Source organism: Natrinema salsiterrestre, from assembly GCF_029502005.1.
In the GTDB taxonomy this organism is placed as follows: domain Archaea; phylum Halobacteriota; class Halobacteria; order Halobacteriales; family Natrialbaceae; genus Natrinema; species Natrinema salsiterrestre.
In genome coordinates this window covers 57,672-115,342 of sequence record NZ_JAMQOT010000009.1, presented here as the reverse complement: position 1 = coordinate 115,342, position 57,671 = coordinate 57,672, and the positions used below count along the sequence as shown (strand labels likewise).

Below are 57,671 nucleotides of genomic sequence, written 5' to 3'. Positions count from 1 at the left end.
TCCCGACAATGTTCGTACACGTCATCGCGGCCCTCGAGCAATCCGACGGCACTCTCATCCACTCTCCTTTCCGTTCTAAACCGCGAAAGCAACTCGTCGAGAATTTCGAGATCCATCCACTCTGCATCGACTGACGAGTAGTTTCCGTAGCTGACGACGTTATTATCGGTGTCGTACTCGATCAGCCCTGCCTCGTCGAGTCGGGGAAGATGGTCGTGGTGCAGCGAGATGACCGTCTGTTCGAGTTCGGACTCGTAGTTCGACGAACGGAGGATCGTATCCCCCGAAACGAGTCGTTCGGCGAGTTCGGTCACGGTCATTTCTCGAGCGGCGTCATTGAGAGCGGTCAATACCGCTCGGTTAGTGGTATCCGCGAGCAGCCGAATTATTTCATCTTCCTGCGAGTCCATTACCGGAGAATATCGCTGGGAAGTAATAAATAGGACCCATCAATCCGAATACATAATTATTAAATTGAACTCGTCCGGATAGTGGTGACAGCGACTTTTACTCGATGGTTAACTGACGTTGAGAAGTACGTATCGGCAAACGTGGTTTTCGAGGTGATTTCCGACGGACCCAGTTTCCGTAACCGGCTCGCCAGAAAGACGAAGGTATCTGCGGCTGAGTATCCGCTATCAGAACTGCCGAGAAGTAACGTCGCTCCCCCAGTATCTCGACCCGCTATCGACAACTACGATCCTTGGTATCGAGTCTCGCGGTATTTGTGAGCATAAATCAGCTCACTTTTATATATCGTGTCGTTGGCACCTATGATGGATATGACGTTTACAGGTAATCAAAAAATGACGACACCAGAACGGGAGATTGTCTTGCCTGACGATCTCGGATCACCGCAGGTCAAGCTCGTATATTTGGCCCTTCTCGCGAAAACAGAGGCAACAGCGACTGAACTTCAACAACTGTTGAAGCTGTCCAAACTTACGCTTCTGCCCATACTCACGTCGCTCGTTGCGAAGGATCTCGTCCGGCGTACGGAGGGTAGCTATGCTATCCAGTAACCCACTGATAGGACTGGAGGGTGATTGCGAATGACGGGACGCCAGCGCTCCACGGACGAGCAGAGGGATCGTGTCGCGATCGTTGGGGCCTCGATGACTGAGTTCGGACAACGCGACGGGGAATGGATCATGGATCTCCTCGCCGAGGCCGGAATCGAATGCCTTGAGGATGCGGGTGTTAACGCAACGGCTGTTGACCATCTGTACGTCTCGAACATGACGAGCGGCGAATTCGAAGGAATGACCGGCGTCATGAACGCGCTCGTTCACGACCTCGGGGCGATGCCGGCGTACACCCAGCGCGTCGACCAGACCAGTTCCAGTGGCGGAGCGGGGATCTACGCCGCGTGGCAATCGATTACAAGCGGGGCCAGCGACATGACGCTGCTAGTCGGCGGCGAAAAGATGACCCACAAGACGACCGGCGAATCGACCGATATTATCGCCTCGATCGGCCACCCTGTCGAGTACAAACACGGAGTCACCCTCCCGTCGTTTGCGGGTCTCACGGCGCGCCATTATCTCGAGCAATTCGATGTCCCCCGCGAGAGCCTCGCGAAGGTCGCGGTCAAGAATCATAAGAACGGCGTCGACAATCCCAACGCCCAATTTCAAAAAGAGGTCGATCTCGAGACGGTACTGGAGTCGCCGATCATCGCCGACCCGCTACGGCTGTACGACTTTTGTCCAGTCACCGACGGTTCGGCCGCACTGCTGTTCTGTCCCGAGTCGGTCGCCCGAGAGTATACCGATGAATACGCAGTGATTGCGGGCGTCGACGGGGCGACGGACACCCACGTCGTCCACGAGCGCGACGATCCGACGGTCATGCAGGGCGTCGTCGAGAGCGGAAAGGGGGCCTACGAGATGAGCGGCTACGGTCCCGACGATATCGACGTCGCCGAACTCCACGACATGTTCACGATTCTTGAGTTTCTCCAGATGGAAGGGCTGGGAATCGCAGAACAGGGGGAGGCCTGGAAGCTGGTTGAGGACGGCTATACGGAACGTGACGGCGAGCTACCGATCAACACCTCGGGCGGGCTCAAGTCGAAGGGGCACCCGTTGGGGGCCAGCGGGGTCGCCCAGGGAGTCGAGATTTACGAACAGCTCGTCGGCGAGGCCGGCCCGCGACAGGTCGACGCGGACGTGGGGTTGTGCTGTAACGTCGGCGGCTTTGGCAATTGCGTGATCACCACGATCATGGAGGCAGCACAATGACCATGGACGCGACCCGCTACGACGACGGCTCGATCAGCTACCCCGGTCATCCACGTGGGCCGGGCGGTGCAGAGCCGGTCGAGACGATCGATCTCAGCGAGTACACCGCCGAGATCGTCACCTGGACGACCAGTACCGCGACGCCGCCCGGCGTCCGCGAACCCAACCACCTCGCCGTCCTCGAGTTCGACGTGGAGGGCGAGCCAGTACGCGCGATCGGCCAACTGACGACCGGCAACGTCGAGACTGGTGACGAGGTTCGACCGGTCCACATCGATGAACTCCGCGAGCCCGGCGCCGGTATCCGCGAACCTGAGAGTCAAGCCTGGGACGGCTACCGGTTCAAACCGGCATAAATATTGAACTTTCATGAATTAGCTGATAGCCGGGTTTACGTACAGAAGAGACTATATGGCGCCGTCTAGCTAGTGCAGTTTGGGAATGAGCAGGTCGTAGAGTTAGTTTGGATCCATGCTGACAAACCTGCTCAGCAAGAGCTACGCGGTGGAATTTGATGAATGGTGGGAGCATGAGCGGACAGCAACGCCCGCTAGGGCGTTCGCCGTCCGTCTCCACGCGACCGATTATTCGCTTGGAGACACAAGCGATTCTTCGCTCACCCGTCGCTGAACGGTCTCATCAAGCAATATGGCACTGAGTATATCGGCTAGCTGACAGTGTGCCAGACCCGCCGATGGCGAAGCCATCGCGGGTCGCGGTTGACGAACCCGCTGTCAGGATTAACGGCAACCAGTCTTGGATGTGCAGTGCAATAGACCTCGACACGAAACTCATCCTCGACGTCGCACTCTTTGGATAGCGAGGCACCGATCCAGCTGCTGCGTTTCGGCATGGACTTGCCGAGAAACACGATCTCTCCGAGACCGAGTTTCTCGTCGATAGTGCTGTCTATCTGACTTCCCTCTCTCGATTAGGTTCAAGTGGTCACCTCGGCTATGTCGATCGAAACCACATCGAAAAGTGGTTTTTATACCCTCGAAATGAGGGTTGACCGCTTCCATAACTCGTGGGTGGGCAATTGGGCAAGCATCAGAGAATGTCTTGAACAGTTCATACACTACTACACACAACGACCACATCAATCACTCAACAAACAGACGCCAGCGAAGGTGTTAAACTAGACAGTGTCTCCGAAAATGGTATCTATAGAAGAAGATAGTTTCCGACAAAACTATCTCAAGGATACTAAACGGTGGTGTCACGGGTTTCGTCACGCATTCACTGTCTCCACGTTTGCATTATCTCTTATCTAGACAGTGCCACCTGCTCACTTCTCAAACTGCGCTAACTAGACGATGCCCCTATCGGAATTCTGGGAATTCGGCTAATTTCGGTGTCTATCTGGCATCCACTGCATACATACCGGTTCCGTGATTGATAGTGATTCATTTGCCGGAGAGAGCTTTCCAGTCGCAGTATCGACATCGAACGCAATAATGTCGTTTGTGTAACGGTTTTCAACGAACAGAAATTCCCCATCAGGAGCAATCGCAAAGTGGCGGGGCCACTCGCCGCAGGTCGGCGTTTGATCTACTCTAGTGATCGTCTCATCGTCAACGGCGAATGTGACAATCGTATCCTGCCCACGATTCGAACCGTATACGTAATCTCCAATCGGATGGGTGGCGATTTCCGCTGTCTTGTTGTCCCCGCCGAAATCCGATGGTAAGGTAGAAACGGTCGATCGTTCAGTCAACAGTCCGTCCGATTGCCGATCGAAGACGGTCACGGTCGAGTCAAGCTCGTTGATCACATATACCTGATCACTGTCAGTGGAGAATGAGAGATGTCGCGGTCCCGAACCGGGAGGACAGTTGACGACACCGGCACGAGAGAGTGAACCCCTGTCGTGATCTACCGCGTAGACGTGGATCTGATCGGTTCCGAGATCGGGAACGTACGCGAACCGATTCTCGGGACCCAGCGTGATCGAGTGAGGATGGGGTGCCGTCTGGCGATCCGAGTCGATACTCGAGCCATGATGTTCGATCACCTCGCAGGGCGAGCCGATCTCGCCGTCGGAATCGAGGGGAAGCATTGAGATCGCCCCGCCGGTGTAATGGGCAACCAGGAGGAACTGGCCTGTACCGTCGACGGAACAGTAGCAAGGTCCCGCAGCCCCACTCGAGGCGCTGTTTCGCTCCGTCAGTTCCCCTGTGTCACGGTCGACCTCGTAGGACCGGATGAGTCCCTCTTTCTCTTCGCGAACAGCCGCGTAGAGGTAGTCTCTCGATGGGTGAAACGCCACAAACGTCGGATCGGGGCCAGCAGCCACCGCGTCAAGTTGCTTCATCGATCCAGTGTCGGGATCGACCGCTACGGTGAATATACTCTCGTCGGTCGCCGCGCTGTACGTTCCAACGGCCGCTATGTAATTCTCGCGTGTCATGGTTGTGTGTCCACTGAACGTCTACTGTCGATTCTGGGGATCTGTTGGCTGCCTCATGTGAGGTCGTCAGGTTCGGACGGGGGTTCGTCCCACGTGTCTCCGTTATCGATTGGTTCGTAGCCGAGCCGTTCCCGCGCGTTCCGGATGGAGAACCAGCGGCGGTCGTTGTCGCTGACGCCATTGAAAATGTCAAACGTAACCGTCTGATCGTCGAGGCAGCACTCGACCAGTTGGGCGAAATCGCGACGGGAATGCCACGTTGCTTTCGTCCGCGCAACCGAACGCTCGTAGACGTCGCTGTCGCGCTTGATTTCCCCGTTCTCGGCACGACGCTCGGCCCGACCGTACGGGTGGTCGATTCCGTGGGGGAGGACCGAACAGATTCGTAGCGCGTAAAACTGCCGGGGATACTCGTACCGTTCCACGTAGTACCGGCCGAGATCTTCGCCGAACGATTTCGTCGCCCCGTAGCACGAGTCCGGTCGAACCGGATCGGTCGGTTCGAGACACAGATCGTAGTCGGGATCGTATAGTTCCGGCGCGTGCTCCTCCTCGTACAGCCCCATCACATGGTTCGTCGATGCGAACACGAACGTGTCTACCTCAGCGGAGCGGGCAGCTTCGAGCGCGTTGTACATCCCGACAATGTTTGGTTCGAGGACGTCCTGCCACTCGCCGTCTGTGTAAGGGTACGCTGCGAGGTGCACGACAGCATCCTGGTCGTCGAACGCCGGCCGAATCGCATCGTACTCCGAGATGTCGGCAACGTACGTGTCGAAGCGACCGTAACGATGCTCAGATGGGCGGTCAGACCGGTTCAGGTAGGTGAACTCGTATCTCGGCTCGTCATCAAGGTGATCGATGATTGCGGTCCCACACCTGCCGTAGGGCCCGGTCACGAGAACGTTCATGCTATCGTGATTAGGAGACATTGAGGATAAATCTGCGATGTGGTGACTCACTGCCCCTCGTCATCCGAACACGACAGGATGCCGTTCAGGTAGGCGATCGCGTGGGCGCGCGACCGATGGCCCCACTCCGTGTCTCCGACGACTTCGGGGACGTGATCTGGGACCATGACGCCGTCGAACCCGACCTCGCGGAGCAGTTCAATCGCCGCTCCCGGCTCGAAGTTGCTCCGGTCGTCGTCCAGGAACGTCTCGGTGAATCGCGGCCAGGTCCCCACAACGTCGCGGAAGTGGACGAACACGATGTCGTCGTTCTCGCCGAAGTGTGCGATCACTTCCCCAACATCAGCGTCCGGCATTTCCGAGAAGCAGCCCAGGCAAAGTTTGAGACCGTGGTTGTCGCTCGGAACGATCTCCATCGCCCGCTGGAACGCCTCGAAGTTACGGAACAGGCGGGGGATCCCACCGAGTTGCTCTACCGTCGGAGGATCCGCCGGATGGAGCGCCAACCGCACGCCGGCCTCCTCGGCTACGGGGAGCACCTCCTGGAGGAACTGCTCATAGTTGTCCCATAGTTCTTCCTCGGTGTACTCTCGCTCTAACTCGTCGACAGGCTCGTACGGCTCGTCGAGGTCGTCGACATCGAACTCGCGCCCTCGCGCCCCGCCGCGCAGACGCACGGTCTGGGACGTCCGCATCGGGACGACGCCGCGTGGGTTCCACTGGTAGCCGAGGATCGGGATGTCCGCTCGACCGAGGTTTCGGATCAGCTGCTTGATCGTATCTAGCTGGCTCTCTTTGCCCTCCTTGTCGAGCATGATCTTCCCGTAGACGTTGTAGCTCAGCGACTGGATCCCCATCAATCGGAGGTCGGCGTCTTCTACACGCCGGCGCGCCTGGACGAGATCTGACACGCTTGGAACGACGCCATCGTCGATCGTGATCGTCTCGTCGTCCTGGCTGCCCTCGTCTTCGAACACGTCGCCTCGGGGGGACCGGTGATCGAGGAATATGTCTCGTACGCCGATCTGGCGACAGAACGCGAGCCGGTCGTCCGATAGGGTCCGAGTTCGAAGGCCAGTTCGGAGCGGTAGTTCGTCTATTTCTCTGTCTGGTCGTTCTGTTTGCATGGTATCGATTTTACCTGGTTCTTGCTTAGGTGCTTTGAAATCGTTCGACGGTTCTGCCGCGGAAATCACTCGGGTTACTGGTGCAATGGCCGATCACATCGCCGGCACATTACCCGATGATTCGGTCGATGCTGTCGTCTAGCTCGTCGTATATCTCCTCGGCCCGGGCGGCTTCGTCCGGCGTAAGCGAGCAAATTGGTTCTCTCACGTCGCCGCCGTGGAGTCCGGCAAGTTCGAGACCCTTCTTGACAGCTGGGACGCTGACCGCTCCGGCGAGTGTGTTGTCCCGTCCGGTTTCATCCCTGAACCGCTGGTACGGGAGACAGATGTCCCTGAGGGCGCGTGCGCGTTCCCAGTCTTGCTCGGATAGCGCCCGGAACAGTTCCTGGCCGACTTCGGGTCGAAAGTTGCTGACGCCGGCTGTGAACCCTTCGACGCCTTCCGCCCAGTAGGCTACCGCGTACGGTTCCGCGAGCCCATTAACCCAGACGACGTCGTCGTCGCCGGCCCGGATAGCTTCACCGAGTTTCACCGAGTCTTTCAGAGCGTACTTGATTCCTTCGACGCCATCGACTCTGGTGAGGTCGGCGAGGTACTCTACCGAGGGATCAAACCCGCGTACGTATGGGACGAGTGGGATATCGGTCCCCGCCGACAGATTTCGATAGTACTCCAGCAATCCCCGCTCGTGGAGGTAGGTGTGATCCGGCGGCATGATCATCATCGCGTCGACGCCGATTCGATCGTACGCCTCGATCAGTTCCAGAGCGTCGGACGTGCTCCCGCCGACGCCGGCGAGGACGCACGCGTCCGACGGAAGCGCTTCGACAACCGATTCGACGCTCTCGATGCGCTCTTTCTGCGACAGGGAGTGATACTCGCTGATGTTCGCGGCCGCCAGAAAGGTACGCATTCCCGCGTCGTAGAGCGACTCTGCGTTTTCTTCGATCTTCCAGTGATCGATCTCTAAAGCTTCGTCAAAGGGCGTGAGCAGTCCGACAGCAACACCTCGCAACTGCTGTTTGACCTGCGCTGCTGGCAATGACATCACATCTCAGAATATAGCCGTGAGCAATAAACCTATCGATGGCGGATCACCGACGCCACTCTCGTTGGGATCGGACATCGATTGGGGGGACGACACTACTGCAGTTCCTCCGCGGCTGCGAACGAAGTCAGGTAGCGACGCAGTCAGTAGTTCCGGTACACCGTCTTCGTCGATGTGAAGAAGTCGAGCCCGGCATCGCCCTGTTCTCGATACGTGTTCGTCGACGAGTTCTTGTACCCGCCGAAGGGGACGTGGAGCTCTAGCCCGGTCGTCTTCTCGTTGACCTTCGCGACGCCGGCCTCGATGCGGTCGACGAACTCGTTGGCCTCAGTGAGATCCTGCGTGACGATGCTTGCCGAGAGTCCGTAGTCTACGTCGTTTGCCAGCCGCAGAGCCTCCTCGAAGTCACTCGCCTCGATGACCGAGAGGACCGGCCCGAAGATCTCCTCTTGAGCGATTTGCATTTCGTTGTCGACATCTGAGAACACCGCCGGCTCGACGTAGTACCCGTCGCTGTACTCCGCTCCAGAGGGGCGTTCTCCCCCAGTTTCGAGCGTCGCTCCCTCGTCCTGCCCGAGTTCAACGTATTCGAGCGTCGACTCGAGTTCGCTCTTCGAGACGTGCGGTCCCATATCCGGGTCGTCGAGCCCCGGCCCGATCTTGACGTCGTTCGCGTACTCGACCATCGCGTCGACGAATTCGTCGTAGATGTCCTCGTGGACGATCGCACGGGACGCCGCCGTACACGACTGGCCCGTCGTGCCGAATGCCCCGACGCCCAGAATCTCCACGGCCTCGTCGACGGCGGCGCTCGGCATTACGACGGTCGGGTTCTTGCCGCCCATCTCGCACTGGACACGCTTGAGATCCTCTGCAGCGGTCTCGGCGACGCTCGTCCCGACAGCGGTGCTTCCGGTAAACGATACGCCGTCGATATCTTCGTGCTCAGCGAGCGGCGTCCCGACATTACTGCCAGATCCGGTCACCATGTTCGCGACCCCATCCGGGAGCCCCGCCTCGTCGAGACACTCAAACAGGATTTGCGTCATTCCCGGTGCGGCGGACGCCGGCTTGACAACGACCGTGTTCCCCGCAGCCAGCGCCGGGGCGAGCTTCCACGCAGGAATCGCTACTGGGTAGTTCCAGGGCGTGATCAGGCCGACGGTCCCGAGCGGTTCGCGCTTGGTGTACAGATCCTTGTTCTGCCCGCTCGGCGACTTGCTGATCCCGCCGAGGTCGAGGGCTTTCTGCGCGTAGTAGGCGAAGATGTCGATCGCACGCTGGACTTCTCCGGCGGCCTCGGAGCGCGTCTTTCCCTCCTCGCGCACGAGCGCCTCAGTCGCCGATTTCTTGCGGGCTTCGAGCAGTTCGCCGGTGCGCTTGAGAACGTCTCCGCGCTCTGGCCCGGGCGTGTCGGCCCACGTTTTCTGGGCATCGGTTGCGGCGTCGATTGCGGCTTCGACGTCGCCAGCCGTCGAGGCCTGGAACCGACCGACGATCGACGACGGATCTGCCGGGTTCAGGACGTCAAACGTTTCGCCCGATTCGGAGGCGATCCACTCACCGTTCACATAGTTCTTGTAGACTGTTGCCATCCAAATTGGTTATCGCTGCTACCCCATACAAAGGTTTTGATGAAGCGGTCGTCGCAGTAGATCACATTCAAAAGTTCACACTTCGAACGCTTCGAAAGCAGTCGTATGACGAATACGCACGGATATCGAGTCTCGGACTAGATTCGAGATGCGGCCGATTAGCGACGTGAGATCTAAATCGAGGCGTATTGCGCTATGCACGTCACTGGTATCGCGAGTTCACTTCGATGACGTTCGCCGACTGCGCAATAGCCTCGTGCAGTTCGTTCTCGATGCGCTCGTCCGTCATCCGTTGTGACGGCCCTGAGATGCTCAGAGCTCCTAACACACCCACTTCAGGGGCGGAAACGGAAATACCGATACAGCGGACACCGGGGATGTTCTCTTCGTCGTCGATAGAGTACTCGCGTTTTCGGGTCGTGTCTAACTCCTCGTGGAGGCGCCTCTCGTCGGTTATAGTGCGTTCCGTCTGCTTCGGAAGCCCGTGTTGCTCGACGATCCGGTCGATCGAATCCTCCGGAAACTCGGCCAAGATGGCCTTTCCGAGTGAGGTCGAGTGCATCGGCATCCGCTTCCCGACCTTCGATGCGGTCTCTACCGCAGCTTCTCCCTTGGATTTGGCAACGTAGACGATGCGTCCGTTCTCTTCGGCGCCGAAGTGGACGACCTCACCGGTGTCTTCCGCCAGTGCGCGGACCTGATCCCGAACGATCTCGTGTTTTGCCACTCTGTTCTTGACAGTTTCTGCGATATCGAGAAACTTGAGACCCAGAGAGTACGTGTGGCCGTCCTTGACGACGAGGTTTTCGTCGTTGAGCGTGGCGAGGTGCGCGTGGACGACGCTTTTCGAAATGTCGAGTTCCTCGGCGATCTCGGTGACGCCGGCACCACCGCGGTCTCGAAGGAACTCGAGTATACGACAGGTCTTCTGGACCGCCTCGATTTGTCGTGGAGTGTTCGTAGCCATAGACGGGCTAACGCCACCAGCGCTTTTAACGCTTGTTCTCTACAGTCGAATCGTGCGCTGGAGTCCCTCTGGAGTTACTTGAAGGGCAGTACTGGTAGATCATCGGCAGTCAAGGAGCGACGTCACGGCGCTGGATTCCAACGAGTGTAGCCCCGCAAAATGAGCCGACTTCATCGGTCGTCGCCCTCGGTCGCCGCTCGTATTTTTCCCGGCGGTACCCTTCGCGGATTCCTCGTTATAATCGACTGTTCGAGGTGATCGAATCCGTATGCATGGACCGTAAGAGGAGGTTCTAGCGGAGTTCGGCCACCACTGGCGGTGCGATGTGACCGACTCGAGTAGGTGCCTCGATCGCAAAAGACGTGCTTCCGGATGACCGCAACAGTTTACAGTTGTACCACTGTAATCAGATGGCCGACTCACCTATCGAATCACTCCGGGATCACATATTACACGCAAAATATTGTAACGGACGTTCATTCTTTCGTTACTATTCGAGTGCCGATCGAACGGTCCTGCGGCAGTCTGGACTGCGCCATCTCGTTCGATTCTATCGAATCAGCGTCTACGGGCCGTGAGTTCTCATAAATAAGGGTTTTTGCCGGCCTAAAATTGACACAGCCGACGCCGGAGTGCGGTCCGTCCGTGAAAACGGCCTCAACGAACAGTTTTTCGAGAAGTTTCAGTCGGACGAATCTATTCGGTTCCCTGTACACCGCTATTTCTCCGGTTATTGGGGCGTGAAGCGAGTAATTCGCTAGCGAAGAACGCGCGACCAGCGATAGCGTTATACGCTCGTCTCAGAACGGCAGGTAGCTTGGTCAGCTAACCGCCCGTAGCGAACCAGCTATAGAGCCGGATATCCCGTACCGAGAAGAATCGTCGAACGCATCTCCACGTCGCGGACGCGGAACCGACCATCGGTCGTAACGCTGTAAGATACGGTTGCTCCGAAAGTACTCTGCGATATCGATCGACTCCGCACCGGCCCGCTCGCAATCAGTGGCGATCGAGTTTACGTACGCTGATCACTGAGCGCCGCAGACGAGGTCGGAGCAGTTACAGTCGACCCAGGTCACAGAAACGAGACCGCTGAAATCGCACCACTCGAGTGAGTACTGATCATTCGTTTTCGACGAAATCGTTCTCGGCGTGGGAACTGCTTGCAATCCATTGAGCACCGACGTGAGCAGCGACTCGACCACAGTCAGTATTTTTTTGTTCGGGGAGCGCGGCAGTCTCAGATATGGCATTCGAAGTCGAAGAGTATCTGCTCGAGTCTGAAGCAGCTAAAGATCTGTACACGGAGATAGAGTCCCTGCCGATCGTCGATCCGCACAGTCACGCCGACCTCTCCGAGATCGTGGCGAACGACGGATGGGACGATATCTGGGAGGTCGAAGGGGCGACAGACCACTACGTCTGGTCGATGATGCGAAAGCGAGGAGTACCGGAACGCAAGATAACGGGTGACGCCTCGAACAAAGAAAAGTGGATGGCGCTCGCCGAAGTGTTCCCGGAACTCGCAGGAAACCCCACCTATGAATGGATCCAGCTGGACCTCCGGCGTCGGTTCGGTATCGAGAAACCACTCTCCGCTGAGACGGGCGAGAAAATCTGGGAGGAGACCAAGGACCAGCTCTCGGATCAGTCCATGAAGCCGCAGGCGCTATTGGCCGACCTCGACGTCGAAGTTCTCTGTACGACCGACGATCCGACATCGAGTCTTGCCGATCACGAGACGGCTGAGGACGCTGTCGACGGCATCGAGACGCGACCGACGTGGCGGGTCGACCGGGCGCTGAAGATCGATCAATCGTCCTGGACCGAGTTCGTCGACGAACTCGAAGCGGCGACCGGCACCGACACGTCCAGTCTTTCGGGTTACCTTACCGCTCTTGCGGACACCCACGACTACTTTGCCGAGCACGGCTGCCGAGCGTGCGACCTGAGTCTCGAAGAGATCGTGACGCGCCCGGTCAGCGAAGAGCGGGCCGGAGAGATTTACGCCGAGGCACTCGCTGGGGAGAACCTCTCACGATCGGAGATCGTCGACTTCCAGGCGTTCCTGCTCGAAAAGATCGGACAGCTCAACCGCGAGAAGGACTGGGTCACACAGCTTCACATCGGCGCGGTCCGGGATTACCGTGAGGAACTATACGAGACGGTCGGCGCTGACGCTGGCGGTGACGTCTCCACGCAATCGATCGAACTCGCCGACAACTTGCGGTACTTCCTCAACGAGTTCGACGGCGACATGGAAATCGTCCTCTACACCGTCGATCCGACGCACTACCCAACGATAACAACGCTGTCGCGCGCGTTTCCTAACGTGAGCATCGGTCCGGCTTGGTGGTTCAACGACAGTCCTTACGGCATGGACGAGCAGCTGCGCCAGATGGGGTCGGTCGACCTGCTCGCGAACCACGCGGGGATGGTCAGCGACTCGCGGAAACTGATCTCGTACGGCTCCCGGTTCGAGATGTTTCGGCGCGTGCTCGCGAACGTACTCGGCGAGATGGTCGACCGACGCCAGATGCCGATGGACCATGCGAAGCAGCTTGCGACGCAGCTGGCGTACGATCGCCCGCGTTCCCTATACGGGTTCTAGTCGTCTCGAGTCCCGCTGCTCGGTTCTCTCTTTCTCTCTCGCGTTCGTTCTGATCGTTTGTCAGTCCTGTACGTAGCCGTGTTTTGTGGGATATCGCGTGGTCCGTCTGAGTAGATAGATGATGAAAATGGATAAATAGAGTGAACATCAACATCGAAATCAACACCGCGACGCCGGGCCAACTCGAGAGTCAATACCGGCAGTGGCTCAACGCGGGCCGCAGTGAACCAGACATCCTGCTGATGGACGTCGGGTGGTCGATTCCGTTCATCCGCCGTGGACAGCTGCTCAACCTTAACGAGCACCTCGACGAGAGCGAGATCGATACACCGCTGGACCGAGGAGTTCCAAGCCGAGATCTACCGCAACCAGACCGAAGCCATCAGCGAGATTGAACAGATCGCCGGCATGTCGCCGTGGACCCTCTTCGATTTCCGCGCGCCGCTACGCCAGAACGAGTATCAGCGCTGGTACAACCGGAAGGGCGTCGTCGACCAGCACGGCCGCAAGAAACAGGCGTTTCACGTCCTCCGGGAGTTCTACGAGTCCGAAGAACTCTGACGTCGCCGGGGTTAGTGCTGTCCTCGCCAGCTATCGTCGAGTAGTCCGGCTACATCACGGGGCCGTCGACCGCAGCCCGATGCAAATCACTGCGTGTCGATACTCGACGGAGTAATTCAGTATGTTTTTATGCCGTGTCACTGAATACCAGCAGTGATGCAACTGTTAGAATATCCGCGAGACAGCTACTCGCTCGACGGCACTTGGCAGGCGATTCCCGACCAGTACGAAATGTTTCGGGACTACTTCGACGACTTCGTCGAAGACGATGATGGCGAATCCGCGGCGCTCCCTGACGACGACGGGCAACCGGCGCTGAGCTTTGAGTCGATCTACGAGCCGAGCGCGTCGGGCAGCGACGACATCACCGACTTCAATATCTACGACGGGTACGCGGTCGACCTGCCCGCGAGCTGGGGCGAGGAGATCCCGGAGTTCCGCCACTTCGAGGGGTGGGTGTGGTTCGCACGGACGTTCGACAGAGACGAGTTCGACGAGGACGACCGCACGTTCCTGCGCTTCGGTGCGATCAACTACAAGGCCGAAGTCTGGCTCAACGGGGAGCGACTCGGCGACCACGAAGGCGGGTACACGCCGTTCAGCTTCGAGATCACCAACGAACTCCAGGACGGTGAGAACGTGATCGTCGTCCGGACGGACAACAGCCGCTACGAAGATGGGATTCCGAACGAGAGCACCGACTGGTACAATTTCGGCGGGATCAATCGATCGGTCGATCTCGTGTCGGTCCCCGAGTCACACCTCCGGAACTTCAAGGTCGAAACCTCACTGACTGACGACGCCGTCAATGTGCGGATCGACGCCTGGCTCGACGGGCCCGAGACGGGCGCCGACGGCTCGGTCGTGCTCCCGGAACTCGGCGTCAGCGAACCGCTCGCCTCCGATGGCGACGGCCGCCTCAGCGCCGAGTTCACGGTCGACCAGGACGACGTGACGCTGTGGAGCCCCGAGAGTCCGCAGCTGTACGATATCGCACTCACCTACGGCGAGGACGCCGTCGCTGACCGCGTCGGGCTTCGTGAGATCGAAGTGCAGGGGAGTGACGTGCTGGTCAACGGCGAGAAGGTGTGGCTCCGCGGGATCGCACTCCACGAGGAAGCCGTCGGCAAAGGGCGAGCGCTCGATACCGAAGACGTGCAGACGCGCTTCCAGTGGATCAACGAGCTAGGCTGTAACTTTGCGCGGCTCGCCCATTACCCCCACACCGAAGAGATGGCCCGAACGGCCGACGAAGAGGGAATCCTCCTCTGGGAGGAGGTACCGGCCTACTGGGACGTCAACTTCGGCGACGAAGACGTCCAGGAGTTGTACCGCCAGCAGCTCCGCGAGCTGATCCAGCGCGACTGGAACCGCGCGTCCGTCGCACTGTGGTCGATCGCAAACGAAACCGACCACAACGACGACACCCGGAACGAGGTGCTCCCCGAGATGGCCGACTACGTCCGCGAACTCGACGACACGCGACTCGTCACCGCCGCGTGTTTCGTCGACGAAACCGACGACGGAATCGTCCTGCAGGACCCCCTCGAGGAACATCTGGACGTGGTCGGCGTCAACGAGTACTATGGGTGGTACTACGGCAATGCGGACGATCTCGAGGACCTCCAGGAAGACACCGACGGGACGCCGATCGTCATCTCGGAGACGGGCGGCGGCGCGAAGTGGGGTAACCACGGGAACGAAGAGGACCGCTGGACCGAGGAGTTTCAGGCCGAGATCTACCGGGGTCAGATCGAAGGTGCCAGCACCAACGACCAGATCGCCGGCATGTCGCCGTGGATTCTCTTCGACTTCCGCGCACCGATGCGCCAGAACGAGTACCAGCGCGGGTACAACCGGAAGGGCGTCGTCGACCAGCACGGCCGCAAGAAACAGGCGTTCCACGTCCTCCGGAAGTTCTACGAGTCCGAGAAGTTCTAACGCGCTCGAACCTCCCTTACGAGTCTCGGGACATACCGTATTTAAGTATTGAACGCGCATTTCGGGGAACTTCGATTCTTTTTTGACGGCTCAGTCGTCGCCGGAGTCACGACTCCCGCGTTCGTAGCCGGTCACAAACGGTTCGCTGTGATAGCGAAAAGCGAAGTTGTCCCACCGCAGTCAGTGACACGCGGTCGTCGCTACGCAGCACAAGTCTAAATACGATACTCGACGTAACGGGCGATCAATGGGAAGCTATGTATGCTAGGTATATCGAACGCCGTAATCGTTGAGACGGCGACGACCGTGTTCGTGCTCTCGACGATGCTCTCTATGGGGTTGGAATTATCCATTACCCAGTTACTGGAACCGTTCAGGAAGCGCCGACTCGTGGCTAAATCACTGTTGGTGAACGTTCTCGCCATCCCACTCGCCGCTTATCTGTTCGTTCGCATGTTAACGATCAGCCGGGGATACGAGGTCGGGATTATACTGATAGCCGTCGCGCCCGGCGCACCGTTCGGTCCGAAACTCGCCGAAATATCCCGCAGCGATATCGCATTCGCAAGCGGTCTCGTGGTGGTTCTCGGGCTCGCATCCGCGGCGACGATCCCCGTTAGCTTACTGCTCTTGCTGCCCGGCTCCGTTTCCGTAGATCCATTCGCGATAGGTCAGATGGTGTTCGGTATACAGGTCCTCCCGCTACTCATCGGAATCTGTCTCACCTCTCGGTACGCCACGCTCGCCGATCGTTTGTACCCGCCAATACAGCGGCTCTCAAACCACTCCTTCGGTATTCTGCTCGTTCTGCTGTCCGTCGTCTATTTCGATCGAATCGTTTCGCTTCTCGGTACGGGCACGCTGTTCGTCTCAGTCTCGGTCGTCGGCGCTTCGCTACTGCTCGGATATGCTTTCGGAGGGCCGATGCAGAACAGACGAGAGGTTTTAGCGACTACGACCGCGGCGCGAAACGCCGCGATCGCGCTGTTCATCGCGACAACAAGTTTTCGCGATCCGGACGTTCTGACGGTAGTACTCGCGTTTTCGTTCATCAGTGTCCTCGGATCCGGGCTGCTTGCCGCTGCGTGGAGAGGGCGTACAGCCGATCCCTGATATTTGCGTTCGAGAAGCGGTGGGGACCAGCCGACGGTAGCTACCGAACAACCCTCGCGATACGTCCCCGTGACCGCGGTCTCTGTCGTTCGAGGGAACAGAGGCAGACGGTACGATCTGGCTTCACCGGCAAAGCGCCCGCGCTATCGTTCTCACGGGCGTCACGACACATGGAGGAATCTCGTAATCACTCGGAAGAAGTTCCGTCCCGATTATTCGACCGACTCGAGCAAGCCACGCATGTAGCCGATCGCGAACAATCGCCCCTTCGTGTGATAGCCGGGGTTGGAGTTGTCCTCGCCGGCCATCGTCGGAACGTGGTCAGGCCGCATCACAACATCGTCGTCGACCGCGTCCTGATAGGCTGCCATCGCCGCATGCATGTCAGTCGGACCGTTATCATGCCAGGTCTCGACGAATTTGTCGGCGTCTCCCTCGACGTCGCGGAAATGAACGAAGTTGATCTTCTCACCGAACCGGCGAATCGCAGCAGGGACATCGGTACCCATCGCTGCGAAGTTGCCCTGACAGAAGGTCACGCCGTTGTGTTCGCTGTCGACGACGTTCAGGATCCGCTCATAGTTCTCGACGCTGTTGGCGATTCTGGGGACGCCACGAACGGACTCCCTCGGCGGATCGTCCGGATGTAGTCCGAGTTTGACGCCCGCTCGCTCGGCGACAGGGACGACTTCCTCGAGGAAGTAGGCCAGCGCCGCGAAGATGTCTTCTCGAGATCGTTCGGAGGCAGGGACGGTCGGACCGCCCTGCATCTTCGCGTTGTCGTAGCCGGTCACCAACGAACCACCCCGTGCCTCGTTGTGCGCCTCAGTACGAGCCCACCGGACACCGCCCATCCAATCGTAGCAGATCGTCGAGATGCCGAGTTCGCCGCAATCTCGTACGAACTGTTTGAACTCCTGGATATCCTCGTCGCGGCCGTCTAATCCCAGACGGATCCGGTCGGTTAGTGGGACGCTCCCCTCGATAACGGAAAACTCGAGGCCGTCTGCTTCGAGCCAGTTCTGGAGACCTCGAAGCTCGTCGAACGTCCAATTGGTCTTGTCGTCGCCGATCTCTAGGGGATGAATGACTGCGTCTTTGACACCCATCTGCTTTGCCAGTTCCCACCGTTCGTCGGGCTCCGGCGGGATAACTAACGCTGGACGAACCATACCGGATGGTGGCCTCCGTTCAGTATATACCTTTCCTTCCCTCAGTTCTGTAGCGAGTGCCGGATCTAGCATCGTTCTCCAGCCACGGTCGGCCCTGCACTTCTGTAGGCAATGCAGAGCCGAAATCGACTAACACCGGTATCGTTTGCAGATACGTACACCCTTTTAGTTCCGGGAAGGGTAGGACCCTCTATGGCAATCGAGACAGTCTTGTTAGCCGTCAACGACGAGGACGACCGCCGCGCCGAACGAATAATTGACGTAGTCCTCGAGGTCGCAAAACCAGTGGACGCGACAGTCGTCGTCGCTCACGTCATCCCCGAAGACCACGAGGAGCTCTCGACGAGTTCGGTACCGCTCGCGGGGCCGTCGGCCTCATACGTCCTGTCGGACGACGAGTACGCCGATCTCCTCGGCGAGTATCCCCTCGATGAGTACGACGTCGACGATGTCGTGGCAAAGCAAGAGACGGTCCAAACGGTTGTCGACAGGCTAGCTGACGCCGACATTGATCACGAGGTCCGAGGTGCAGTAGGCGAACCTGGTGACGGAATCGTCGCACTAGCAGACGATGTTGACGCTGATCGCTTGGTCGTTAGCGGGCGGCACCGTTCTCCAGCTGACAAGGTAATCTTTGGTAGCGTTGCTCAGGCCGTGCTGATCGATTCGCCTGTCCCAGTCACGTTCGTCCGCAACAACTGACTCGCGTCACACGTAGTTGTCGACAAGTACTCCACAGCAGAGACGGCCGATCTGAGCCTTTTTCAGTTACGCAGAACCTGTCTGGCGTATTCGTAACGATGACGAAGGGTCCGGTACCCCAGTAATTGAGTAGGCAAAAGACGATCGGATCGCGCCAGTCAGTCGGCCTTGGAAGCAGTAGCCGGCGGGTCCGAGTCCCAGTCGGACAGCCAGAGCCCACCGAGTCCGACTGTGACGACGAGTAGGAACCCGGCCCAGATGAGCAGCGTCGTACTTCGGCCGAACGTGTCGATCAGAGGGGTGGGAACGAACGGTGAAATCGCGAAGCCGAGGTACATCATTGTCGTGACGCCACTGAGCGCACGTCCACGGTACTCCTCCTTAACGATCGCGGCCACCCAATCGTTGACCGTCGGCAGGAGAAACCCAATCCCGCCGGACGCGACAAGGATACCGATGAGAACGATCGCGAAGATGTTCGTCAAGCTGATGATCGCGTAGCCGACCGCCGCGATCCCGAACGCAACCATCAGGATCGTCGCGTGCTGTAGCTTCTTCCGGATTCGTCCGTACATGGATCCGGAGACGACCATGGCGACCATAGCAGCCGATAGCGCAACGCCGGTCATCCCACTGCTGACTCCGACCGACTCTCGCAGGTAGTACGGGACCTCGATTTGAATGAGATTCATCGTCAGCATGCCGAAGGTGACCAGGAAGTAAACGAAGAGTAGAATCAGCACGGGCGAATCGCGCGCGATATTGACCGCTGCCTCGAGCCGTCCGATCTCGTCGTCGTTGACGGTTTTCGTCACGTTCGGTTCGGGTAGATACCGGATGACCGGTGGGAGCAACAGAAGCGCCAGCGCGTAGATCGGGAAGATGAATCGCCAATTGACGGAGGCGATCGCACCTCCGATAAGCGCGGCGACCGCGCCGCCGCCCGCTTGGATCGCTCCGTACCAGCCCATGACGGACTCGCGGCGGTTCCCGGAGTAGTAATCCGAGATAAGCGTCGGGACGGTCACCATGAGCGTCGCTACCGCGATCCCGTCGAAAACCCTCGTAAGGAGGATCAAGTATATCGAGTCCAGAAAGAACGCAATGCTGGTCCCGAACCCGTAGATCAGTATCGAGGCGATCAGCACTGGCTTTCGCTTGTAGCGATCCAGCAGGTAACCAACGATCGGCGCGACGATCACTACGATCGGCGCCGACATGGTACTGACCATCTGCGCGAGCGTCTCCGAATTCGGTATATGCGAGAACGTGGATTGAATCGCCGGGATGGTCGGGTTGATCAGTGCCCCCGAGAATGCTGCCATCACCGGAATGAGCAGAAGCGTGATGAGCTGCGGATAATTGAACGAGTATGAATCTTCAGTAGACATCGTTGGTTACCTCGGTTGACCCTCAAACTGATTTCGTGATTGACTATCGAGATGATATGTATTGTCCGTCGCGCCATGATCATCCCGTCTAGTCGATGCTTCGCTAACGAGCTCCCTCTCTCGTGAGCCACGGGCTATGAGAGTAGTTGGATCCGACTGTTCGTCTGGTTGGATATGCCGGTGTCTCGACACACCGCCATCTGTTTTCATGGTACGACTTCTCGTTCATCCCTCATCATTAATAAATCCACGGAAAGACCTCGGAAGCGTTCATGTGTGTTTGAATGTAAGATTTGATCATGAATTTTCTACTGATCGACCTATTGATTGTCTACTCGACAAGCATGCTGTAGACCGTGATAACGCGCTAAATCCCCATATTATCTCGGACAAAATTTCTTATTAGATATTATGGGTAAATACACTAAACTACGGCGACCGGACGTATTGGTCGCTGTCCATCAAGCGTCGACCTCTACAGCTGCTCCACCCTCGCGAGCTCCTGTCTGTTCAATATTGTTGGACGATATATGCCAACAATAATAGAATATTGTTAACTATCAGTATCACGGATTAATCCTCATGGCTAAGGACAAAGACGGCTCCGGCACAGGTAACCGAATCAACGCGGTCGAAAACGCGTTCACTATGATTGAACGAATGCAGGAGCTAGAACAGTGCGGTGTCTCCGAACTAGCGGCCGATCTCGACATTCCAAAGAGCACCGCTCACGTTTACCTGAAGACGCTCGAGGAACTCGGATACGTGATCAAGGAAAACGGCCAGTACCGACTCAGTATGCGGTTTCTTGAACTCGGCGGATTGGTTCGTCACAATCGAAGTATCTACCAAGCGGCGCGATCGGAAGTGGACGCTCTCTCACGGACGACGGGCGAAGTCGGGACCATCGGTTACGTGGAAGACGGAATGCGGGTACTTGTCTACCGGACCGAACCCGTCGAAGGCGTCTCGGACAACGCCCCGACCGGCGAGTTCACCGAGATGCACTGGACCGCCGTCGGAAAAGTTCTCTTAGCACAACGAACCGACGAAGAAATTCGAGATGTCGTCGACCGGCACGGACTTCCCGCGGCGACGGAGAACACCATCACCGATCTCGACGAACTCCTCAAAGAAGCCGCCGAGATCCGCACGCAGGGATATTCGATCGAAGATGAGGAGCGAGTCAGTGGGATCAAGTCTATAGCCGTCCCCATCGACAGCAACGGGTCCGATTCGGGAAACTCCGCAATCTCGATAGCAGGTCCGAAACACCGCTTCAGCACGGAACGCGTTGAAGAAGAACTACTACCCGAATTGCGGAACGTTGCTAACGTGATCGAGCTCCAATCTAGGCACTACTGATCACCGTGCAGTCTTTTACAGACGTACTTTTGTAAATAGCTCGTAGGGCGAGAACGGGGTCCAACAATATTGAACAGTTACGTGGTGGTATCGGACGGCTATCAAGGATCCGCCGTTAGTGCTGATCGCTCGATAGCAGTAGAGCCGCTCACAGTTAGCCGGAGGACAGTCTTCTCGCTACCGATCAATCTGGCCTCCTACGATAATCGCGACGGTGGTACGAAAAGATTCATGCCGCTGTGTGCGAACAACTGGCCCACGGAGATTACAATGAGTGTACCCAATGAATTCGACATTGACGGGAAAGTGTGCGTGTTGACGGGCGGATCCGGTGTCCTCGGCACGGAGATGGCGAAAGCAATCGGCGAGAACGGCGGCAAAGTCGTAATCTTGGCGCGGAGCGAGGAGGGGCTCCAGAAAACCAGCGACGAACTCGCGGAGCTCGACATCGAACACACGACGATCTCAGCGTCAGTTCTCGACCCGGCGGAGTTAGAAGTCGCCGCCGAAACAGTCATTGACGAGTATGGTCGGATCGACGTCCTAATCAATGCGGCAGGCGGCAACAGTTCCGACGCGACGACGGGTCCCGAGATGTCCTTCTTTGATCTCCCGAAAGAGGGCCTCGAAAACGTCATGAACGTGAATTTCACCGGGACAGTGCTCGCGTCGCAAGCGTTCGGGAAGCATATGGTCGAACAGGGGGAAGGCGTCATCCTGAACGTATCCTCAATGAACGCTTTCACCCCCCTGACGAAGATACCGGGATATTCCGGGGCGAAGGCAGCCGTATCGAACTTCACGGAATGGTTAGCCGTACACATGGCTCAGGAGTACTCGCCGGACATTCGCGTCAACGCGATCGCACCGGGGTTCTTCCTTACGAATCAGAACCGATATCTACTGATCGACGAGGAGACGGGTGAGTACACAGACCGAGGGCAGGCGATTATCGATCACACCCCGCAGGATCGATTTGGGAATCCGGAGGACTTGTCCACGACTGTCCTTTGGTTGATCTCTCCAGGAGCGGAATTCGTCAATGGAACAATCATTCCCGTTGACGGAGGGTTTTCCGCATTTAGTGGTGTTTAGATTGGAAATAATATCGGCATTATATAGAGTTGTGACGGTGCGATGATATCGTGGTGCCCGGGTCAGGTCCTCACCGTCCGTCTCGAGTAGATCTGATTCAAAACAGTGTCTATCGGCTGTAAGACTGTCAATAATTGATAGCCACGATTATCACTCCTTCTTTGTTTTGATGAGCGTTTTATTCTGCCAGAGGTGATTCGTTACGTGTAGCCAGGACATGATATGCCCCGAGTGAATTTTAATGGAGGACGATAGATAGTCGAAATAGCCCGTATTCCGTAGTGCTGCGAATTTTGGTGGACTGACTTCCTCGAGTGAGGGTGTTCGAGTAATCGACTGACCGATGGCACTATACATACGGCAGCGGTACAGGTATTCATGACCGGACGCGTTTCCAATCGATGTCGACAGGAAGACAGTCAATTCGGTCGATTCATCTCCAAAGCCTACAGCGGAGCACACGGAGTTGGTCGCTGATGAGAGACTACTCAAGTGGTGGCATAGATCGACCCCAGGGTCACGATGTGGAGATTACCAAAATCGAGGCTACGGTCGTCGAGGGGAACTTCGAGTGGAACTTGGTGAAGGTCCACACCGACGCGGGCGTGACAGGGATCGGCGAAGCGTATCGCGGCGGCGGGGTCCCAGAGCTCGTCGAGTATACCAACCGATTTCTCGTCGGCGAAAATCCACTGGACGTCGAACGGCTATTCCGATATATCGTTCAGGAGATGTCCGGGCACGGTGGAACGACCGGCAAGGTCGTCACTGCTGCCTCAGGAATCGAAATCGCGTTGTGGGACGCCGCCGGCAAGATCCTGGATCTTCCGGTGTACCAGCTTCTCGGATCCCGCTACCGCGATAGAGTCCGAATCTACTGCGATTGCCACGCCGGTGAGGCATATGCGGTAGACGAAGGTGGATTCACCGAGTATGCCGATGCCGAAGCGTACACGCCAGAGGCCTACGCCACAGAAGCCGAGCGCGTCGTCGACATGGGGTTCGACGCGATCAAGTTCGACCTCGATATGGAACAGGATAACGAACCGGATCCGTACAACGGTCGACTGACCAACGCCGCGCTGAATCACAAAGTCGAGGTAGTCGCAGCCGTCCGCGAAGCGATTGGTGACGAGATCGATCTCGCCTTCGATTGCCACTGGGATTATACGGTCGAGAGTGCGACCCGACTCGCGCGGAAACTCGAGCCGTACGACCTCATGTGGCTGGAAGATGTCGTGCCGCCGGAAGAGACTGATGCCCAGCGCGAAGTCGCTCGACGAACGGAGACGCCGCTCGCAACCGGCGAGAATCGGTTTCGCATTCACGAACTGAGCGGTCTGATCGACAAGTACGCAGTCGACGTACTTACGCCAGATCCGACCACTTGCGGTGGGCTCGCAGAGTCCAAACGCATCGCCGAACGTGCCGAGGAGCGCTATATCCCCTTCTCACCGCACAACGTCTGCAGCCCTGTCGGGACGATGGCCTGTGTCCACCTCTGTGCGGCCATCCCCAACGCCGACGTCCTCGAATACCACGCACTCGAGGTCGACTGGTGGGATGAGTTGCTCGAACGTGAGGATCCAATTATCTCGAACGGCTACATCGACGTACCAACGGAGCCAGGACTCGGTATTGAACTGAACGAGGAGACAGTTCGAGAACACGAACTCTCGGGGACTAGTGGATTAGATTGAGACTCCGTCTGTGAGCGACATCGTGTTCAGATAAGCTGATTCCATGCGAAGCTGAACGATCTCAGCCAATCGTCGCCCGTTTCTGCGTCGGCGTTGGTAAAACAGTTTGAGAAACAGATAGTTCTCCGTTTTACTTCTCTGAGGATACGTTCGACAGCATTCCGATTTCCATGTTTTTCGTATCTGAAATCGAAGCCATGTCGATGACACGCATCTTGTAATGAATGCGAGCCATCGACGAAAAACACGGGATCGTCAACATCGTGTTTCTCGGTGAGTTCGGTGAGAAACGAATGAGCGAGATCCATCGTTGTAGTCGGTCTCAGCTTTGTATACAGTAGTTCTCTGGTCTGTGAATCGACAACGGCGTACAGCCAATACTGCTCATCATTGAGCTGGATCACAGTCTCATCGACCGCAACGTGATCCGGCGATCGCCCGGCTTCAGGTTGTAAATCAGACTTGTGAACCCAAATTATGTACGGTTGATCGAGCCCGTTCGACACCGAATATCTCAAGAACAGAAACAGTATTCGAAAGAGATAGTCTTGCCAGATGTAACTGAATACTCAGCTTCATCAGCAGTCGCGATGTCGCTTCTCTCGCCACAAAATCAAAGTCGAGTTGGTCGATACTACCGCTGAGGCTAGCGTTTTCGGGGCACTGTCTAGTTTAGCACCTCGGCGGGGGCCACTGTTTAGATAAGGTCTGAAAAGCGAAGCGGTCAGAATTCTAGGTGACCATGCCCGAATTCGCCGCCCCAACGGCTCTAGTAGCGGCATTCAATTAGATTTTGTGGAGCGAGAGGCGACACCGCGCGAGCTGATGCGATTGAGTATCCAGCTCCATTTGGCAGTATTATCACTTTCGGATACTGTTTCTGTCTTAGAGAGATTCGGTGTCGAACGGGCGAGATCGACGATCCATAATTGGGTACAGAAAGCCGATCTACAGCCGGCAACGGGAAGTCAGCCGGATCACGTTGCGCTGGACGAAACTGTGATCCAACTCGACGATCAACGGTACTGGCTGTACGCTGCTGTCAATCCTGAAACGAACAAATTTCTCCACGTTAATCTCTATCCGGCGCGTACAACAGCACTTACTGAGATGTTTCTCCGCGAACTCAAAGAGAAACACACTGTCGAAGACGCTGTGTTTCTCGTTGATTCGGCACCGTGACTCAAAGCTGCACTTCATCATCTCGGGTTTCGATTTCGATACGAAAAACATGGAAATCGGAACGCCGTCGAACGTCTTTTCCAAGAGATAAAACGTCGTACCTCACAGTTCGGAAACTGTTTCAGAAACGCCGATCCAGCAAACGCTGAAACATGGTTGCAGAGCTATGCATACTGCTGGAACCAGCTAATCTGAACAATGCCTCGGCGGGGGTCGTGTTTAGTTTGTAGCATTGTGCCAGACGGCGAAGGATTGGAGCCACGATTCAGCTGTTGACGGTTGTGCGTGACTGAAACAGTTTGAGAACGAAGAAGTACGTCGTTTTGTCTCACGGAAGACACGTTCAGCAGCGTTCCGATTGCCATGTTTTTCGTATCGAAATCGGAGCCCAGATCGACGGAATGCAGTCTGGGGATGTTTTGCTCCATCGACGAGAAACACAGCATTGTCGAGATCATCTTTCTCAGTGAGTTCCTGCAGAAACCGTTCTGTCAACGCGGTCGTAGTCGTTGAATACAGCCTCATATGGAGAATCTTATTTGTTTCCGGATCGACATCAGTGTACAGCCAATACCGATGTTCGTCGAGTTGAATCACTGTCTCGTCGAGCGCGACGTGATTCGGCTTCTCGTCATTTGCTGACTGTAGATTGCACTTGTGGACCCAATCGTGGACTGCCTTGCGACTGCGTTCGACACCGAACTTCTCCAATTCTCGAACGGTATTCGAAAGCGAGAGACCAGCAAGATGGAGTCGAATACCGAGCTCCATTAGCTGGCGCGGTGTCCGCTCTCGCTCCACAAAACTCAAATCGATCCAGTCGCTACACCTGCTGAGGCGGCTGATTTTTGGCATGGACACCACAAAATCGTGCCGCCTCACTTTTCACGCTTAACGAAACAGCGCCTCTCCAGGAGATCTATCCGGAAGCCATGCATTCGGATCCGGAGTGGATGGTACTCCGCGAGTACTTCTGTCCCGGCTGTAAGACCCAACTCGAGGTCGAAGCAGTTCCCCCGGGCTATCCAATTGTCTTCGACTTCAGACCCTATATCGACGACTTCTACGAGGACTGGCTCGGCCGGAAAGCTCCTGATAAGTAACGGACAGTCAGTGAGGCGTGCTAATTTTCATCCTATTCATCTCGGGAATTGAACGGCTCAACGATAGTAGCGACTGGATTGATCTGGATTTCGTGGAGCGTGAGCGGACACCGCGTCAGCAGATGGAGTTAGGTATTCGGATCCATCGGTCTGAATTATCACTCTCAAATATAGTTCGAGAGTTAGAGAGTTTTTGCGTCCAACGATTGCGAAAAGCCGTTCACGATTGGATACACAAGTGTGATCTACAGCCCGCCATTGATGCGTCACCGAATTACGTCGCGTTCGACGGAACAGTGATTTTAATCGACGATCAACAGTACTGGCTGTACGCTGACGTCGATCCCAAATCGAATTCATTACTGCATAGACGGCTGTTTTCAACAACTATGACGGCTCTTGCAGAGCTTTTCACATGTACTGTCCAAGAAATATACCGTCGAGAATGCTGTGTTTTCCGTCGATGGAGCTACTCATCTCCAGACTGTACTCTGTTGATCCGGGCTCCGATTTCGATACAATAAACATAGAAATCGGAACGCCACCAAAAATGTATTTTATAATATAGAACTACGCACCTTTCCGTTATCAAACGGATTCAATCACGCAAAACTGTTACGGCTGAAACGTGGCTCCAGACCTTCGCCGTCTAGCACAATGCTACAAACTAAACGAGACTGGTTTAACCGAGTAGACCGAGTTTCACTCCTCTCATATCGCGTCGATTACCCGCGATACGGTTGCCAGTGAGATACTCACCGCTAAAGCAGTTGGATTCGGCGTTGACTCTCGCTCTGACCTTAGATGGAGCAGAAGAATAGCCACCGTTCGCGTTCAACGTGCCGCTGTTTAAGCGAACGTCCAAGGATGTGCCTCCGTCGCCCCGAGTTTGGTTGCGATGGTGTAGACTACCTCACTCACTTGTTGTAGAATGATAGGTTACAACTTAATTCACCTAAAAAGACTCGTTCGGGAGCAAGACCTTAAGAAAGTCTACCTATTGATTACACAGCATGGAGCGCCCGACTCGCCAGCGTCAGCGCGACCCGGATACAGGTCAACAAGTCGAAGAGACTACCAGTGAAAAAGCGTGCGACGAGTGCGGCTCGGAAGCTCTCGTCACCAGCGAGGATCAGGGAGAACTCGTCTGTGAGGACTGTGGCTTGATCATCGATGCGACGAACATCGACCGGGGACCGGAATGGCGCGCGTTCAATCACTCCGAACGGAACAACAAATCCCGTGTCGGGGCACCCACCACGCAGACGATGCACGACAAGGGGCTCACAACGCAGATCGACTGGAAAGACCAAGACGCCTACGGCCGCTCGCTGTCCTCGGAAAAGCGAACCCAGATGAACCGCCTCCGCAAGTGGCAAGAACGCATCCGAGCGAAAGATGCCGGCGAGCGTAACCTGCAGTTTGCGCTCAGCGAAATCGATCGGATGGCCTCTGCAATGGGCATTCCACGCTCGGTTCGCGAGGTCGCCAGCGTTATTTACCGCCGGGCATTGGACGAGGACCTCATCCGCGGGCGCTCGATCGAAGGCGTCTCGACGAGCTGTCTCTACGCGGCGTGCCGTCGAGAGGGGATCCCACGCAGCTTGGAGGAAATCGCTGACGTCTCGCGAGTCGAACGAAAAGAAATCGGGCGTACGTATCGATACATCGCTCAGGAACTGTCGCTCGCGATGGAACCGGTCGATCCAAAGGAGTTCGTCCCGCGGTTTTGTTCCGAGCTCGATTCGAGCGAGGAGGTCCAGGCGAAAGCCAACGAAATCATCGATACCACGGCAGCACAGGGAATGCTGTCAGGGAAATCCCCGACCGGGTTTGCCGCCGCTGCTATCTATGCAGCGTCGCTCCTGTGTAACGATAAGCGGACGCAGAAAGAAGTTGCAACCGTCGCGCAGGTCACCGAAGTTACCATTCGGAACCGGTATCAAGAACAGATCGAGGCAATGGGGCTCAACTAGCGATCTTCGGCTTACTGACTGACCTCGGTGATCGTCAACGCCTACAACTCCCTCTCTTATTTCCGCGTCGTCGCCGTGATGATCGCGTGTGTTGGCTTTTACTGGTGTATACGTATGTGGTTGGCCGCACGAAGTCCGTGCTCGCCGCATCCTTTTCCATGGAGAGTTCGACAGCCTGGCCGTCCTCGTCGTTGCACACGTAGCTGCGGCGACCCCGTTCTCGAGGATTCGGTCGCGAGTCCGGTCAGTGGTGGTGCTATGCTCGCGGTCGACCTCGCCAAGATCGCAATTACCAGCGTCGATATATCGTCTTTGATCTGAATTACTTTCTCACGGTGAGCATTCCAACCGCGACAGTCGTCCTCGGTTGAATGGGTGCCAACGTGTTCGCTCGACTCACCTCGCGATGATGTCCGGACAGTCGTCAAGCAAGTCGTGCTACGGGATCTCTCGACCACGCCTGATGCGGGTCCGACGGCTGCCGTCTCCAACCCACTGACGACAATACTTATATATCAGGGTGTGATACGGGTTTACACAGCAGGGACGGAATGCCACTAGTGCCTTTGACACTCAATTAGCCATTGAACCGATTCTCAGTGTGCGTTTCGTTCCTCGCTGTGCCTTTATTGACCGATAATCGATACGACATTTCATAGACGCAGGCGTTGGTACCGCAGTGGGACTGCCTTATTCTGCAGTAGCACCGAGGATGACACTAGATAATAACGGACTTAGGGTGTTATATACATCGATGGATGATAGTGTGACAAAAGTAGTCACGAGACATACCCACAAGAATCGACAATATCGAGATAGAGCTCTGCGGAACGCAGATGTCGAATCACCCGCAGTCGTGACCCGTCCGAATTGGAACCGGTCACCAAACCATTATAAGCGACCTAACCGATTTCCTCTGTATGGCAGCGACTGAGATTCTCGTAATAGGCGGTGGACCGGGCGGCTACACGGCTGCGATTCGTGCGGCACAGCGTGACCGTGACGTGACACTCATCGACCGAGACGGCATCGGCGGGACCTGTCTCAACCACGGCTGTATCCCCTCAAAGGCGCTGTTGACCGCATCAGATCTCGTCACAAAGCTCGACTCGGCATCTCAAATGGGTATCTACGCAGAGCCGTTCGTCGATGTCGGAGAAATGGTTGGGTGGAAGGATGATGTCGTCGACCAGCTCACGGGTGGAATCGAAACACTCTGCAAGGCAAACGGCGTCACCATGAGAGAAGGTACTGCGCGCTTCAGAACGAGTCAGACCGTCGAAATCGCTGCAGCAGATGGGGCCAGAGAGGAGCTCGAATTCGAAAATGCGGTCATTGCAACCGGTAGCCGTCCGATGACAGTACCGGGGTTTTCCTACGACGACGACCCGATTCTGAACTCTCGGCAAGCACTCGCTCTCGAGGCAGCACCGCGATCGCTTACCGTCGTCGGGGGAGGATACATCGGCATGGAGCTCTCGACGGTGTTTGCGAAACTCGGGACCGATGTGACGGTCGTCGAGATGGAAGACGACGTATTGCCGGGATACGAACCGGATCTCACTCGGCCGGTCAAGAAGCGAGCCGAATCCGTCGGCGTCGACTTCCAGTGCGGTCAGGCTGCGGTCGAGTGGACTCGAGAAGACGACGGGAGCGTAACTCTCCATACGGAAGACACGAACGGGGACAATCACGAGACGGCCGCGGAACGGATACTCGTTGCGGTCGGTCGTGAACCCGTTTCCGATACGCTCGATCTCGAGGCTGTCGGTGTGGAACCGACCGACGGAGGATTTCTCGAGACTGACGATCGAATGCGGACGGCTTGCGATCACGTCTTCGCGGTCGGTGACGTCGCCGGTGAACCGATGCTCGCGCACAAAGCAGTAGCGGAGGGCCTCGTCGCTGCAGAAGTCGCATCGGGATGTGACGCTGCACTCGATCAAGCAGCGATCCCGACGGCGATATTCGTCGATCCCGAAATCGCGACCGTCGGGATAACGGAATCCGAGGCACGCGAGGCCGGCCACTCCCCCATCATCGGAGAATTCCCGTTCAACGCCAGCGGTCGAGCGCTTACGCTCACGGAGACGGAGGGATTCGTCCGCGTCGTCGCCGAGGAGGACACCGGCCGACTCCTCGGTGCACAGATCGTCGGTCCCGAAGCGTCCGAACTAATCGGCGAACTCGGGTTGGCGGTCGAGACAGGGCTGACACTCGAGGACGTCGCCGCCACCATCCACATGCACCCGACGCTCTCGGAGGCGGTGATGGAAGCCTGCGAGAACGCGCTCGGACAGGCGATCCACACGCTGAATCGGTGACCGGCCGGACGGGTCGTCCGACGGATCAGGGCTCGGCGAGTACTTTGATCTGATCGGTCTCGGGATCGCGAAGGCTCTCAAACGCCGATTCAACGGCGTCCAACGACACGGTCTCGGTGATCATCGGCTCGGGATCGATGCGGCCGTCGGCGATCAGATCCAACGCGGTCGCGAATTCCGACTGGGAGACGAGCGGTCCGCCCTGGAAGCCGAACGACCCGACGATTTCCCGTTCAGCCTGCATAATATCGTTCGGATGTATCGGGACTTCTTCCTCGAACACGCTGAGCACGACGACCGTTTCTCCGTACGCGGTACTTCGGAGCGCATCCGTCAGCGTCGTGGCCGTTCCGGCGCACTCGAACGAGACATCAACTCGGTCGGTTTCCCGCTGAATCTTCTCGACAGCGTCGACGGCAGTCGGATCGATGACGACGTCGGCGCCGAGCGCCTTCGCGGCCTCTCGACGAGTTGCTCGCGGTTCACTGACGTAGATTTCGCGAGCACCGGCCGCCGCAGCGCCTGCGACGACGCCGAGACCGATCGGACCGGCACCGAATACCGCGATGCGGTCGGTCGGATCGAGGCCCGACCGGCGGACGCCCCGAAGCGAGACGCCGAGTGGTTCGGCGAGTGCGGCGTGGCGCAGCGACACCTCGTCTGGGACGTGAACTGCCATCGAGGATGGGACGACGATTCGATCCGCAAATCCGCGACTCGAGACGACCCCGCCGTCACCCCGCTCACAGAGGTGGTACTTGCCGGCCGCACAGTAGCGGCAGTTGTGACACGACGAGACCATGTTCAACGTGACGCGATCCCCGACCTGAACGTCGTCAACGTTCTCACCAACATCCGAGACCGTACCAGCGATCTCGTGTCCCATCGGTTTCGGCAAGTACTCGTCCCACTCCGACTCCGGAATGGAGTGACCGGTCGCTTCGGCTCGGATCGGAACGGGGCCGACCTCGTACTCGTGCAGATCGGACCCGCAGATCCCGGTGTATTCGATATCGACGGCGATCGTTCCCGTCGCTACATCGTGTTGTTCGACAGTATCGACACGGAGGTCTCCAGGCCCGTGCAGGTATACAGCATCCATCGTCCTGCTATCGCGTACGATCCCTCCCAAGGTAAATCTATGTCCGTGCGTACACTGGGGTCAGTAGCGATCGCGGCTGTGACTGCGCGCCGACCTGTCGCAGTCCCATGGAAAAGGCGCGGCGACGCTATGTGACGCCGATATACGCGTCACGGACGTAGTCGTCCTCTCGGAGTTCCGCAGCGGGCCCCTCGAGCGTGATCTCTCCGGTCTCGAGCAGATAGAGTCGTTCCGCGTGGCGCATCGCGAACGTGGTGTTCTGTTCGGCGATCAGGATGGTGATTCCCTCCCGTTTGAGTTGCTCGAAGGTGTCGTCGAGATCGTCGATGATGACGGGAGCGAGTCCGAGCGTCGGCTCGTCGAGGATCAGCAGTTTCGGGTCGCTGACCAGCGCACGGCCGATGGCAAGCATCTGTTGTTCGCCGCCACTCAGGGTCTCCGCGTCCTGCTCGCGGCGTTCGTCCAGCCGCGGGAACAGCTCGTAGACCCAATCGATTGTCTCCCTGGCAGCTTCCTGATCGTCTCGAGGATAGGCCCCCATCAGGAGGTTCTCGTGGACGGAGAAAAACGGGAAGAGGTCGTGCTCTTCGCTACAGTGGACGAGCCCCCGGTCGACGATGTCGCGCTTGGATAGCTCGGACAGTTCCTCGCCGAACAGTTTGATGCTGCCCTCGTACTCTTTGATCCCGGAGAGGGTGTCGAACAGCGTCGTCTTCCCGGCGCCGTTCGGGCCGATGACACCAACTGTCTCGCCTTCCTCGACGCGTAATGAGACGTCGTCGAGCGCTTGCGTCTTGCCGTAGGTCACGTCCAATCCGTCGATTTCGAGAACGGGATCGGCCATCAGTTGGTCACCTCCGCACCAGCGAGGTACGCTTTCTGGACCGTCTCGTCGTTCGCGATCTCCTCGGGTGATCCTTCGGCGATTTTCTGCCCGCTGTTGATGACGACGACGCGGTCGACGATCGACATGAGTCCTTTCATATTGTGGTCGACGATGATGATCGGCCGTCCCTCGGCGTGGATGTCGCGAATCTGATCGGACAGCTCGCGAATTTCCGCCTGATTCATCCCCGCGAACGGTTCGTCGAGGAGAAGCATTTCGGGCTCCGTTGCCAGCGCTTTGGCGATTTCTAGCCGCCTGACGTCGGCGTGAGGGAGGGAGCCGGGGAGCGTATCCAACTTCTCGTCGAGATCGAATCGTCTGGCGATGTCGAGAATTTCCGCTTGACTCGCACCGCCGGTGAGCGAGAAGATGTCGTTCGGATACGTGAACAGGTCTATGTTTTCGCCGACCGTCGAGGACGGAATCGGATTCGATTCCTGAGAAACCCGTGCGATACCGCGGTTAACGATATCGTGGGTATCCAGCTTCGTGATGTCGGTGTCCCTGAACTGGACGGAGCCACCCGTCACGTCGTAGATCCCCATGATGCAGTTGAAGACGGTACTTTTCCCGGATCCGTTCGGACCGATCAGACCCAGAATTTCGTCGTCCTGAAGGTCGAACGACAGATCGTCGACGGCGACGAGGCCGCCGAACTCCTTTCGTAACTCGTCGATCCGGAAGACGGTGTCACTACTCATCGCGACCACCGCCGATGGAGCCGATTCGAGACCAGATAAACGGGAAGATCCCGTCCCGGAGGAACACGAGGAAGAACAACACGATGAGCCACAGTGCGAGCCAGCGGCCGGTCGATCCGAAGACCGTCAGCACCTCGTCGCGGAGGATGATGAAGACGAACGCACCGCCGATCGGTCCAGCGATCGTTCCCATGCCGCCGATCACTGCGATGGCGACCATTTCGAGGCTCCGATCGACCACGAGCACCGTCGACGGAGTGATGTTCCCGTAGAAGTGGGCGAGCATAGCACCGCCGATTCCCATCGTGATAGCGCTCATCAGGAACGCCCAGAGTTTGAATCTCGTCGTATCGATTCCTGAGGACTCGATTGCGGCCTCGTTTTCTCCGATCGCGCGCAGGATCCGTCCGATGTTCGACTGGCTCACCACGACCAGTACGGCACCGATGAGCAGCATCGGAATCAACGTGTAATAGTACAGGTTCGTGAGATTGTACGTGAGCGTCGACACGGCAGTGATCCCCAGCTCGCCGCCGGTGTACTCCCCGTAGATGTAGACCAACTGGGTCAGCACCAACACGCCCAAGAGGGTGATCAACGAGAAGTACGGACCCTCGAGTCGCAGCGTCGGCACAGCGAACAGGAGACCGATGACGATCGCTGCCAGGATCGACAGCGGGAACGTAATGTACATCGCCATATCCGGGTTAACGTTGTGAACGAGAACGCCGGTCGTGTACGCTGCCCCGCCGGATAATGCCGAGTGCCCGAAGCTGATGTAATTGGTGTGACCGCTAATGATGTCCCATCCCATTGCGAAGATGGCCCAAATGCTCGCTAGCGCGAATACGTACAGATACTGACCGGCCCAGAACGGCACGGTGAGGAGCGCGAGGAGCGCGACCCCGGCCGATGCGATCTGGTATCTGTTCGGTTCGCCGAGGAATTCTCTCGTGAATCGCTGTACTACCGGTTCGCCGGAACGGTCGTATTCGTTACTCAAGGTACTCCCTCCCGTAGAGGCCTTCTGGCCGGTACATGATCACCGCGATGATGATCAGTAACGCTACCACAACACGATACGGAGCGCCGAGGAGTGCAACGGTGAGCGTTTCGATGTAGCCGATCAGGTACGCCGCGATGATCGACCCCTTGATCGATCCGACGCCTCCGATGATCACGATCATAAAGGCGAGCGTCAACGGCTCGAGCCACATCTCGGGACTGGTCTGCTGGAGCCGACCGATGAAGATACCGCCGACACCGGCGAACGCGCCCGCGATGAGCCACGTCTGCCGCCGAACACGAGGCAAGTCGACGCCGGTGAAAATCGCACCCCGCTCGCTCATCGACGTCGCGAGGATCGCTCGCCCGTCCTTCGTGTTCGTGACATAATACCACAACATCCCGATCATTACCCACGAAAAGACGAACGCTAGCAGCTGATCGTACTGCATGCGGGTTCCCGCGATAGCGACAGAGCCCGGCATTATCGGTGTGAGAACCTGTGCCTGCTGGGAGAACGCCATCGTCATCGCTTCCTGCAAGGCGAGCGCGGCCATAATCGTCGCCATAAACGTGATTACCACGTTCTCTTCGATGTATCTGACGAGACCCATGTAGACGCCATACGACGCGACCGCAGCGAGGACGATCCCGACGATTACACCCCCAGCTCGGCCGATATACGGCTGGGTGACGAAGTACGCGTAGGCGGCGATCATGAGTAACGCACCGTGGGTCAGATTGAGTATCCCTCCGACGCCGAAGATCATCGTGAATCCGATCGCGATCAGCGCGTAGATCGCACTGATCATCGCCCCGACGATGAGTATCGTGATTATATCTGATATCATACTGTTTCACGTTACATCCAAGACGGCGTCTGGTGATCGCCGTTCTGGTACGTCTCGGGCCAGACACAGCGTTTCGTTCCGTCCGTATCACCGATACCGTTGCCATCTTCCGCCGCCTGCCATTGAGTGATAGTGAACGGCGCGAATTCGTCGCCCGGCCCTTCACCCGGGTACACGTCGTTGGGGTACTCGTCGTCGGGCCCTTGGAACTGAATCTGTCCGTACGACCCTTCGAAGTCGGTCGCTTGGAGTTCTTCGACGATCGAATCGATGTCTTCCCGATGGTTCGCGGTCCCAGCGCGCTCGACGGCCTCTGCGTAGAGGTTGATCGCGTCGTGGGTAATGAAACCGACGAACGTGGGCGTCGTCGGCCGTGAATCGTACTCGGACTGGTAGGCGTCCATGACTTCGCTCGTTTTCGGTGTGATGTCCGCGAACCCGTCCGCAGCGGAGGTCGCGGTGGACAGGTATTCGGCCGTCCCCTGTGTGTCGGACCAGAACTGCGGCGACTGCGCTGCGATCATGACGCCGTCGAGCGAGAACGGGTACTCGTTTCGCGACCAAGACGACGTCATGCCGGTGATCGGAATGTGCGAAAGCGCTCCGATCATCGTCTGCGCACCGGAGCTTTCGACCTGGTCGAGGATCGGCGTCCAGTCGTTCGTGTCCAGCGCGACCCGCTCGTTGACTGCGACGTCTATCCCGCTTTCTTCGAGCAGACTCGCGGTCATGTCGGTGATATCTTGCGTCCACGCGGCGTCTTCGGAGACGACGGCCATCGTGTCCCACCCGTGTTCCTCGCTGAGAAATTGGCCGTACTGTGCGAGGTATTCGGCCTGTTTGATCGAGTTGACCGGCCCCGGACGGAAGATGCTCTTGAACTGGTCGTAGTTCTGTGCGTGGTTTTCGGCGAAAATACGCGGTGACGCCGCGCCGGTGATCAGGAACGGGAGGTCGTTTTCGGCCACCAAGTCAGCCAGCGAGAGCGCCACCTCGCTCACGACCGTTCCGACCAGCATCTGGATGTTCTCACGGTTGATCATTTCCGTGACCGCAGAGTGTGCTTCGGACGGTTGAGCAGCGGAGTCGGCCGTAACGAGCTCGACATCGTTGTCGAGGATACCCCCGTTCTCATTTAATTGGTCGACCGCTAACTGTGCCGACCGCTCCGAGCCGAGCCCGTTGTCGGTCTCGACGGGCATGATGTGCCCGATTTTTATCGTGCCGCCCGTACCACCACTACCGCCCAGACAGCCAGCAATCGACGTGACTGCTGCACCCGCCCCTACCGTCTTCAAAACAGTTCGTCGATTCGTTCTATCGGAGTTGCTACTACTATCGCGATTCTGCTGACTAGGCTCTCTGCTCATTGGTATCGACCACCAATAAGTCCCTGAGGTTACCTTATATTCTTTTCCATAATACGAACTACATTATTGCGGAGGCTCGGCGTGGTCTCCTCCATAACGCCGATTTCGATACCTTGTAGCGACTACTATTCTCGAGCGACCGATGGTGAGACGGATCGTTGCCAGTGAAGATGGTTCACACCGAATACGCGTTCGCAGTCGAGGCCACTTTCACTGGAACGATAGCAGCTCGTTTCGGAGCCGCACTGAGGCTGCTACTCGAGGCTATCGTAGATTATATTCTTTTGAATCTCGCTCGTTCCCTCGACGATCTTCTGGACTCGGGAATCTCGATAGAACTTTTCCACCGGGAACTCCCGCGTGTAGCCGTAGCCGCCGTGGATCTGCACGGCTTCGGAACAAACGTCTTCGCAGACTTCGCTCGTGTAATACTTGGCGATGGAAGCGAGGCGTCGCGGATCGTTGCCGGCCATCAACTCGCCGGCCGCTCGATACGTGGTCGAGCGGGCGGTTTCGATCCCGGTCATCATATCCGCGAGTTTCCACTGGAGGCCCTGGAACTCCCCGATCTTCTGGTCGAACGCTTCGCGTTCGTGTGCATATTCGAACGCGTGCCGGAACGCGCCAGCGGCCGCACCGAGCGCGTTCGCTGCCACGAGGATCCGGTTCTCGTTGAAAAACTTCATCAGTTGTATGAAGCCGCGGTCCTCCTCCCCGACGAGATAGTCATCGGGAACCCTCGCGTCCGAGATATTGATTTCGGCGGTCGGACTCGCCCGAAGCCCCATTTTTTCGATATCGCGTCCGACCTCAAACCCGTCCGTCTCGGTCGGGACGATAAAGGCACTAATTCCGTCGTGGCCCGCATCGGGTGTCGTCTTCGCCATGACGATCATGAACTCCGCGACGGGACTGTTACTCGCCCACGTCTTGCTCCCGTTGAGGACCCACTCGTCGCCGTCCTTCTCGGCGGTGGTTCGCATCCCGGCGACGTCGCTTCCCGCGTCCGGTTCGCTGATGGACGTGCCACACACGGCCTCGCCTTCGAGGACCGGTCGGAGGAACTCGTCTTTCTGCCAGTCCTCACCGTACTCGAGAAGCAGTTCGGTACCGAACTTGCCGGTCAGAACGGCGGTACCGATTCCGGGATCCGCGCGGTTGAACTCCTCGTGGACGATGACCGACGCGAGGAAATCCATCCCCGCACCGCCGTACTCCTCGGGGTAGTGCGGCGCCAGGAAGTCCAGATCGGCAGCATCCTGAAAGATCTCCCGCGGGAACTGTACTACACCGGGTTCGTCGTAGTCTCTGGCGACCGGTTCGATCTCCGTTTCTGCGAACTCGCGAACCGCATCGCGAATCGCCTCGTGTTCCGCCGTCAGTGCTGTTGTCATTGGGTGATTGTTCCGTGTTGGTATCGTCTGTCGGTGATCGGTATCATTCCAGTCTCTCGGTCCGCGAAGCGGCTCTACTCATGATCGCGACCGCTCGGGAAGTCGGGCTGTCGCTTATCGAGAAACGCCTCGACGGCCTCCTCGTGGTCCGGATGCTGTTGGGCTGCCGCCTCGAGCGCGATGCCTTTCGTCAGCGCGAGATCGTTCCCGAGTTCGAGCCAGCTGTTCAGGGTCTTCTTCGTGTACCTGATCGCCGTTTGGGGTCCCGTCGCTAGCTTGGTAACCATCTCGTCGGTGGCGTCGTCCAGTTCGGTGGCGGGGACCACGTGATTGACGAGTCCGAGGTCTTCGGCTGCCTCGGCGGAGAGCAAGTCACCAGTCATCAGCAGCTCCTTTGCCTTGTTTAGACTCGTCAGTAGCGGCCAGATGACCGCGCCACCGTCCCCGGCGACGAGAGCGACGCTCACGTGGGGATCCCCGATCCGTGCGTCCTCGCTCATCATGACGATATCACAGAAGAGCGCGATCGTTGCCCCCAGTCCCGTCGCATCACCGTTTACTTTCGCGATCACTGGTTTCTCGAGGTTGACGATGCTCTCGATGATCTCCTCCCCCTCGCGGGCCGTCTCGAGGAATTTCCCGGGCTCCTCGACGCTCTCTTTCATCCAGTTTACGTCGCCGCCGGCGGAGAACGCGTCGCCGTTCCCGGTGAGGACGACCACCCGCGCGTCGGCGTCGTAGGCGTCGTCAAACACCTCGGCGAGTTCGGCGTGTAGTGGGGCGTTTACTGCGTTGAGCGCGTCCGGGCGATCGATTGCGATCCGGAGGACGTCGTCGTCGAGCGTCACCGCTAGGTTTTCGTAGTCCTGCATGTCCGCTCGGATAGAGATCGGTTCGTCTAATAAATCCCTGTGACGGTCGGCGGGTTGCGGACGAAAAAACTAACACGCTGATCTCGGAAACAGACAGGTATGGGTTATCTTCCCACGCTACCGGAGACGCTGTCGCGGACGACGCGGAAGTATCCTGACCGGGAAGCGATCGTCTACCCCCGAAAGGACGTCCGGCTGACCTACGCCGAATTCGACGACCGAGTGAATCGGTTCGCGAACGCGCTCCGAGAGCGCGGTGTCGAACACGGCGATCGCGTTTCACTGTTGCTCCACAACTCGTCGGAGTTCGCTATCGCACTGTTTGGCCTCCTGCGGGCCGGCGCCGTCTTTAACCCCGTCAACTACCGCCTCGCACCCAGCGAGGTCGGCTACATACTCGATGATTCCGAATCGACGGTCCTCGTCTTCGAAGAGGCGACGCGAGACACGGTCGAAAGCGGCCGCGACGAGTTCGAGACGATCGAGGAGTACGTGTACGTCGACGACGACGTTGAACGGACGCCCGAATACGCCGCTGGGTTCCACGAACTGCTCGAACGTACCGACGCTGCAACGCCGTCCGTCACGGTCGATCCGACGGACCAGTACGCGATCATGTACACGAGCGGAACCACCGGCCGACCGAAAGGGGTCGTCCACTCCCACAGAGACGCGACGTACCACAACATGCTATACGCCGGCCAGATGGGACTCGATTTCACGGATATCGGGATATCGGCGATGCCACTGTACCACAACGCCGAACTCAACTGCGGACTCCTCACGCGGATCAACCTCGGCGCGAAGTCGGTGATCCTCCACGATTTCGACCCACGACGTGCCCTCGAAATCGTCGACGCGGAACGGGCGACACACCTCTTCGTGGCCTCGCGTATCTGGGGGAAACTGCTCGAGGAATCGAACGAGATGGAGTCGTTCGACGGGTCGTCGCTCGAACTCGGCGTCTACGGTGCCGCCCCGATGCCGCCATCGCTGCTCGAGGAGTGTATCGAGACGTTCACCGAGGACTACGCCACGGCCTACGGGATGACGGAAATGGGGCCCTGCGCGACGTTCATACTTCCCTTCGAGGTTCGGGAACATCTGGAGAGCGTTGGGCGGGCCGCTCCGAACCACGAAGTTCGGATCGTCGAACCGACCGAGAACGAGAACCCGACTGATCCCGTCACGCCAGCTGATACCGTCGAAACAGGGCAAACCGGTGAGATCATCCTGCAGGGGCCCCCGATGATGGAGGAGTACTGGAACCTGCCGGAGAAAACAGCGGACGCGATCCGCGACGGCTGGTTCTTTACGGGAGACGCGGGCTATCTCAACGAAGACGGCTACCTCTTCCTCGTCGATCGGATCGACGATATGATCATCAGCGGCGGCGAGAACGTCTATCCGACCGAAGTCGAAAACGTCCTCTACCAGCACGACGGCGTCGCCGAAGTCGCAGTGATCGGCGAGGAAGACCAGGAGTGGGGAGAACGTATTATCGCACACGTCGTTCCGGACGGCGACCTGACCGCGGACGAACTCGACGATTTCTGCCGAGAGAGCGACGATCTCGCCGAATTCAAGCGACCGCGACGGTACGAATTCCGCGACGGTCTCCCCAAGAATCCCAGCGGCAAGATCCAGAAGTACAAGCTCCGAGACGAGGACTGAGTGCGGTTGGAGATGCGATCGGGATGTGGCCGGTCGGTCGATCGATATCGTCCCTTCGTTCCGGTTACTCGGGCGGCCTCGTTCCCTTGTTCCGCTCGTTCATGTACTCGAGCGCCGCGTCGAACCCCTCGGTCGCCGCGATGCGGTAGTACTCTTTGCCGTACTCCGTGTGGTGGCCGAGCGCGTCGAACAGTTCGCTGAATTTGAACATCGGCTTCGCGCCTTGCATCTCCGCGGTACCGTTGAGTACCTGTTTGAGGATACGAACGTTATTGCCCGGCATCTTCCGGATCTCTTCGACCTCCGCGAAGACCGTCTCCATGAGTCGGTCCCGCGGAACAACGCGGTTGACCATCCCCAACTCCGCCGCTCGTTGCGCATCGACGACCTTGCCCGTGAGGAGCAGTTCCTTCGCCTCGTGAAGGTTCATCACGAACGGATAGATGAGTGTCGGCGGGACGCCGGCCATCCGCAATCCCGGGTAACCGAACTCCGATTCCTCGCTCGCGATCACGAGGTCACACGCCATCGACAGATCGCTCCCGCCGGCGAGACAGTAGCCGTCGACGGCGGCGATTACCGGCGTGTCGCACTCCCAGACGGCGTGGACGTGATCGGTCGCAGCGTCGAACTCGTCGAGGAGGTCATCGACCGACGGAACGGGGTCTTCCTCCTCACCGTCCTCCCCCGCGGGGGTGATATCGTAGCCCGCCGAAAACGCCTCGTCACCCGCGCCGTGGAGGACGATCGCTCTCACCTCATCGTCAGCCTCGGCTCGAGCGATCGCGTCGCACAGTTCTTCGATCAAGCGATCGTTCAGCGTGTTCAACGAGTCGGGACGATCGAGAGTGACGAGCGCGGTCGCTCGATCCGAATCGACGGTGTAGTCGACGGTCGACGCCATGTATCACTGAACCGCACCCGGGGACAAAACGCTTCCGCGGATCCGAGGGAGCGGCTCCTTTCAGTGCAGCGAGATGGTCCAAACACGGCGTTTGTCGGCTCGTCACTGACCGACCGAATCCGTTCTGCCCTCGCTGAACGGGAATTATATACCGATGGCCTTCGAGCGAGGAGACATGCGCGCTGCAGCATTCACTGGATTCGGCGGGCCGGAGCACGTGACGATCGAATCGTTCGACGATCCCGAGCCCGGACCCGAGGAAGCAGTCCTCCAGGTCGAGGCCTGTTCGATCAATCACCACGATCTGTGGATTCTCAACGGCGATTTCTGGGTCGGCGAAGACCAGCTCCCGTACGTAGCCGGAATGGACGTTGCGGGGACCGTCTCGGCGATCGGCAACGACGTCGAACACCTCGAAACGGGGGAGCGGGTCCTCCTGTGTCCGAATCAGACGTGTGGTTCCTGTCGGTTCTGTCGGGAGGGGCCGGAGAGTCACTGTGAACGGTTCAGCCTCTACCACGGCGGACTGGCGGAGTACGCGACCGTTCGTGCCGATCGTCTCGTCCCGCTCTCCGACGCCGTCGATCCCGTAGAAGCGGCGGCGCTTCCCGTCTCGTACATGACTGCGTTTCGAATGCTCGAGGCGGCCGAGGTCGGTCCGGGCGACCTCGTCTTCGTCCCGGGAGCGACGGGCGGCGTCGGCGTGGCGACCGTCCAGCTGGCATCCGTTCTCGGCGCGCGAACGATCGGGACGTCGACGTCTCGGGCGAAACTCGGCCGGCTCGAGGCGCTCGGTGCTGATCATACCATCGAGTCCGGAGACCCCGACGAGATCCGCGAATCGGTCCTCGAGATCGGTCGCGTCGACGCGACGATCAACCACCTCGGCGGCCCGTTCTCGGAAGTGGGGCTGAACGTCCTGCGACGCGGCGGGCGGATGGTGATCTGCGGACAGACCGCCGGCCCGACCTCGACGCTCACGCTCGACGACCTCTTCCTGAATCAGAAGCGGGTCATCGGGAGCACGATGGGAACGCAGGGCGACCTCGAGCGGCTCCTCGACCTCGTCGAAGGCGGTCGACTCGATCCGGTCGTCCACGAGCGCTATCCGCTCGCGGAGACCGATCGAGCGTTCGCCGACATGGCTGATCGCAGCGCCGTCGGAAAGCTCGTCGTGGAACCCTGATCGCGAATCCGATTCAGGCGAGTTCGTTCTTCAGGACCTTTCCGGTCGGGTTCCGCGGCAGTTCGTCTCGGAACTCAACCTCACGGGGCTTCTTGAATCCGGCCAGGTTCGCCTCGACGTGGCCGACGACGGTGCTCTCCGTCAGAGCAGCCTCCCCCTCTGGAACGACGACGGCCTTGACCCGCTCGCCCCACTGGTCGTCGGGGACCCCGACGACCGCGACCTCGTCGACGCCCTCGAGGTCGTGGAGAACTTCCTCAATCTCGGCGGGATGGACGTTCTCGCCGCCGGTGATGATCATGTCGTCGGCCCGACCGACGAAGTAGACGAAGCCGTCGTCGTCCATCCGGACGAGGTCGTCGGAGACGAACCAGCCGTCGTCGAACACTGCTGCGGTCTTCTCCGGCATACCGTAGTACTCTTTGAACACCGTCGGACCGCGGTAGGCGATCCGTCCCGTCTCGCCGGTCTCGACCTCGTCACCCGTCTCGTCGACGACCTTGACTTCGACGTTGATGATCGGCCGACCGACGCTGTCGGGTCTTTCGAGCGCGTTCTCCGGTCGCAGCATCGTCGTCGACGGCGACAGTTCGGTCTGGCCGAAGACGTCGTAGAGGTTGCAGTCGAAGGTCTCGATGATCGCCTCCTTGAGCGAGCGCTCCGACGGTGCCGCGCCTGTCATGTAGTGTTCGAACTTCGAAAGGTCGTACGACTCGGGGTCGGCCGACAGCACCGCACGGCTCATCATCGGGACCATGAACGACGCCGTCACGGATTCGTCCTCGAGAACCGAGAGGACCGACGTCGGCTCGAAGTCGTCGACCAGGATCGTCGTCCCGCCGACGTAAAACGACATCATGAACAGGCCGAACGCGGCGATGTGGAACAGCGGCGTCACCACCATGAATCGGGCGTCGCGGGAGAGGTTCACCTCGTACAGGGAGTTCTCCGCGGCCTGGACGACGTTGTCGTGGGTCAGCACGCACCCCTTCGGCTTGCCGGTCGTCCCGCTCGTGTACATGATAGCTGCCTCGTCGGTTCGGGACGGCACGATCTCGACGGGATCGGTCGACGCGCCGTCCCGAACCGTCTCGTAGTCGGCCGCGAACGCCGGGGTCGAGTCACCGGCGTACAGATACGCTTCGACGGGCGAGTCGAATTCGTCGTGGACGCCCGCGATCGTCTCACGACCGGCCTCGCCGAAGATACACAGCGTCGCGTCGCTGTCCTCGAGGACGTAGCTCACTTCGCCGGCCTTGAATCGGTGGTTGATCGGCACCGGAAGGGCACCGAGCTTCATCGTCGCGAGGTAGCTCTCGATCGTCTCGACCCGATTCCCCGTGTACGTCGCGACGGTGTCTCCCTCCTCGATTCCCCGCTCCGCGAGCGCGTTCGCCAGTCGGTCGACCCGTCGATTGAGCGCCTCGAAGGTCACGGTCTCGGTTCGCTCTCCGTCCGCCCGCTGGACGACGGCTTCGGCGTCCGGCTGGATTCGTGCGTTCCGTTCGGCGAGATAGCCGACAGTGAGTCCGTTCATACACTGTCAAATGATAACAGTAGTCAAAAAATTATGGATCGCCGCGGTGGATTCCGAGTCGGTGAGTGGGCGCGATCGCGTGGTCGGTTTTTGTGAGGGCTCGTGGCCGATTACGGGGTCGTAGCGGATCGAATTCTCCGTCCGGTCTCCTCGACGGGAGACGGTTCCGTGGCGCAGTGCTCGCGACGGTTCGCTCCGTATCGCAGGGTCCCGTTGAGAGACGCCCGGGTGTCTCGATCGTCCGAACGGCCTCGTTCACGGACGGTTTCGGTCGGATACGTTGTCCAACTCGAGCCAATCGTTACTGCGTCCGGTTCCGAAGGCGTACGGGAGGAACGATTCGGGGTCGACGGTGGTCACGTTCTCCTGTGTCGAGCGCAAGTCCGCCTCGGTGTACGACGCGCCGAGGATCTCTTCTATTTCGAGTTCGTCGAGCGGACTGGCGGTACCCGCGCCGAGCGAAAGCGATCCGGAGCCGGATTCGTACGCGTGGAGGTCGCTGTCTAACGTGACTCGGACCAGCGTCGGATCGAACTGGAACCCTCGCCCGGTCACGTCGGGGAGCGATTTGTAGTGATAGATCGTCTGCGGTTTCGGATCGAGCTGCCGTTCCGTTTCCATGGTCGCATCGATTTCGATGAGCGCACCGTCGCCCCGGGATACGCGTCCGTTCACCTCGTTTTCGCTCCGCTCGAGCGAGATAGCGGCCTTCTTTTTCGGTTCCCCGAACAGCTCTCGTCCCCACGTGATCGCGGCTTCCGTCGACATCGGCATCGTTACGCAGTACTCGCCGACGTGGCCGTCGTGGTGCGCTCGCACGTAGACGCCGGCTCCGCAGAACGAACCGACGCAGTTACTGCGTCCGACATCGACGACATCGACCCGCATCACCGGCTCCTCGGTCGGTTCTAGACCCGGCGGGAGGAGCCGTTCGATTGTCGACTCGCGGGTGCGGAACCGGATCGCCACCTGCTTCGCGTCGTAAAAGCGGTTCTCCGCCATCCGTTCCTGAATCGCCTCGATTTCGTCCTCCGATCGAACAAATCCGGTCATAGTTGGCAGTCGTCTGCCCGAGCCTTAATCGTTTACCTGGTCGGAGTTCCACAGAATCGATGTACTCGCATGTGCATCTGAACGACGACCCCGGTGTTCAAATTTCAGGCGCTGATGCTCCGCCCTCACGGAGCAACGCAGGCCGAAGGCCGAGTAGTGCAGTGGGGTGGGGGGGAAGTTACCCGAACTATAATATACTGTCTCCGAATGTCTTTACACATGGATTTCCGGATGCCGGAGCAGCTCCAGCAGTTGCTCGACGAGATCGACGAATTCATCGAAGCCGAGATCGAGCCGCTCCAGCGAGAGCACGAACGGTTCTTCGACCATCGGCGCGAAGACGCTCGTACGAACTGGGAGGACGGGACGCCGACTGCGGAGTGGGAGGCGCTGCTCGAGGAGATGCGCCACCGGGCCGACGAGGCCGGATTGTATCGATACATGCTCCCGGAGGAATACGGTGGTCGAGACGGGAGCAACCTCGGCATGGCCGTCATTCGGGAACACCTCGCCAAGAGAGGGATCGGCCTGCACAACGTGTTGCAACAGGAGGCCGCCGTGGTCGGAAACTTCAACGTTCCCGAACTACTGATCGAGTTCGGGAGCGAGAAACGGAAAGACCGCCACCTCGAGGACCTGATCACCGGCGAGACGACCGCCGCATTCGGACTGACAGAGCCGGAGCACGGCAGCGACGCCACGCACATGGATACGACCGCCGAAAAGGACGGGGACGAATGGGTGATCAACGGGGCGAAGCGATACAACAGCGGACTGCACACCGCCGACTACGACGTTATCTTCGCCCGTACTGACGGTGACGACGGCGATCACGAGGGGATCACGGCGTTCTGGGTACCGACGGATACGGACGGGCTCGAGGTCGAGTACTTCCACTGGACGTTCAACATGCCAACCGACCACGCCGAAGTAACGCTCGACGACGTCCGCGTCCCTGCAGACGCGATTCTGGGCGAGGAAAACAAAGGGCTCCAGCAGGCGTCGTACTTCGTTCACGAGGGCCGCATCAGACAGGCCGCCTCGAGCGTCGGAGCGGCCCAGTACTGTATCGACGAGGCGGTCGAGTTCGCGAAGGAACGCCACACGTGGGACGAGCCGCTCGCGAAGCGACAGGGGATCCAGTTCCCGCTCGCCGACCTTCACACGGAGGCCGAAATGGTGCGAAACCTGGTGTACAAGACGGCGTGGCAGCTAGACGAGGACAGCCAACAGAGCGTGAGCGACAAAGTCTCGATGGCGAATTACCGCGCAAACCTCCTGGCGTGCGACGCCGCCGACAGGGCGATGCAGGTCCACGGTGGACAGGGGTACACTCGCCACAAGCCCTTCGAACATATTTACCGGCATCACCGACGGTACCGGATCACCGAGGGATCGGAAGAAATCCAGAAGCGAAACGTCGCCGGCCACCTGTTCGACTTTCTCGGGTAGGTGCCGATTCGACCCGCAGTTATTTGTAATAACACCGTACTATACCACGGTATGCCATACCTCGATCCGGAGCTGATACTGGACCGATTTGCGACGTTCACGCGCGAGGAGGTCCGACCCGCCGTTACCGACGACGAGTTCGTCCACGCCCAGGTCGGCTCGATGGCCTCGACGCTCCAGTTCCTGGCCGGTGAGGTCGGCGGCCGGGAGGCGGCCGTTCGGACCCAGCGTCGGACCCTCACTGATCGCCTGGACGAGCTCGAGGCGGTGCTCGATCGAAACGAGATAGATGCGCCCGACGTCCGCGCCGCGCTCGAAGAGGGTCACAGCGAAATAGGCGCCGCGGACGGGTCGACTGAAGAGGTCGAAGAAATCCTCCTGTCCGCCGCAGACGACGTATTGGCGGCGATCGACGACGAACTCGACGGGGAGCGGGCCGCGATCGTTCGGCGACCACTGTACGAGTTCCTGCGGACGCGCGTCGACCAGCAGTTAGGCATGCTCGGCCGGGAGGGAGACGAATGACGGAGTTCTCCGCTGACGCGCTTTCGGGGTACCTCTCCGGCACGCTCGCTGACAGCGAGGTGTCCGTCGACGATATCGTCGCGCACACCGAAGGGTGGTCTCGAGACACGGTCTCGTTCACTGCTCGGTACCGCGAGGGCGACGACGATGTCTCCGAACGTCTCGTTCTCCGGGCGGAGAACGAACTACAACACGATATCGATACGACGTCGCTCCCCGGTAACGACATCCAGACGGAGTACGAAACGCTCGTCGCGAGCCAAGATGCACCCGTTCCGGTTCCGCGAGTCCGCTGGTTCGACGCGGATGGCGGGCCGTTCGAACGCGGCCTCTTCGTCATGGAGCACCTCGAGGGAGAGCCGCCGATCACGTGGGATCCGCGGGATCGACAGGACCTGTACGACGCGTGGGACGCGGCGGATCGAACCCTTCCGAACCAGTTCGTCGACGCCGCTGCTGGCGTTCATTCGATCGACGGCTCGTCGATTCCGGGAGTCGAGGACGTATCCCCCGATGAGGTGGTCTCCCGCGAGATCGACCGCTGGGAGGAACTCTACCGGTCCGCCGAATTAAAACGAGAACCGGCAGTCGAGGAGGCGATCCGCTGGTTCCGCGCGAACGAACCGACAGTTCCCGAAACGACGCTGATCCACGGCGATTTCCGGATCGGAAACGCCCTCGTCGACGACGATCGGATCACCGGCCTGCTCGACTGGGAGTTCGCCCGCGTCGGCGATCCGCTCTTCGATCTGGGCTACGCGAGCACCCGGTACTTCGCCGGCAAGCTCGTCGAGCCGATCGAGCGGCCCGAACTCGCCTGTTCGCTGCTCGAGCGGGAATGGTTCTACGACGAGTACGAGCGCCGGACGGGGCGGACCGTCGACCGCGAACGCGTTCGCTACTGGCGGGCATTTTCGGCGTTCGTCATGCTCACCATCTGCTGTTGGGGCGCCAACCAGTACGATACCGGCGCGAGCGACGACGTCCGCAACGCCTGGTTCCAGTACCCCGTTCCGGGGCTGATCGAGGACCTGCTCGCGATCATCGAAGACGACCGTCTCTGAAAACGCTGCGCGGCGAACCGGAGAACCCTCTCGTTTCAGACCGGCCGTTCCATGCCGAGGGACGACCGTCTCGCCCACCGGTACTGGGGCCTCTTGCTACCATTCACCATAACATATATGCGATCGGCTGTGGACACCGAAGACGAACGATATATGTACACACTTGGTATGGACATCGGCGGCACGTTCACGGACTTCACGCTGGTCGATCGGGAGTCCGGCGAAGTCACCGTCGACAAGGAGCCGACGACGCCGGCCAACCCGGCGGAGGGAGCGCTAACCGGCGCCCATCGAATTCTCGACGAGAACGGCGTCGCGTTCGAGGACCTCGACACCGTCATCCACGGCACGACGTTGGTCTCGAACACGCTCATCGAAGGCACCGGCGCGACGACGGGGCTGCTGACGACGGCGGGCATACGAGATACACTCGAACTGCGACGCGGGTCGCGCTACGATATGTTCGACTGGGAGATGGAGTACCCCGATCCGCTGGTACCCCGTCAGCGCCGTCTCGAGCTGAACGAGCGCCTGAACGACGAGGGCGAGGTCGTCGACCCCCTCGACCGTGAGGAGGTCCGCGAACGGACGCGGACACTGGTCGAGGACCACGGCGTCGATTCCGTCGCCGTCTCGCTGCTGCACTCCTACGAGTCCGACGAGCACGAGCAGATCGTGGCGGACGTCATCGCCGAGGAGTACCCCGACCTGAACGTCTCGCTGTCGTCGGAGGTCGTCCCCGTCATCAGGGAATACGAGCGGACGTCGACGACGGTCATCAACGCCTACGTCGCGCCCGTGGTCGCGGACTACCTCGAGTTCCTCCAATCGGAACTCACGTCGGACGGGTTCGCGGGCGAGGTCTACATGATGACGTCGTCGGGCGGTATCGTCGACGTGCGAACGGCGAAGGCGGAGCCGATTAGCCTCGTCGAGTCCGGACCGGCCGCGGGCGTACTCGCCTCGCGCATCTTCGGCGAGACCCACGACAACGACGACGTGTTCTCGTTCGACATGGGCGGAACCACGGCGAAGGGGTCGATCATCGAGGACGGCGACGTGCGGATGAAGTACAAGGCCGACGTCGCTCGCGTTCACCGGTTCAAGGAGGGGAGCGGCTACGACCTCGTCTCGCCGCTGATCGACCTGACGGAGATCGGTGCCGGTGGGGGCTCGATCGCCTCCGTGAACGACGTCGGGCTCATCGAGGTCGGTCCGGAGTCGTCCGGGTCCGATCCCGGCCCGATCTGTTACAATCAGGGCGGTGACGATCCGACGGTAACGGACGCCTCGCTGTTACTCGGCTATCTCAATCCCGAGAACTTCTACGGCGGACGGATGGATCTGGCCGCGGAGAAGACCGAGTCCATCTTCGGCGAGGAACTCGCCGACCCGCTGGACGTGTCGATCACAGAGGCGGCGTGGCGCGTGTTCGAGGTCGTCAACGAGAACATGGCGACGGCGTTCCGACGCTACGCCGCTTCCCGCGGCCTCGATACGCGCGGGCTTTCGATGACCGCTCTCGGCGGCGCCGGTCCCTCGCACGCGTTCCGAGTCGCCCGCAAACTCGATATCGACGAAGTCGTCTGCCCGTACGGCGCGGGCGTCGGCTCCTCGATCGGGCTCACCGAAGCGCCCCGCATGTACGAGGCCAGTTCGACGAGTCAGGCCGTCCTCGAGACGCTGTCCGCCGATGACTTCGAACGGCAGTTCGCGTCCCTCCGCGAGGAGGCCGCGTCCGTTCTCGAGCGGGCCGGCATCGACCCGGACGAGACCGAGGCGTCGCTCAGCCTCGACATGCGCCACGTCGACCAGGGACACGAGATCAAGGTCCCACTCGAGGGACGCGACATCGACGACGTGACGCCCGACATCGCACGCGAGGCCTTCGAGCGGACGTACGAGGAGACGTTCAACCGCGAAACCCTGGAGTTCCCCGTCGAGGTCCTCACCTACCGGCTCGAACTCAGCGAGGGCGACCGCGACGCCGAAACCTCGCGACTCGTCGTGCCCGACGGCGAGAGCGCTGCACCGGACAGCCGCGACGTCTACTTCGGCGGCGAGCACGGCAGCGTCGCGACCGACGTCTACCGCTGGGACGACCTGACGCCGGACGAATCGATCGACGGTCCCGTCGTCGTCGAGGCCGATCAGACGACGGTCGTCGCGGACCCCGACTCGACGCTGACCGTGGCAGACAACTACGACATCACCATCGAACTATGAGCACGACAGACGACACCGACGCGACCGAATCGGCCGACTTAGAGACGCAAGTACTGTGGAACCGACTCCAGGCCACCGCGGACGAGATGTACGACGCCGCCGAACGGCTCGCTTACTCCTTCTCCATCAGGGAGGCGGCCGACGCCTCGACGGCGGTCATGACCGCCGACGGGAACGCGATCGGTCTCTCGGACCAATCGGTTCCCGTCCTGTCGGGCGCGCTCTCGCGAACGACGCGGATCATCCTCGAGGATCACTTCCCGCCGGAGACGCTGGAACCGGGCGATACCATCATCACGAACGATCCCTGGATCGGTGGCGGCCACCTGTCGGACGTGGTCGTCCTGAACCCCGTCTTCCACGACGGTGACCTCGTCGGGATCACCGGGAGCCTCGGCCACACCGACGACGTGGGCGGGAACCGCGGCGGTTGGTCGACCGACGCCGAACAGGTCTACGAGGAGGGCATCTTGATCCCGCCGACGAAGCTCTACGAGGGCGGCGAGCGAAACGACGCGATCGACAACATCATCCGGAGTAACGTCCGCATCCCCCATCAGGCGCTCGGCGATCTCGAGGCGCTCCGGTCGGGCAACACTGTCGGCGAGGAGCGCGTTCGCGAAATCGTCGACGACCGGGGCAAGGAGACGTTCGACCGCGTTGCCGAGGAAGTCATCGATCGAACCGAGCGCGCGCTTCGGGAGGAACTCGCCGACCTTCCGGACGGCACCTACGAGGACTCGACCGAATTCACCGTCGACGAGCACGATCTCACCATCCAGGTCGCCGTGACGATCGACGGGGACGACCTCGAGGTCGACTTCGACGGCACGTCGTCGCAGGTCGACGCCGGCCTCAACTGTCCGTTCGGGAACATCGTCACGGTCACCGAGTACATCGTGAAGTGTATGCTCGTCCCGGACCTGCCGAACGCCGAGGGGTTCTTCCGCCCGATCGAGGTGACTGCGCCGGAGGGATCGATCCTCAACTGCGATCGGCCGGCGGCGACGATGGCGCGACACCTCACCTACTCGCACGCGGAGGACGCGCTCATCCGCGCGCTCGGTCAGGTGGTCCCCGAATCGGCGCTCTCGGAAATGGCCGGCATCCAGCTCGCGCCGTTCTCGGGCGCCGACGAGAACGGCGAGGAGTTCATCGCCGTCGGCGGGACGGCGGGCGGATTCCCGCCGAGCGCTCACAACGATGGGATACCGGGCGTCTACTTCCCCTACAACGGAAAGAACACCCCTATCGAGATGTTCGAGCGCTACAGTCCCCTCCGGTGGGAGGAGACCGCCCTGGTTCCCGACACTGAGGGCGCCGGCGAACACCGGTCCGGGCCGGCCATGCGGACGTCGTACCACAACCCGACGGACGGGCCGGTGTACTTCGCGCTCACCTCGGGTCGGGCCGACCGCGACCCGTCGGGCTTCCGCGGCGGCAAGTCCGGCAAGCGAGCGACCACCGGCTCCTCGAGCGACGGGAAGGAGGTTCCGCCGAACGGGCCCGGAGTGCTCGAGCCCGGCGAGACGGTCACGCTCGTCTCGGCGACGCCCGGGGGATACGGCGACCCGGAGGATCGCGACCCCGAGGCCGTCGAAGCCGATGTCGAGCGGGAGCTGATCACCGAAGAACGCGCCCGCGAGGTCTACGGCTACGAGCCCGATAACTCATGAAATTCGGGGGGTTCGTCGCCACCGATTCGGTCGCCGACGCGACCGAGTACGCCCGTTCCCTCGAGCGGTGGGGCTGGGACACGCTCTGGGCGATCGACTCCCAGCAGCTCTACACCGACCTCTACGTCACGCTCACGGCGTGTGCGGTGGCGACCGACGAGCTGACGCTCGCACCTGGAATCACCAACCCCAAGAGTCGACATCCCTCCGTGACGGCGAACGCGATCGCCTCGCTCGATCAGGTCGCCGACGGGCGCACCGTCTTAGGGATCGGCGCGGGCGACAGCGCCGTCTACTCGGTCGGCGAGCAGCCGGCCACCGTCGACGAACTCGCAGAGAGCGCCGAGAAGCTCCGGCGGCTACTCCGCGGCGAGGAGGTCACGTTCGGCGGCGAACCGTTCCGTCTCGAGTCCCGGCAGCGAGACGGTACCGTCTACGTCGCCGCCGAGGGGCCGACGACGCTTCGGATGGCCGGCGAGGTGGCCGACGGCGTCATCTTCGGCGGCGGGCCGAATCCCGACACGGTCGAGACCCTCGGACTAGCGAACATCCGAGAGGGTGCCGAGCGGGCCGGGCGGTCACTCGGCGATCTCGACATCGTGACGCTCACGCCGACCTGCGTGGCCGAAACGCGGGCCGAGGCGGTCGAGAAGCTCAAGCCGGTCATCGAACCGATCGCCTATCACAACTTCAGTTTCTCCGTCGAGGACGCGCCGAGCGACGTTCGCGACGACCTGCGCTCGCTCGTCGACGCCCACGACATGCAAGAGCACGGCGACGAAGCGGCCGCGGCGCTGGACGACATCGGCGAGGAAGTGTGGGAGTACCTCGGCGACCGCTTCGCGATCGCGGGCCCGCCGGAGGCGTGTCGCGAGCGCCTGCGAGCGCTCGACGAGCGCGGCGTCGATCACGTGATGTGTCTGTTTCCGCCCGAGCGGACCGCTGAGAACGAGCGGTTCCACGAGGAGGTCCTCGCGGACGCCGACCTCGGTCCCGCCTGAAGGCCCTCGGCGGGGGTGGCGATTCTTCATCCGTTTCGTTCGGCACCAGTCCCGAGCCGCATCCGGCTCACACGGCGTCGAACGCTCGTCCGGGGTACTCGAGGTACTCGGCGAGACGTTCGAGGAATGCGCCCGAGTCGGCCCCGTCGAGCACGCGGTGATCGATCGTGAGACTGAACGTGATCGCACGCTCGAATTCGACGTCACCGTCGCGCTCGACGGGAATCGGCTTGCGTCGGCCGAGTGCGAGGATCGCCACCTGGGGAGGATTGATGATCGAATAGGAGACGTCCATGTCGAAGACGCCGACGTTGGTGACGGTGAAGGTACCTCCCTGAAGATCAGACGGCGAGTGTTCGTTCTCGAGGATTGCCTCGACGAGCCGTCGCCGCTCGGACGCCAGCTCCTCGAGGTCGCGATCCGGTACGTCGTCGATCACCGGTACCATGAGTCCTCGCTCGCTGTCGACCGCGTAGCCGACGTTGATCTCGTCGATGAGGCGGTGTTCGCCGTCCTCGAAGTGCGCGTTGAACTCGGGGAGATCCTCCAGCGTTCGGCCGACGAAGTGGAGGATGAGATCGTTTAGCGAGACGTCGACTCCCTTCTCCTCGAGTCGGTCTTTGACTTCCTCGAGGCGCTCGATGCCGATATCACGCGTCCCCATGACGTGGGGTTTCTCTCGAGCGCTCTGACTCAGGCGCTCCGCGATCGTTTTCCGTGCGCCGGTGAGCTTCTGCGATTCCGTCACGGTGAGTCCGTCAGTGGTCGTCTCGTCGCTCGCGGTCGCCGACGCGTCGGACCGGTCGATATCGGCACCGCTCGTGGCCGCTTCGACATCGCTCTCGGTGATCGCTCCCTGCGGGCCCGTTCCGTCGATTCGAGACAGCTCGACGCCGTCCTCCTCGGCGCGACGCTTGGCCCGCGGCGTCGCCTTGACGTCCGTCGCGGACGCGGTGTCAGCGTCGGACTCCTCGCGGCCCGCCGCCGACGCTCCGTCGCCACTCTCGAGGAAGTCCTCGATATCGCTTTCGGTGACTGCGTCCTGGGGCCCGGTCCCGTCGATTCGCGCCAGATCTACGTCTGCTTCGTTGGCGCGGCGCTTGGCCCGCGGCGTCGCCTTGACGTCTGCAGTCGCCGCGCCACCGTTGGCTGCTACACCGTCGCCGGATTCGGTACCCGTATTCGATCCCGTCTCACTGGCTTCCGCCGTCCCCTCGTCACTCTCTCCGTCGGCCTCGAGTTCCGCCACTGACGGTACCGCCTCTCCTTCCTCACCGATCACTGCGAGGGGCTTCCCCACTTCGATAGCGATCTCTTCGCCTTCCTCGACGTACTGTTCGAGCAGGACGCCGCTTTCGGGAGCCTCGATTTCGGCGCTTGCCTTATCGGACTCGAGGACGGCGACGACGTCCCCAGTCTCCACTGAATCGCCCGTGTCGGCCTCCCAGGCGACGAGATCTCCGTAGTCACTCAGCCCGAGCTTCGGAATGCGTACTACGTCTACCATATTTGGTACCATGAGTCACCCTTCTATTTAAACTCTCACCCAATTCGATCCCCCTTCCGCCCGGGAGTGCCAGGACGCCGAGCGCTCACGTCGTTTCCGGTCGCCGCGCTCCGTCGGACTCCGATCCTCGAGACGAGGAGCGGCGACCGGAGAAGCGCGTTCCCCGGTCGACCGTCGCTAGAAGAGCGATTCGATCCCGTCTGCGATCCGGTCAGCGGAGGGAAGCGCCTCCTGCTCGAGGGGCGGACTCAGCGGAATCGGGATGTCCTTCACGCCGATGGTCTTCGGCGGCGCGTCGAGGCTGAAGAAGTCGTTCTCGACGATCTCGTTCGCGATGTGGCCCTGCGTCCCGTATCGCTCGACGGTCTCGTCGACGACGACCAGTCGTCCCGTCTTCCGGACGCTCTCGGCGATCGTCTCGGTGTCGAGCGGGGCGAACGTTCGGGGGTTGACGATCTCGACGTCCGCATCGACCTCGGCCGCGGCTTCCTTCGCGCGGTGGAACATGAGTTGGGTCGCCACGACGGTGACGTCCTCGCCTTCCTCCTCGACCGCGGCTTCGCCAAGCGGGAGCGTGTACTCCTCCTCGGGCACTTCGCCTTTCGTTTCGCTCAACATCTTGTGGGGGAGGAAGAAGACCGGATTGTCGTCCCGAATGGCGCTCTTGAACAATCCCTTCGCATCGTAGGGCGTCGTCGCGGTGACGACGACCCACCCCGGCACGTTGCCGAGCCAGGAGTGGACGGACTGCGAGTGCTGTGCGCCTGCACCGATCCCGGCCCCGGACGGCGCGAAGATGGTGAGCGGTGCTTCGATCTGGCCGCCGCTCACGTAGGGCTGTTTCGGGATCTGGTTGAAGATTTCGTCACCGGCCGTCGCCGCGAAGTCAGCAAACTGCAGTTCCGCGACGGGCCGAATTCCGCCGACGGCAGCGCCGAGGGCCATTCCCGCGATCCCGATCTCGGACAGCGGCGTATTCCGCACTCGGTTCCGACCGTGTTTCTCGTACAGTCCCTCCGTCTCGCCGAAGTTGCCGCCGAACTCCTCGACGTCCTCGCCGAACAGGATGACCTCCTCGTCCCGTTCCAGTTCCTCGTCTATCGCCTCCGCGATCGCCTGTACGTACGTGATCTCTCGAGTCATTGTCCGTCACCCTGCCCGTAAAGGGGCAGCTTGTAGACGTGATCGTAGGCCGCTTCCGGCTCCGGTTCCGGGCTCTCGCGAGCGAATTCGATGGCCTCTTCGACCTCTGCTTCGATGTTCGCGACCATGTCATCGAGTTCGTCCTCGGTGATGACGCCGTTCTCGAGCAGCCGCTCCCGATAGTTCTCGATCGGATCCTTCTCCTCTCTGGCCCGCTCGTAGGCCTCCTCGTCGCGGTAGGTCTCCTTGTCCCCTTCGAAGTGGGGAACGAGACGGACGACGCGGTTCTCGATGACCGTCGGGCCCTCGCCGTCGCGGGCGCGCTCGATCGCCTCGGAGACCGTGTGGTACACTTTCTCAACGTCGCTCCCGTCGATGCTCTCGGTCGGCATGTTATGCGGAATCCCGTAATCCGAGAGGTGATCCGGCGACAGCGATTCGGCGGGCGTCGAGATGGCCCACTCGTTGTTCTCGATGATGAACACGACCGGCAGGTCCCAGTACGCGGCGAAGACGAGCGCCGTGTGGAACGAGCCGCGACTCGTCCCGCCGTCGCCGATAGTCGTCACCACCACGTTGTCGGTTCCCTTCATCTCCTCCGCCAGCCCGAGGCCGACGGCGGGGTTCTGCCCGGAACCGATCGTCGCGGCGTGGCCGTACAGCTTCCGATCGACGTCGGAGACGTGCATCTGGCCGCCGTGGCCCTTGTTCGATCCCCCGACGCGCCCGTAGAGCTCCGCCATGATCTCCGGTAGCGGTACGCCCTTCGCGATGTACTGGCCGATCAGACGCGCACCGCCGACGGCCAGCCAGTCGTCGTCCCGCATCGCGGCACCCATTCCGACGTGTGATCCCTCGTGGCCGCCGCTGAGGTGAACGAATCCCGGAATCTCCCCCTCTCCGAACCGTTCTTTCGTCTCCTCCTCGAAGATATCGATGCGGAGCATCTCCTCGAGGAGATCTCTCGCCGTGTCGTCGTCGACGCTAACGTTTTGTGTCATTCGATCCCACATCTAAGGGTGTTTCAGTATACCGCATAAATCTACCCCTGGTCAGCGGTATCGCGATAGTGCTACGGGCGGGTATTCCCCCGAATTCCGTGTGGCAAAAAATCGAACAGTCAGGGGCGCTCGAGGCGTACTTTCTTATAGAATAACCGTATTAACGGAACCAATGCGAGGATTGCACGGAAAGACTGCAGTCGTTACCGGCGGTGCCTCCGGTATCGGCCGCGCGACGGCGCATCGACTGGCCGAGGAGGGCGTCGACGTGGTCGTCACTGATATCGACGACGAGCGAGGGGAGGAGACCGTCGAGCAAATCGACGCGGACGAGACGGCCGACGGGACGGCCGAATTCCGTTCGCTCGACGTCAGCGATTACGATTGGTTCGAGGAGTGTCTGGACACCGTCGCCGAGGAGTATGACGGTCTGGACGTTCTGTTCAACAACGCCGGGATCGGTGAGGCGCGATCCTTCCGCGAAACGACGCGGGAACACAGAGACGAGCTAATCGACGTGAATCTCAAGGGCGTCTGGAACGGTTGTCACGCCGCACTGCCGCTGTTCGAGGCGAACGGCGGCGGCGTCATCGTCAACACGTCCTCGATGGCGGGATGGAAATCGGCCCCGATCACGTCCTATGCGCTTACGAAGGCGGCAGTGCTCCACTTCACGCGGTCCGTCGCGGGCGAGCTCGCACAGTACGACGTTCGCATCAACGCCGTCTGTCCCGGTCTGATCGACACGGCGATGACCGACGAGTGGTATTCCGAGGAGGAACAGGAGGCGATGCGCCGGCAGACCGCGCTCAACCGGTGGGCGGATCCCGACGAAGTCGCGTCCTGCGTCGCCTTCCTCGCCAGCGAGGACGCGTCGTACGTGACCGGACGGGCGCTGAAGGTCGACGCCGGTTACGTGTGAGTACACGTACTGATTCGCCGCTGACGCGACTCGTTCGGTGGGTGCGGTGGCTCCGTCCCACCATGACACTGTGAAAAACGGT

47 protein-coding genes and 4 pseudogenes (1 of these 51 only partly in view) are annotated in these 57,671 nt (G+C 59.7%); 26 read left to right on the top strand and 25 right to left on the bottom strand.

The genetic code is table 11. The features are described 5' to 3' along the window. Positions 1 to 410 carry the beginning of a DUF7344 domain-containing protein gene (locus tag NDI89_RS20060; protein WP_277524254.1) on the bottom strand. It extends 436 nt beyond the left edge of the window, so only the first 410 of its 846 coding nucleotides appear in the window; its start codon is at positions 408 to 410; the stop codon falls past the left edge of the window. A 363-nt stretch (positions 411 to 773) separates the two neighbouring features. Here NDI89_RS20060 and NDI89_RS20055 point away from each other — a divergent pair, with 363 nt between their 5' ends. From NDI89_RS20055 to NDI89_RS20040, 4 genes and pseudogenes are all read left to right on the top strand, one after another. After that, positions 774 to 1,022: a helix-turn-helix domain-containing protein gene (locus NDI89_RS20055; RefSeq protein ID WP_307729469.1), complete on the top strand. Its 249-nt coding sequence runs from the start codon at positions 774 to 776 to the stop codon at positions 1,020 to 1,022. A gap of 30 nt (positions 1,023 to 1,052) precedes the next feature. Continuing rightward, positions 1,053 to 2,243 (top strand): thiolase family protein, encoded by a 1,191-nt coding sequence (locus tag NDI89_RS20050; protein ID WP_277524251.1) that lies wholly within the window; start codon positions 1,053 to 1,055, stop codon positions 2,241 to 2,243. Beyond that, positions 2,240 to 2,599, top strand: a complete 360-nt coding sequence (locus NDI89_RS20045) for a nucleic acid-binding protein (RefSeq protein ID WP_277524249.1) — start codon at positions 2,240 to 2,242, stop codon at positions 2,597 to 2,599. Before NDI89_RS20050 ends, NDI89_RS20045 begins: the two co-directional genes overlap by 4 nt. Positions 2,600 to 2,714: 115 nt before the next feature. Beyond that, positions 2,715 to 3,385, top strand: a pseudogene (locus NDI89_RS20040) (IS6 family transposase). Between the two features lie 203 nt (positions 3,386 to 3,588). Here the strand turns inward: NDI89_RS20040 and NDI89_RS20035 are convergent. The 6 genes from NDI89_RS20035 to NDI89_RS20010 form a co-directional block, all read right to left on the bottom strand. Continuing rightward, the gene (locus tag NDI89_RS20035; protein WP_277524248.1) at positions 3,589 to 4,653 is read right to left on the bottom strand and encodes a lactonase family protein; all 1,065 of its coding nucleotides are present in this window, start codon (positions 4,651 to 4,653) and stop codon (positions 3,589 to 3,591) included. A gap of 53 nt (positions 4,654 to 4,706) precedes the next feature. Next, on the bottom strand, positions 4,707 to 5,564 hold the full coding sequence (locus NDI89_RS20030; RefSeq protein ID WP_277524246.1) for an NAD-dependent epimerase/dehydratase family protein: 858 nt from the start codon (positions 5,562 to 5,564) through the stop codon (positions 4,707 to 4,709). Positions 5,565 to 5,611: 47 nt separating this feature from the next. After that, positions 5,612 to 6,691, bottom strand: coding sequence for a mannonate dehydratase (locus NDI89_RS20025; RefSeq protein WP_277524244.1), 1,080 nt, complete (start codon positions 6,689 to 6,691; stop codon positions 5,612 to 5,614). A gap of 109 nt (positions 6,692 to 6,800) precedes the next feature. After that, positions 6,801 to 7,739: a dihydrodipicolinate synthase family protein gene (locus NDI89_RS20020; protein ID WP_277524242.1), complete on the bottom strand. Its 939-nt coding sequence runs from the start codon at positions 7,737 to 7,739 to the stop codon at positions 6,801 to 6,803. Positions 7,740 to 7,882: 143 nt separating this feature from the next. Further along, complete coding sequence (gene xacF / locus NDI89_RS20015) at positions 7,883 to 9,334, bottom strand: 2,5-dioxovalerate dehydrogenase (protein WP_277524240.1); 1,452 nt, start codon at positions 9,332 to 9,334, stop codon at positions 7,883 to 7,885. Between the two features lie 202 nt (positions 9,335 to 9,536). Further along, positions 9,537 to 10,301 (bottom strand): IclR family transcriptional regulator, encoded by a 765-nt coding sequence (locus NDI89_RS20010; RefSeq protein ID WP_277524238.1) that lies wholly within the window; start codon positions 10,299 to 10,301, stop codon positions 9,537 to 9,539. Between the two features lie 1,246 nt (positions 10,302 to 11,547). Between NDI89_RS20010 and uxaC the strand changes: the two genes are divergently transcribed. From uxaC to NDI89_RS19990, 4 genes are all read left to right on the top strand, one after another. After that, positions 11,548 to 12,912 (top strand): glucuronate isomerase, encoded by a 1,365-nt coding sequence (gene uxaC, locus NDI89_RS20005; RefSeq protein WP_277524235.1) that lies wholly within the window; start codon positions 11,548 to 11,550, stop codon positions 12,910 to 12,912. A 276-nt stretch (positions 12,913 to 13,188) separates the two neighbouring features. Then, a complete protein-coding gene (locus NDI89_RS20000; RefSeq protein WP_277524233.1) occupies positions 13,189 to 13,473 on the top strand; it encodes a hypothetical protein in 285 nt (94 codons plus the stop codon). Between the two features lie 156 nt (positions 13,474 to 13,629). Continuing rightward, positions 13,630 to 15,414, top strand: coding sequence for a glycoside hydrolase family 2 protein (locus NDI89_RS19995; RefSeq protein WP_277524231.1), 1,785 nt, complete (start codon positions 13,630 to 13,632; stop codon positions 15,412 to 15,414). 261 nt (positions 15,415 to 15,675) lie between these two features. Next, positions 15,676 to 16,527, top strand: a complete 852-nt coding sequence (locus NDI89_RS19990) for a bile acid:sodium symporter family protein (RefSeq protein ID WP_277524229.1) — start codon at positions 15,676 to 15,678, stop codon at positions 16,525 to 16,527. A gap of 212 nt (positions 16,528 to 16,739) precedes the next feature. Here the strand turns inward: NDI89_RS19990 and NDI89_RS19985 are convergent, their stop codons facing one another. Continuing rightward, a complete protein-coding gene (locus tag NDI89_RS19985) occupies positions 16,740 to 17,699 on the bottom strand; it encodes a mannonate dehydratase (protein ID WP_277524227.1) in 960 nt (319 codons plus the stop codon). A 192-nt stretch (positions 17,700 to 17,891) separates the two neighbouring features. Here NDI89_RS19985 and NDI89_RS19980 point away from each other — a divergent pair, with 192 nt between their 5' ends. After that, on the top strand, positions 17,892 to 18,401 hold the full coding sequence (locus NDI89_RS19980) for a universal stress protein (protein ID WP_277524225.1): 510 nt from the start codon (positions 17,892 to 17,894) through the stop codon (positions 18,399 to 18,401). Positions 18,402 to 18,559: 158 nt separating this feature from the next. Here NDI89_RS19980 and NDI89_RS19975 read toward each other — a convergent pair whose 3' ends face one another. Continuing rightward, a complete protein-coding gene (locus tag NDI89_RS19975) occupies positions 18,560 to 19,792 on the bottom strand; it encodes an MFS transporter (protein WP_277524224.1) in 1,233 nt (410 codons plus the stop codon). A gap of 582 nt (positions 19,793 to 20,374) precedes the next feature. Between NDI89_RS19975 and NDI89_RS19970 the strand changes: the two genes are divergently transcribed. From NDI89_RS19970 to NDI89_RS19960, 3 genes are all read left to right on the top strand, one after another. Then, positions 20,375 to 21,157: an IclR family transcriptional regulator gene (locus NDI89_RS19970; RefSeq protein ID WP_277524221.1), complete on the top strand. Its 783-nt coding sequence runs from the start codon at positions 20,375 to 20,377 to the stop codon at positions 21,155 to 21,157. Positions 21,158 to 21,427: 270 nt separating this feature from the next. Beyond that, positions 21,428 to 22,252: an SDR family oxidoreductase gene (locus NDI89_RS19965; RefSeq protein WP_277524219.1), complete on the top strand. Its 825-nt coding sequence runs from the start codon at positions 21,428 to 21,430 to the stop codon at positions 22,250 to 22,252. 476 nt (positions 22,253 to 22,728) lie between these two features. After that, a complete protein-coding gene (locus NDI89_RS19960) occupies positions 22,729 to 23,952 on the top strand; it encodes a mandelate racemase/muconate lactonizing enzyme family protein (protein ID WP_277524216.1) in 1,224 nt (407 codons plus the stop codon). A 26-nt stretch (positions 23,953 to 23,978) separates the two neighbouring features. Here NDI89_RS19960 and NDI89_RS19955 read toward each other — a convergent pair. Then, positions 23,979 to 24,585 (bottom strand): annotated as a pseudogene (locus tag NDI89_RS19955) (IS6 family transposase). Between the two features lie 117 nt (positions 24,586 to 24,702). Between NDI89_RS19955 and NDI89_RS19950 the strand changes: the two are divergent. Next, a pseudogene (locus NDI89_RS19950) lies at positions 24,703 to 25,329 on the top strand (IS6 family transposase). Positions 25,330 to 25,353: 24 nt separating this feature from the next. Here NDI89_RS19950 and NDI89_RS19945 read toward each other — a convergent pair. Next, a complete protein-coding gene (locus NDI89_RS19945; RefSeq protein ID WP_277524214.1) occupies positions 25,354 to 25,989 on the bottom strand; it encodes an IS6 family transposase in 636 nt (211 codons plus the stop codon). Here NDI89_RS19945 and NDI89_RS19940 point away from each other — a divergent pair. The 4 genes and pseudogenes from NDI89_RS19940 (at position 25,983) to lpdA (ending at position 30,537) form a co-directional block, all read left to right on the top strand. Next, a complete protein-coding gene (locus tag NDI89_RS19940; protein WP_277524212.1) occupies positions 25,983 to 26,237 on the top strand; it encodes an acetone carboxylase subunit gamma in 255 nt (84 codons plus the stop codon). The genes NDI89_RS19945 and NDI89_RS19940 overlap by 7 nt on opposite strands. Before the next feature lie 38 nt (positions 26,238 to 26,275). Further along, a pseudogene (locus NDI89_RS19935) lies at positions 26,276 to 26,890 on the top strand (transposase domain-containing protein). Between the two features lie 360 nt (positions 26,891 to 27,250). After that, positions 27,251 to 28,213 (top strand): transcription initiation factor IIB, encoded by a 963-nt coding sequence (locus NDI89_RS19930; RefSeq protein WP_277524210.1) that lies wholly within the window; start codon positions 27,251 to 27,253, stop codon positions 28,211 to 28,213. A 920-nt stretch (positions 28,214 to 29,133) separates the two neighbouring features. Then, positions 29,134 to 30,537: a dihydrolipoyl dehydrogenase gene (gene lpdA, locus NDI89_RS19925; protein WP_277524208.1), complete on the top strand. Its 1,404-nt coding sequence runs from the start codon at positions 29,134 to 29,136 to the stop codon at positions 30,535 to 30,537. A 25-nt stretch (positions 30,538 to 30,562) separates the two neighbouring features. Here lpdA and NDI89_RS19920 read toward each other — a convergent pair whose 3' ends face one another. From NDI89_RS19920 to NDI89_RS19885, 8 genes are all read right to left on the bottom strand, one after another. Next, positions 30,563 to 31,639, bottom strand: coding sequence for a zinc-binding dehydrogenase (locus tag NDI89_RS19920; RefSeq protein ID WP_277524206.1), 1,077 nt, complete (start codon positions 31,637 to 31,639; stop codon positions 30,563 to 30,565). A 127-nt stretch (positions 31,640 to 31,766) separates the two neighbouring features. Then, positions 31,767 to 32,483 carry an ABC transporter ATP-binding protein gene (locus NDI89_RS19915; RefSeq protein WP_277524204.1) on the bottom strand — a complete coding sequence of 239 codons (717 nt, stop codon included), beginning with the start codon at positions 32,481 to 32,483 and terminating at the stop codon, positions 31,767 to 31,769. Next, the gene (locus NDI89_RS19910) at positions 32,483 to 33,226 is read right to left on the bottom strand and encodes an ABC transporter ATP-binding protein (RefSeq protein WP_277524202.1); all 744 of its coding nucleotides are present in this window, start codon (positions 33,224 to 33,226) and stop codon (positions 32,483 to 32,485) included. Before NDI89_RS19910 ends, NDI89_RS19915 begins: the two co-directional genes overlap by 1 nt. Further along, positions 33,219 to 34,229 (bottom strand): branched-chain amino acid ABC transporter permease, encoded by a 1,011-nt coding sequence (locus NDI89_RS19905; RefSeq protein WP_277524200.1) that lies wholly within the window; start codon positions 34,227 to 34,229, stop codon positions 33,219 to 33,221. Before NDI89_RS19905 ends, NDI89_RS19910 begins: the two co-directional genes overlap by 8 nt. After that, positions 34,222 to 35,082, bottom strand: coding sequence for a branched-chain amino acid ABC transporter permease (locus tag NDI89_RS19900; RefSeq protein WP_277524197.1), 861 nt, complete (start codon positions 35,080 to 35,082; stop codon positions 34,222 to 34,224). Before NDI89_RS19900 ends, NDI89_RS19905 begins: the two co-directional genes overlap by 8 nt. Before the next feature lie 11 nt (positions 35,083 to 35,093). After that, positions 35,094 to 36,380 carry an ABC transporter substrate-binding protein gene (locus NDI89_RS19895; protein WP_277524196.1) on the bottom strand — a complete coding sequence of 429 codons (1,287 nt, stop codon included), beginning with the start codon at positions 36,378 to 36,380 and terminating at the stop codon, positions 35,094 to 35,096. 326 nt (positions 36,381 to 36,706) lie between these two features. Then, positions 36,707 to 37,846: an acyl-CoA dehydrogenase family protein gene (locus tag NDI89_RS19890; RefSeq protein ID WP_277524195.1), complete on the bottom strand. Its 1,140-nt coding sequence runs from the start codon at positions 37,844 to 37,846 to the stop codon at positions 36,707 to 36,709. Between the two features lie 74 nt (positions 37,847 to 37,920). Next, positions 37,921 to 38,718 carry an enoyl-CoA hydratase/isomerase family protein gene (locus NDI89_RS19885; RefSeq protein WP_277524193.1) on the bottom strand — a complete coding sequence of 266 codons (798 nt, stop codon included), beginning with the start codon at positions 38,716 to 38,718 and terminating at the stop codon, positions 37,921 to 37,923. Positions 38,719 to 38,817: 99 nt separating this feature from the next. On the opposite strand from NDI89_RS19885, the gene NDI89_RS19880 reads away from it, so the two are divergent. Next, a complete protein-coding gene (locus NDI89_RS19880; protein WP_277524191.1) occupies positions 38,818 to 40,392 on the top strand; it encodes a long-chain-fatty-acid--CoA ligase in 1,575 nt (524 codons plus the stop codon). Positions 40,393 to 40,456: 64 nt separating this feature from the next. On the opposite strand, the gene NDI89_RS19875 is transcribed toward NDI89_RS19880, so the two are convergent. Then, entirely contained in the window at positions 40,457 to 41,296 is an 840-nt protein-coding gene (locus NDI89_RS19875; protein WP_277524189.1) for an enoyl-CoA hydratase/isomerase family protein, read from the bottom strand. A 175-nt stretch (positions 41,297 to 41,471) separates the two neighbouring features. On the opposite strand from NDI89_RS19875, the gene NDI89_RS19870 reads away from it, so the two are divergent. After that, entirely contained in the window at positions 41,472 to 42,482 is a 1,011-nt protein-coding gene (locus NDI89_RS19870; RefSeq protein WP_277524187.1) for an alcohol dehydrogenase catalytic domain-containing protein, read from the top strand. 13 nt (positions 42,483 to 42,495) lie between these two features. On the opposite strand, the gene NDI89_RS19865 is transcribed toward NDI89_RS19870, so the two are convergent. Both NDI89_RS19865 and NDI89_RS19860 read right to left on the bottom strand, forming a co-directional pair. Continuing rightward, a complete protein-coding gene (locus NDI89_RS19865) occupies positions 42,496 to 44,019 on the bottom strand; it encodes a class I adenylate-forming enzyme family protein (protein WP_277524185.1) in 1,524 nt (507 codons plus the stop codon). A gap of 255 nt (positions 44,020 to 44,274) precedes the next feature. Then, a complete protein-coding gene (locus NDI89_RS19860) occupies positions 44,275 to 45,072 on the bottom strand; it encodes an acetoacetate decarboxylase family protein (protein WP_277524183.1) in 798 nt (265 codons plus the stop codon). A 219-nt stretch (positions 45,073 to 45,291) separates the two neighbouring features. Between NDI89_RS19860 and NDI89_RS19855 the strand changes: the two genes are divergently transcribed. From NDI89_RS19855 to NDI89_RS19830, 6 genes are all read left to right on the top strand, one after another. Continuing rightward, positions 45,292 to 46,524: an acyl-CoA dehydrogenase family protein gene (locus tag NDI89_RS19855; protein WP_277524180.1), complete on the top strand. Its 1,233-nt coding sequence runs from the start codon at positions 45,292 to 45,294 to the stop codon at positions 46,522 to 46,524. A gap of 51 nt (positions 46,525 to 46,575) precedes the next feature. After that, positions 46,576 to 47,049, top strand: coding sequence for a hypothetical protein (locus NDI89_RS19850; protein WP_277524179.1), 474 nt, complete (start codon positions 46,576 to 46,578; stop codon positions 47,047 to 47,049). Continuing rightward, positions 47,046 to 48,113, top strand: a complete 1,068-nt coding sequence (locus tag NDI89_RS19845) for a phosphotransferase family protein (protein ID WP_277524177.1) — start codon at positions 47,046 to 47,048, stop codon at positions 48,111 to 48,113. The genes NDI89_RS19850 and NDI89_RS19845 overlap by 4 nt, the downstream gene beginning before the upstream one ends. Before the next feature lie 153 nt (positions 48,114 to 48,266). Next, positions 48,267 to 50,339, top strand: a complete 2,073-nt coding sequence (locus NDI89_RS19840; protein WP_277524175.1) for a hydantoinase/oxoprolinase family protein — start codon at positions 48,267 to 48,269, stop codon at positions 50,337 to 50,339. Continuing rightward, the gene (locus NDI89_RS19835; RefSeq protein ID WP_277524172.1) at positions 50,336 to 52,015 is read left to right on the top strand and encodes a hydantoinase B/oxoprolinase family protein; all 1,680 of its coding nucleotides are present in this window, start codon (positions 50,336 to 50,338) and stop codon (positions 52,013 to 52,015) included. The genes NDI89_RS19840 and NDI89_RS19835 overlap by 4 nt, the downstream gene beginning before the upstream one ends. After that, positions 52,012 to 53,016 carry an LLM class flavin-dependent oxidoreductase gene (locus NDI89_RS19830; protein ID WP_277524169.1) on the top strand — a complete coding sequence of 335 codons (1,005 nt, stop codon included), beginning with the start codon at positions 52,012 to 52,014 and terminating at the stop codon, positions 53,014 to 53,016. The genes NDI89_RS19835 and NDI89_RS19830 overlap by 4 nt, the downstream gene beginning before the upstream one ends. A 67-nt stretch (positions 53,017 to 53,083) precedes the next feature. Here NDI89_RS19830 and NDI89_RS19825 read toward each other — a convergent pair whose 3' ends face one another. The 3 genes from NDI89_RS19825 to NDI89_RS19815 all read right to left on the bottom strand — a co-directional run bounded on the left by NDI89_RS19825 (position 53,084) and on the right by NDI89_RS19815 (position 56,667). Next, entirely contained in the window at positions 53,084 to 54,523 is a 1,440-nt protein-coding gene (locus NDI89_RS19825) for a 2-oxo acid dehydrogenase subunit E2 (protein WP_277524167.1), read from the bottom strand. Between the two features lie 177 nt (positions 54,524 to 54,700). Next, positions 54,701 to 55,666: an alpha-ketoacid dehydrogenase subunit beta gene (locus NDI89_RS19820; RefSeq protein WP_277524165.1), complete on the bottom strand. Its 966-nt coding sequence runs from the start codon at positions 55,664 to 55,666 to the stop codon at positions 54,701 to 54,703. Next, a complete protein-coding gene (locus NDI89_RS19815) occupies positions 55,663 to 56,667 on the bottom strand; it encodes a thiamine pyrophosphate-dependent dehydrogenase E1 component subunit alpha (protein ID WP_277524163.1) in 1,005 nt (334 codons plus the stop codon). Before NDI89_RS19815 ends, NDI89_RS19820 begins: the two co-directional genes overlap by 4 nt. 172 nt (positions 56,668 to 56,839) lie before the next feature. Here NDI89_RS19815 and NDI89_RS19810 point away from each other — a divergent pair, with 172 nt between their 5' ends. Continuing rightward, the gene (locus tag NDI89_RS19810) at positions 56,840 to 57,589 is read left to right on the top strand and encodes an SDR family NAD(P)-dependent oxidoreductase (RefSeq protein WP_277524162.1); all 750 of its coding nucleotides are present in this window, start codon (positions 56,840 to 56,842) and stop codon (positions 57,587 to 57,589) included. The last annotated feature ends 82 nt before the right edge of the window (positions 57,590 to 57,671 follow it).

Coding starts and splice junctions, on each gene's coding strand:
- NDI89_RS19985 (WP_277524227.1), bottom strand. CDS start 17,699: ATGGTTCGTCCAGCGTTAGTTATCCCGCCGGAGCCCGACGAACGGTGG.
- NDI89_RS19975 (WP_277524224.1), bottom strand. CDS start 19,792: ATGTCTACTGAAGATTCATACTCGTTCAATTATCCGCAGCTCATCACG.
- NDI89_RS20045 (WP_277524249.1), top strand. CDS start 2,240: ATGACCATGGACGCGACCCGCTACGACGACGGCTCGATCAGCTACCCC.
- NDI89_RS19825 (WP_277524167.1), bottom strand. CDS start 54,523: ATGGTAGACGTAGTACGCATTCCGAAGCTCGGGCTGAGTGACTACGGA.
- NDI89_RS19920 (WP_277524206.1), bottom strand. CDS start 31,639: ATGGATGCTGTATACCTGCACGGGCCTGGAGACCTCCGTGTCGATACT.
- NDI89_RS19860 (WP_277524183.1), bottom strand. CDS start 45,072: ATGACCGGATTTGTTCGATCGGAGGACGAAATCGAGGCGATTCAGGAA.
- NDI89_RS19840 (WP_277524175.1), top strand. CDS start 48,267: ATGTACACACTTGGTATGGACATCGGCGGCACGTTCACGGACTTCACG.
- NDI89_RS19965 (WP_277524219.1), top strand. CDS start 21,428: ATGAGTGTACCCAATGAATTCGACATTGACGGGAAAGTGTGCGTGTTG.
- NDI89_RS19990 (WP_277524229.1), top strand. CDS start 15,676: ATGCTAGGTATATCGAACGCCGTAATCGTTGAGACGGCGACGACCGTG.
- NDI89_RS19930 (WP_277524210.1), top strand. CDS start 27,251: ATGGAGCGCCCGACTCGCCAGCGTCAGCGCGACCCGGATACAGGTCAA.
- NDI89_RS20035 (WP_277524248.1), bottom strand. CDS start 4,653: ATGACACGCGAGAATTACATAGCGGCCGTTGGAACGTACAGCGCGGCG.
- NDI89_RS19820 (WP_277524165.1), bottom strand. CDS start 55,666: ATGACTCGAGAGATCACGTACGTACAGGCGATCGCGGAGGCGATAGAC.
- NDI89_RS19870 (WP_277524187.1), top strand. CDS start 41,472: ATGCGCGCTGCAGCATTCACTGGATTCGGCGGGCCGGAGCACGTGACG.
- NDI89_RS19885 (WP_277524193.1), bottom strand. CDS start 38,718: ATGCAGGACTACGAAAACCTAGCGGTGACGCTCGACGACGACGTCCTC.
- NDI89_RS19865 (WP_277524185.1), bottom strand. CDS start 44,019: ATGAACGGACTCACTGTCGGCTATCTCGCCGAACGGAACGCACGAATC.
- uxaC (WP_277524235.1), top strand. CDS start 11,548: ATGGCATTCGAAGTCGAAGAGTATCTGCTCGAGTCTGAAGCAGCTAAA.
- NDI89_RS19945 (WP_277524214.1), bottom strand. CDS start 25,989: ATGCCAAAAATCAGCCGCCTCAGCAGGTGTAGCGACTGGATCGATTTG.
- NDI89_RS19875 (WP_277524189.1), bottom strand. CDS start 41,296: ATGGCGTCGACCGTCGACTACACCGTCGATTCGGATCGAGCGACCGCG.
- xacF (WP_277524240.1), bottom strand. CDS start 9,334: ATGGCAACAGTCTACAAGAACTATGTGAACGGTGAGTGGATCGCCTCC.
- NDI89_RS20020 (WP_277524242.1), bottom strand. CDS start 7,739: ATGTCATTGCCAGCAGCGCAGGTCAAACAGCAGTTGCGAGGTGTTGCT.
- NDI89_RS20025 (WP_277524244.1), bottom strand. CDS start 6,691: ATGCAAACAGAACGACCAGACAGAGAAATAGACGAACTACCGCTCCGA.
- NDI89_RS19830 (WP_277524169.1), top strand. CDS start 52,012: ATGAAATTCGGGGGGTTCGTCGCCACCGATTCGGTCGCCGACGCGACC.
- lpdA (WP_277524208.1), top strand. CDS start 29,134: ATGGCAGCGACTGAGATTCTCGTAATAGGCGGTGGACCGGGCGGCTAC.
- NDI89_RS20030 (WP_277524246.1), bottom strand. CDS start 5,564: ATGAACGTTCTCGTGACCGGGCCCTACGGCAGGTGTGGGACCGCAATC.
- NDI89_RS19815 (WP_277524163.1), bottom strand. CDS start 56,667: ATGACACAAAACGTTAGCGTCGACGACGACACGGCGAGAGATCTCCTC.
- NDI89_RS20055 (WP_307729469.1), top strand. CDS start 774: ATGATGGATATGACGTTTACAGGTAATCAAAAAATGACGACACCAGAA.
- NDI89_RS19900 (WP_277524197.1), bottom strand. CDS start 35,082: ATGATATCAGATATAATCACGATACTCATCGTCGGGGCGATGATCAGT.
- NDI89_RS19855 (WP_277524180.1), top strand. CDS start 45,292: ATGGATTTCCGGATGCCGGAGCAGCTCCAGCAGTTGCTCGACGAGATC.
- NDI89_RS19835 (WP_277524172.1), top strand. CDS start 50,336: ATGAGCACGACAGACGACACCGACGCGACCGAATCGGCCGACTTAGAG.
- NDI89_RS19910 (WP_277524202.1), bottom strand. CDS start 33,226: ATGAGTAGTGACACCGTCTTCCGGATCGACGAGTTACGAAAGGAGTTC.
- NDI89_RS19850 (WP_277524179.1), top strand. CDS start 46,576: ATGCCATACCTCGATCCGGAGCTGATACTGGACCGATTTGCGACGTTC.
- NDI89_RS19915 (WP_277524204.1), bottom strand. CDS start 32,483: ATGGCCGATCCCGTTCTCGAAATCGACGGATTGGACGTGACCTACGGC.
- NDI89_RS19995 (WP_277524231.1), top strand. CDS start 13,630: ATGCAACTGTTAGAATATCCGCGAGACAGCTACTCGCTCGACGGCACT.
- NDI89_RS19890 (WP_277524195.1), bottom strand. CDS start 37,846: ATGACAACAGCACTGACGGCGGAACACGAGGCGATTCGCGATGCGGTT.
- NDI89_RS20010 (WP_277524238.1), bottom strand. CDS start 10,301: ATGGCTACGAACACTCCACGACAAATCGAGGCGGTCCAGAAGACCTGT.
- NDI89_RS20050 (WP_277524251.1), top strand. CDS start 1,053: ATGACGGGACGCCAGCGCTCCACGGACGAGCAGAGGGATCGTGTCGCG.
- NDI89_RS19880 (WP_277524191.1), top strand. CDS start 38,818: ATGGGTTATCTTCCCACGCTACCGGAGACGCTGTCGCGGACGACGCGG.
- NDI89_RS19810 (WP_277524162.1), top strand. CDS start 56,840: ATGCGAGGATTGCACGGAAAGACTGCAGTCGTTACCGGCGGTGCCTCC.
- NDI89_RS19980 (WP_277524225.1), top strand. CDS start 17,892: ATGGCAATCGAGACAGTCTTGTTAGCCGTCAACGACGAGGACGACCGC.
- NDI89_RS19845 (WP_277524177.1), top strand. CDS start 47,046: ATGACGGAGTTCTCCGCTGACGCGCTTTCGGGGTACCTCTCCGGCACG.
- NDI89_RS19960 (WP_277524216.1), top strand. CDS start 22,729: ATGAGAGACTACTCAAGTGGTGGCATAGATCGACCCCAGGGTCACGAT.
- NDI89_RS19970 (WP_277524221.1), top strand. CDS start 20,375: ATGGCTAAGGACAAAGACGGCTCCGGCACAGGTAACCGAATCAACGCG.